At 42.0% G+C, this 43,409-nt stretch carries 34 protein-coding genes, 1 other RNA gene and 1 pseudogene; 19 read left to right on the top strand and 17 right to left on the bottom strand.

Going from position 1 to position 43,409, the window contains the following annotated elements:
• Nucleotides 1–499: 499 nt before the first annotated feature.
• Together EWV60_RS10840 and EWV60_RS10835 are read right to left on the bottom strand one after the other, a co-directional pair.
• Nucleotides 500–904 (bottom strand): type II toxin-antitoxin system VapC family toxin, encoded by a 405-nt coding sequence (locus tag EWV60_RS10840; RefSeq protein ID WP_185240610.1) that lies wholly within the window; start codon nt 902–904, stop codon nt 500–502.
• 6 nt (nt 905–910) lie between these two features.
• On the bottom strand, nt 911–1,207 hold the full coding sequence (locus tag EWV60_RS10835; protein ID WP_002754297.1) for a hypothetical protein: 297 nt from the start codon (nt 1,205–1,207) through the stop codon (nt 911–913).
• A gap of 249 nt (nt 1,208–1,456) precedes the next feature.
• On the opposite strand from EWV60_RS10835, the gene EWV60_RS10830 reads away from it, so the two are divergent.
• Both EWV60_RS10830 and EWV60_RS10825 read left to right on the top strand, forming a co-directional pair.
• Nucleotides 1,457–1,741, top strand: coding sequence for a hypothetical protein (locus EWV60_RS10830; protein WP_287232257.1), 285 nt, complete (start codon nt 1,457–1,459; stop codon nt 1,739–1,741).
• Nucleotides 1,734–2,510, top strand: a complete 777-nt coding sequence (locus EWV60_RS10825; RefSeq protein WP_130758061.1) for a class I SAM-dependent methyltransferase — start codon at nt 1,734–1,736, stop codon at nt 2,508–2,510. Before EWV60_RS10830 ends, EWV60_RS10825 begins: the two co-directional genes overlap by 8 nt.
• Here the strand turns inward: EWV60_RS10825 and uvrA are convergent.
• Both uvrA and cysE read right to left on the bottom strand, forming a co-directional pair.
• Nucleotides 2,467–5,379 (bottom strand): excinuclease ABC subunit UvrA, encoded by a 2,913-nt coding sequence (gene uvrA, locus EWV60_RS10820; RefSeq protein WP_287232256.1) that lies wholly within the window; start codon nt 5,377–5,379, stop codon nt 2,467–2,469. The two genes, EWV60_RS10825 and uvrA, sit on opposite strands and share 44 nt — an antisense overlap.
• 97 nt (nt 5,380–5,476) lie before the next feature.
• Complete coding sequence (cysE, locus tag EWV60_RS10815) at nt 5,477–6,250, bottom strand: serine O-acetyltransferase (RefSeq protein WP_287232255.1); 774 nt, start codon at nt 6,248–6,250, stop codon at nt 5,477–5,479.
• A 217-nt stretch (nt 6,251–6,467) separates the two neighbouring features.
• Here cysE and EWV60_RS10810 point away from each other — a divergent pair, with 217 nt between their 5' ends.
• The 3 genes from EWV60_RS10810 to EWV60_RS10800 all read left to right on the top strand — a co-directional run bounded on the left by EWV60_RS10810 (nt 6,468) and on the right by EWV60_RS10800 (nt 8,232).
• Nucleotides 6,468–7,220, top strand: a complete 753-nt coding sequence (locus EWV60_RS10810) for a choice-of-anchor I domain-containing protein (protein ID WP_016515668.1) — start codon at nt 6,468–6,470, stop codon at nt 7,218–7,220.
• Nucleotides 7,211–7,504 (top strand): PEP-CTERM sorting domain-containing protein, encoded by a 294-nt coding sequence (locus EWV60_RS10805; protein WP_287232254.1) that lies wholly within the window; start codon nt 7,211–7,213, stop codon nt 7,502–7,504. The genes EWV60_RS10810 and EWV60_RS10805 overlap by 10 nt, the downstream gene beginning before the upstream one ends.
• A gap of 290 nt (nt 7,505–7,794) precedes the next feature.
• A complete protein-coding gene (locus EWV60_RS10800; RefSeq protein ID WP_002736768.1) occupies nt 7,795–8,232 on the top strand; it encodes a DUF29 domain-containing protein in 438 nt (145 codons plus the stop codon).
• 477 nt (nt 8,233–8,709) lie between these two features.
• On the opposite strand, the gene EWV60_RS10795 is transcribed toward EWV60_RS10800, so the two are convergent.
• From EWV60_RS10795 to EWV60_RS10785, 3 genes are all read right to left on the bottom strand, one after another.
• The gene (locus EWV60_RS10795; RefSeq protein WP_287232253.1) at nt 8,710–10,053 is read right to left on the bottom strand and encodes a TldD/PmbA family protein; all 1,344 of its coding nucleotides are present in this window, start codon (nt 10,051–10,053) and stop codon (nt 8,710–8,712) included.
• A 93-nt stretch (nt 10,054–10,146) separates the two neighbouring features.
• Nucleotides 10,147–10,791, bottom strand: a complete 645-nt coding sequence (locus EWV60_RS10790) for a DUF456 domain-containing protein (protein ID WP_287232252.1) — start codon at nt 10,789–10,791, stop codon at nt 10,147–10,149.
• 2 nt (nt 10,792–10,793) lie between these two features.
• Nucleotides 10,794–12,263: a TldD/PmbA family protein gene (locus EWV60_RS10785; RefSeq protein WP_287232251.1), complete on the bottom strand. Its 1,470-nt coding sequence runs from the start codon at nt 12,261–12,263 to the stop codon at nt 10,794–10,796.
• A 184-nt stretch (nt 12,264–12,447) separates the two neighbouring features.
• Here EWV60_RS10785 and EWV60_RS10780 point away from each other — a divergent pair, with 184 nt between their 5' ends.
• The 4 genes from EWV60_RS10780 (at nt 12,448) to EWV60_RS10765 (ending at nt 16,063) form a co-directional block, all read left to right on the top strand.
• Complete coding sequence (locus EWV60_RS10780; protein ID WP_130758068.1) at nt 12,448–12,912, top strand: hypothetical protein; 465 nt, start codon at nt 12,448–12,450, stop codon at nt 12,910–12,912.
• Nucleotides 12,913–13,179: 267 nt separating this feature from the next.
• Nucleotides 13,180–13,570, top strand: a transfer-messenger RNA (tmRNA) gene (gene ssrA, locus EWV60_RS10775).
• A 9-nt stretch (nt 13,571–13,579) separates the two neighbouring features.
• A complete protein-coding gene (locus EWV60_RS10770; protein ID WP_287232250.1) occupies nt 13,580–14,746 on the top strand; it encodes a pyridoxal phosphate-dependent aminotransferase in 1,167 nt (388 codons plus the stop codon).
• Between the two features lie 324 nt (nt 14,747–15,070).
• Nucleotides 15,071–16,063: a glycosyltransferase gene (locus EWV60_RS10765; RefSeq protein ID WP_287232249.1), complete on the top strand. Its 993-nt coding sequence runs from the start codon at nt 15,071–15,073 to the stop codon at nt 16,061–16,063.
• A gap of 117 nt (nt 16,064–16,180) precedes the next feature.
• On the opposite strand, the gene rsmH is transcribed toward EWV60_RS10765, so the two are convergent.
• The 4 genes and pseudogenes from rsmH to EWV60_RS10750 all read right to left on the bottom strand — a co-directional run bounded on the left by rsmH (nt 16,181) and on the right by EWV60_RS10750 (nt 20,580).
• Nucleotides 16,181–17,059, bottom strand: coding sequence for a 16S rRNA (cytosine(1402)-N(4))-methyltransferase RsmH (gene rsmH / locus EWV60_RS10760; RefSeq protein ID WP_287232248.1), 879 nt, complete (start codon nt 17,057–17,059; stop codon nt 16,181–16,183).
• A 30-nt stretch (nt 17,060–17,089) separates the two neighbouring features.
• Nucleotides 17,090–18,601, bottom strand: coding sequence for a threonine ammonia-lyase, biosynthetic (gene ilvA / locus EWV60_RS10755; RefSeq protein WP_287232247.1), 1,512 nt, complete (start codon nt 18,599–18,601; stop codon nt 17,090–17,092).
• Between the two features lie 35 nt (nt 18,602–18,636).
• Nucleotides 18,637–18,846: pseudogene (locus EWV60_RS23385) on the bottom strand (RelB antitoxin-like protein).
• 231 nt (nt 18,847–19,077) lie between these two features.
• A complete protein-coding gene (locus EWV60_RS10750) occupies nt 19,078–20,580 on the bottom strand; it encodes a GUN4 domain-containing protein (protein WP_287232246.1) in 1,503 nt (500 codons plus the stop codon).
• Nucleotides 20,581–21,207: 627 nt separating this feature from the next.
• On the opposite strand from EWV60_RS10750, the gene EWV60_RS10745 reads away from it, so the two are divergent.
• Complete coding sequence (locus tag EWV60_RS10745) at nt 21,208–22,887, top strand: WD40 domain-containing protein (protein ID WP_287232245.1); 1,680 nt, start codon at nt 21,208–21,210, stop codon at nt 22,885–22,887.
• A gap of 428 nt (nt 22,888–23,315) precedes the next feature.
• Here EWV60_RS10745 and EWV60_RS10740 read toward each other — a convergent pair whose 3' ends face one another.
• The 4 genes from EWV60_RS10740 to EWV60_RS10725 form a co-directional block, all read right to left on the bottom strand.
• Nucleotides 23,316–24,596: an HhoA/HhoB/HtrA family serine endopeptidase gene (locus EWV60_RS10740; RefSeq protein ID WP_287232244.1), complete on the bottom strand. Its 1,281-nt coding sequence runs from the start codon at nt 24,594–24,596 to the stop codon at nt 23,316–23,318.
• Nucleotides 24,597–24,953: 357 nt separating this feature from the next.
• Complete coding sequence (locus EWV60_RS10735) at nt 24,954–26,588, bottom strand: serine/threonine protein kinase (RefSeq protein ID WP_287232243.1); 1,635 nt, start codon at nt 26,586–26,588, stop codon at nt 24,954–24,956.
• A gap of 501 nt (nt 26,589–27,089) precedes the next feature.
• Nucleotides 27,090–28,076, bottom strand: a complete 987-nt coding sequence (locus tag EWV60_RS10730; protein ID WP_287232242.1) for a serine/threonine protein kinase — start codon at nt 28,074–28,076, stop codon at nt 27,090–27,092.
• Between the two features lie 224 nt (nt 28,077–28,300).
• Complete coding sequence (locus EWV60_RS10725; RefSeq protein WP_110580364.1) at nt 28,301–29,068, bottom strand: DUF6816 family protein; 768 nt, start codon at nt 29,066–29,068, stop codon at nt 28,301–28,303.
• 35 nt (nt 29,069–29,103) lie between these two features.
• Here EWV60_RS10725 and era point away from each other — a divergent pair, with 35 nt between their 5' ends.
• The 5 genes from era to EWV60_RS10700 all read left to right on the top strand — a co-directional run bounded on the left by era (nt 29,104) and on the right by EWV60_RS10700 (nt 33,665).
• The gene (era, locus tag EWV60_RS10720; protein WP_287232241.1) at nt 29,104–30,060 is read left to right on the top strand and encodes a GTPase Era; all 957 of its coding nucleotides are present in this window, start codon (nt 29,104–29,106) and stop codon (nt 30,058–30,060) included.
• A gap of 180 nt (nt 30,061–30,240) precedes the next feature.
• Nucleotides 30,241–30,918, top strand: a complete 678-nt coding sequence (locus EWV60_RS10715; RefSeq protein WP_287232240.1) for a uracil-DNA glycosylase family protein — start codon at nt 30,241–30,243, stop codon at nt 30,916–30,918.
• A 3-nt stretch (nt 30,919–30,921) separates the two neighbouring features.
• A complete protein-coding gene (gene rsmD, locus EWV60_RS10710) occupies nt 30,922–31,467 on the top strand; it encodes a 16S rRNA (guanine(966)-N(2))-methyltransferase RsmD (RefSeq protein ID WP_149106465.1) in 546 nt (181 codons plus the stop codon).
• Nucleotides 31,468–31,978: 511 nt separating this feature from the next.
• Complete coding sequence (thrC, locus tag EWV60_RS10705; RefSeq protein ID WP_002750866.1) at nt 31,979–33,283, top strand: threonine synthase; 1,305 nt, start codon at nt 31,979–31,981, stop codon at nt 33,281–33,283.
• Between the two features lie 106 nt (nt 33,284–33,389).
• Nucleotides 33,390–33,665, top strand: coding sequence for a MoaD/ThiS family protein (locus tag EWV60_RS10700; protein WP_002735127.1), 276 nt, complete (start codon nt 33,390–33,392; stop codon nt 33,663–33,665).
• 389 nt (nt 33,666–34,054) lie between these two features.
• On the opposite strand, the gene EWV60_RS10695 is transcribed toward EWV60_RS10700, so the two are convergent.
• Nucleotides 34,055–34,522: a DUF29 domain-containing protein gene (locus EWV60_RS10695; RefSeq protein WP_046662854.1), complete on the bottom strand. Its 468-nt coding sequence runs from the start codon at nt 34,520–34,522 to the stop codon at nt 34,055–34,057.
• A 210-nt stretch (nt 34,523–34,732) separates the two neighbouring features.
• Here EWV60_RS10695 and EWV60_RS10690 point away from each other — a divergent pair, with 210 nt between their 5' ends.
• From EWV60_RS10690 to EWV60_RS10680, 3 genes are all read left to right on the top strand, one after another.
• On the top strand, nt 34,733–37,486 hold the full coding sequence (locus EWV60_RS10690) for a DNA methyltransferase (protein ID WP_287232239.1): 2,754 nt from the start codon (nt 34,733–34,735) through the stop codon (nt 37,484–37,486).
• Between the two features lie 246 nt (nt 37,487–37,732).
• Nucleotides 37,733–38,896, top strand: coding sequence for a pyridoxal phosphate-dependent aminotransferase (locus EWV60_RS10685; RefSeq protein WP_016514797.1), 1,164 nt, complete (start codon nt 37,733–37,735; stop codon nt 38,894–38,896).
• A gap of 237 nt (nt 38,897–39,133) precedes the next feature.
• Nucleotides 39,134–39,892, top strand: coding sequence for an HNH endonuclease (locus tag EWV60_RS10680; RefSeq protein ID WP_287232238.1), 759 nt, complete (start codon nt 39,134–39,136; stop codon nt 39,890–39,892).
• Here EWV60_RS10680 and EWV60_RS10675 read toward each other — a convergent pair.
• The gene (locus EWV60_RS10675) at nt 39,885–40,925 is read right to left on the bottom strand and encodes a DNA cytosine methyltransferase (RefSeq protein ID WP_002737648.1); all 1,041 of its coding nucleotides are present in this window, start codon (nt 40,923–40,925) and stop codon (nt 39,885–39,887) included. The two genes, EWV60_RS10680 and EWV60_RS10675, sit on opposite strands and share 8 nt — an antisense overlap.
• A gap of 299 nt (nt 40,926–41,224) precedes the next feature.
• Between EWV60_RS10675 and EWV60_RS10670 the strand changes: the two genes are divergently transcribed.
• Nucleotides 41,225–42,262, top strand: a complete 1,038-nt coding sequence (locus tag EWV60_RS10670) for a fatty acid desaturase (RefSeq protein ID WP_016514798.1) — start codon at nt 41,225–41,227, stop codon at nt 42,260–42,262.
• The last annotated feature ends 1,147 nt before the right edge of the window (nt 42,263–43,409 follow it).

Genomic DNA, 43,409 nt, shown 5'->3' with positions numbered 1-43,409 from the left:
AAAAAATATAGAAGAGCTAATGCAAATTAGCCGCTATCGGTTGAAGGATTACATCAAAGGACAAAGAGCGATATCGCTTGCCCTATCTACCTTCTAGCTCGCTTGTCCCCCTCTCAGGCTTCCTCCCACTTTCCTGCTGCTAGTAAGTTATGAAGAAAATAGTAATTTTCTTTCGTTGTTGCCATGATATAGCGCACCTAAATGAAATGTAAAAACCCTCCGTTTGCCGTCTTGCTACACTTGACTTCTAGAGCCTACCCGTTCACAAATCAATTAGGCGCACTATATATGGACTCCTTATCTTTATATTTGTTCTGATCACTTACAATATCTCAGTTAAACGACAATTCAGAAGCGGGTGCGGCAGGACTCGAACCTGCGACTCGCTGCCTAGAAGTGCAATCGCCGATCTCGTAGGGTGCGTTAACATAGTGTAACGCACCCCTTTACTGACTCAAGCTGTTAAAATATGTCGGATGACTTAAAGATTGGGTTTAATTTATAACTCTACCCAATTCTCTAAACTTAATCCTTCAACCCTCAATAAATCACTGTCATTAGAAACAACAATTAAACTTTTAACTATAGCAGTAGCAGCAATTAAAATATCTTCTGTTTGTATGGGTAATCCTCTTAATCTAAGATCAGCATGAATTTCGGCTGCTTTTTCTAAAATAGCTAAATCATCTAATAAAATAATTTGATAATCCTGACAAAGTTGGTTAAATCTTTCTCTTTGTTTAGGTGCAGCAACTGCCAAAAATCCCCTCTTAATTTCAAAATAAGTAATGCAACTGATAAAGATACTTTTTCTTTGAGCTTTGACATCTTCAATTTTTTGATAAATTTCAAGATTACGCTTAATGATCAAAGAGACGATATTAGTATCTAACAAATAACTCATAATTATCTATTTACGCTTAATTGCTTCATCGAAAATAGCCATTTGTTCAGGAGTAAAATCGCCGCCAATTTTTGACAGGATTTCTGTGGACATAATAAAGCTACAATGCTCTTTCAATTCCGCCTCTGACATAGTGTTAAATTCATCAAAAGGTAAATTTTTTTCAAATAATTCAACCAAATGTTTCACTATTTCTGAATAATTAAGTTCCTCTTTAAAGAAAGGGCGGTCTTCCATTAAAATAGAAACAACTTGCTCAATTCTCTTAATCATTGATTTTTGTCTAACATCAGTTGATAACATATTTATGTCTCCAGTAAATTTTCAATAATATTTATCAACTGCCAATATATCAAGTTTCTCGTGGTTATGCAACATCGTGAGTTCGATCTCGAATAGATCCCTGTAACGGTGTCTTGGGTGGGATGTATCACCATTCTCATCGGATGGTGGTTTCTGCGATGTCGAATCTGTTTGGGGTGAAGATGTCTTTATGGTTAAAAGACCGCAGGAGACGCACCTTGTCAGGCGAGGACATATTACACTATCCTTATGATAGTAGTAACCTTAGCCGAAACCATGAAAACAATTAGTTTTAAAACCCATGTAGGAGAAGATGGAACATTACAAATATCTTTACCGCCTGAACTTAAAAACACAGATTTAGAAGTCACCTTAGTTTATCAGCCAATATCTCTAAAAGAAAAAGAAGAAAAAACTACATTTAGCCAATGGCAAGAAGGCTTTTTTGAAGAAGTAATTGGCGGTTGGGAAGGTGAATTATTAGTAAGAGAAAAACAGCCAGATTATGAGGAAAGAGCGATCGAGAATGATTAAGGATAAAAATCAGCAAACCTATAAAGACCCTAGTATTGTCGGTTATTATGCCCAATTAACCGCGCTACAGCCAGCAGAAAAGACAATTTTAACCCTGCTGCAAGAGCGTTTATCAACCATGAAAATGCTTGATTTAGGGGTAGGTGCGGGACGGACTACGAAGTATTTTGCCCCTCTTGTGGGAGAATATATCGGGGTTGATTATTCTGCGGAAATGATCGCCGCTTGTCGTCAAAAATTCCCCCATTTAGTCTGGCAAGTGGCCGATGCTAGAAATCTAGAACAATTTGCGGATAATTATTTTGATTTTATTCTCTTTAGTTTTAATGGCATTGATTATATTTCCCCTGCTGACCGTTTTCTAGTTTTAGAGGAAATTAGCCGCATCGGTAAAGCGGGCGGTTATTTTTGTTTTTCTAGTCATAATCTTCAGGGAATTATCCCAGAATTCGATTGGAAAAAAAAGATTAGTTTCAATCCTTTTAGTAGCTATGTCAATTTAGTCATCTGGGTGATTTTGCGGGCCTGTAATCCCTCTCTTAGCTACGAACAGTTATTGACTGCTGACTATGCAATTATTCGGGATGAACCCCATAATTTTCGTCTGCAAAATTATTACGCCACCCCCAAAGAACAATTAAGACAGTTAAGGTCTTACTTTCAAGAGATTAAAATTTATTCTTGGAAAACCGGTCAGGAAATTAAGAGCGAACAAGAGTTAAATACTAATCTTGATCATTGGCTTTATTATCTCTGTGTTCTTCCCTAATATTATCCCGCTTTTTTGGGGGATATTGAAGTAATGCTTGGGCAAGATAATGACCAGTGTAGGATCTTTCACATTTAGCCACGGTTTCCGGTGTTCCCACCGCGATTAATTCTCCTCCCTTGTCCCCTCCTTCCGGTCCCAAATCAATAATCCAATCGCTACAGCGAATCACGTCGAGATTATGTTCGATGACGATAATCGAATTACCTTTATCGACCAATCTTTGTAACACATCTAAGAGATGATGCACATCATAAAAAGATAAACCCGTAGTCGGTTCATCAATCAAATATAGGGTTTTTCCGGTGGCCCGTCGGGATAATTCGGCCGCTAATTTTACCCTTTGTGCTTCCCCACCGGATAAAGTGGGAGCGCTTTGGCCAAGTTTACAGTATCCTAAACCCACATCCACGAGAGTTTGTAATCTGGTGGTGGCCCGGGGGACATTTTCAAAGACTTTTAATGCTTCCTCGATCGTCATATCTAAGACATCGGCGATCGAATAACCTTTATACTTAACCTGTAGGGTTTCCCGATTATAACGCGCCCCTTTACACACATCACACTGCACATAGACATCGGGGAGAAAATTCATCTCGATGACGTTTACCCCTTGGCCTAAACAAGCTTCACAGCGTCCTCCCTTAACATTAAAAGAAAACTGCCCCGCTTTGTAACCCCTAGCTTTTGCTTCGATGGTTTCGGTGAAAATCTCGCGAATAATGTCAAAAACCCCCGTATAGGTGGCAGGATTAGACCGAGGGGTGCGTCCTATTGGTGATTGGTCAATGACAATTACTTTATCAACCGCGTCCAATCCTTCCACTTTATCTAATTCTTTGGGGAAGGGAGTTAAACGGGTTAAATGATGTTGTAAAGCTGGATATAATAACTCATTAATTAGGGTGGATTTGCCTGAACCAGATACTCCTGTAATCGAGACTAATTTTCCTAAAGGAATCGTTACATCAATATTTCTTAGGTTATTCTGATGGCAATTTTTTAAAACTAAAGCGTTACCATTTCCCACTCTTCTTTGGGGGGGAGTTTCAATAACTTTGCGTCCCGATAGGTAGGCTCCTGTTATCGATTTTTTCGACTTTAAAAGGGTTTTAAAACTGCCTTGACAGATGATTTCTCCGCCATGAATGCCCGCTTTTGGACCGATATCGACCACATAATCGGCTGCCCGAATCGTTTCTTCATCGTGTTCGACGACGATTAAAGTATTACCTAAATCTCGCAATCTTTGCAGGGTTTCTAACAGTTTACTATTATCTCTTTGGTGTAATCCGATGCTAGGTTCATCGAGAACGTATAATACTCCTGTTAATCCCGAACCAATTTGAGTAGCTAATCGAATTCGTTGGGATTCTCCCCCAGATAAGGTCATCGCTGGTCGATCGAGGGTAAGATAATCTAATCCCACATCGATTAAAAATTGTAGTCTCGCTTTGATTTCTTTGAGAGCTAATTCTCCAATTAATGCTTGTCTTGGGGTTAAATGACAATCATTAATTCTCTGCAAACAATCCCGAATGGTAACTCCGGTAAAATCCGTGACCGTATATTCTCCCAAACGTACCGATAAAGCTTCCGGTTTTAATCTTTTTCCGTGACAAACTTCACAGGTTTGGTTAACAATATATTTTTCTAGTCTTTGTTTAATAACTTCCGAGGTGGTTTCTTGATAATTTCTATCTAAGATATTGATAACTCCGGCAAATTCTCGATAGTAACCGCGACCAGTATCGTAACGGTAATCATCTTCAAAATAGATCGGTTCTTTACTCCCATAGAGAATGATATCCTGCTGGGTTTTTGTTAGTTTCTGCCAAGGAGTTTGAATTTCAAAACCTAAAGCTTGCCCTAAACCGTAGAGGAGAGAAAGATAGTAGGAATTATCCTTATCTGACCAGGGGGCAATAGCAGAATAAACCGGCTGTTTTGGGTCTGGAATGACTAAATCTGCCGAAAATTTCCGTAAACTGCCCAATCCGTGACAGTTGGGACAAGCACCATAGGGAGAATTAAAAGAGAATAAACGGGGGGATAATTCCTCCATAACTGCCCCGTGTTCGGGACAGGCAAATTTTTCAGAAAAGACAATTTCTTTGGTAACTTCGGGATTATCTTCGTTATTCTCATCGAGAATTTCCACAATCGCTACACCGTCGGAGTGCTTTAAACAAGTGGTTAAAGAATCCACTAATCTTTCCTGTAAACCCTCTTTTTTGATCAGGCGATCTATAACAATTTCGATATCATGAAGATGTTTTTTATCTAACTCGATGCCCTCGGATAATTCTACTACCTTGCCGTCAATCCGCACCCGGGCAAAGCCTTGGGAGGCCAAACTAGAGATTAATTGCTTATGGGTGCCTTTTTTGCCGCGAATTACTGGAGCTAAGATTTGAAATCGGGTTTTATCGGCTAATTCCATCACTCGATCGCACATTTGATCGATGGTTTGGGGGGCAATATTGCGATCGCAATGGGGACAATGGGGTTCACCGGCACGACCGAACAATAAACGCAAGTAATCGTAAATTTCCGTTACAGTTCCCACACTAGAACGGGGATTGTGGGAAGTGGATTTTTGGTCAATGGAAATAGCCGGACTTAAACCCTCGATCGCATCCACATCGGGTTTATCCAATTGTCCCAAAAATTGACGCGCGTAGGCGCTGAGGGATTCCACATAGCGGCGCTGTCCCTCGGCAAAAATAGTGTCGAAAGCGAGGGAAGATTTGCCCGATCCCGAAACTCCCGTAAAAACAATCAACTGATTGCGGGGTAATTCGAGATCAACATTTTTGAGATTGTGTTGTCGGGCGCCACGAATACGGATTGAGTCAGTTTGAGCCATCGGACGGTGCCAAGTAGTCCTAAACAATCATAGCCTTGACGAATGGGTTTCAGCTACTAAAAAACCAGTCTTCTATCATATCAGAAGATTATCGGGGTTAAACCGCTCTTTCGAGAAACTCGCGCAGATCTCGATCGGCCCCAGGACCACAGCTAGGACTCGCTTCTTCTTCTAAATGGGCTAAAACTGGGCAATTAATCCGATAATCTGGTTCTTTTGACCGTTCTAGCTGCAATTCGTACACTTGTTTTTCCAGTTGTTCAATACGGTCCACCAAAGCGCGAATAGCCACCGCTTCCGAGTCGAGTAAATCACCGTGTTCGAGGGGTTCCACCCGCGTCCCAGCGCGATAGATTAAACGACCGGGTACACCAACAACGGTACAATCGGCGGGAATATCCCGCAGAACCACAGAGCCAGCGCCGACGCGAACGTTATTACCCAGATAAATATTACCTAAAACCTTAGCCCCAGCGCCGACGACCACATTTTCCCCTAGAGTCGGGTGACGTTTACCGCTTTCTTTCCCCGTCCCTCCTAAAGTAACTCCTTGATAGATGAGGGCATAATCACCGACAATGGCGGTTTCTCCGATGACCACTCCCATGCCATGATCGATAAAAACACCCTGACCAATTTGGGCGCCGGGGTGAATTTCGATACCAGTCAGAAAACGGGCAAGATGGGAAATTAAACGGGGAATAAAGGGAATCCCGATCTGATATAGCCAATGGGCGAAGCGATGGCACAGTAAAGCCTGTAATCCAGGATAACAAAATAGTACCTCTAACCAGTTGCGGGCAGCGGGGTCACGTTCAAAAATGATCTTGAAATCGGCTAGGAGAATAGATAACACGAGTCTTGATTCCATATTGATCGAGCTTATACTAAACTATGTTATCACCCTGGTAAATGAGCCGTTCAACTAAAAAGCGATCGAATAACCCGTTTTCCTAGTTCGCTTGTACTACTCTTGTCCAAATTTTGAAGATATTCTTAATTTCTCTCTTGTTTAATCTTCCTTCTTTAACTTGGGTCTGAAAAAATGCGATTTTTTAGCCTTTTTTGGCAAGCTTTCAGCTAAAAATATGATTCATGCTATCCATCGTCACCATTGGCAATTTTTATTAACCTTGCTGTCAATTGCTGGCAGTATCAATATTGTTACCGAATCTGCCTCAGCTTTAAATATCACCCGATTAAGCAGTCTTGGCAATAGTACAACTGCTGCTAATAACTTCGGGGCAGAAATTCCCGCTTACGACCCAGCTAGTCGCAGATTATTCGTGACTGGTCCCAATAATCGTCTAGATATTGCCGATATCAGCAATCCGGCTAGTCCAATTCGCTTACCCTCGATCGATCTTAGTCCCTACGGTGCAGGGGTTAACAGCGTTGCCATCAAAAATGGGATCGTGGCCGTGGCCATGGAAGCTAGTCAGATTACCAATAAGGGCAGTGTGGTTTTTTTCAATACTAATGGTGTCTTTGAGAGTCAGGTGACTGTGGGCACTTTACCAGATATGTTAACCTTCACTCCTGACGGTAATCGGGTTTTGGTCGCTAATGAAGGGGAAGCGAAAGGAGGGATCAATCCCAATAGTTCGGTTAGTATTATTGACCTTAGCATCAGTGTTCTCAATGCCACGGTCAACACTGCCACCTTTACCGGTTTTAATGGTCAAGAGAACACTTTAAGAAATCAGGGAGTTCGTATTTTCCCAAGTCAAACGGTTTCCCAAGATGTGGAACCAGAATACATCACCGTTTCCGACAATGGAACCACTGCGTGGGTGTCTCTACAGGAAAATAATATCGTCCCTATACTTTTGTGGGAATAGAAAGGGCTGGCGGTTTCATGGTTTATGATATCACCAACCCTAGTCATCCTTTCTTTGTAGATTATATCAACGATTGGCAATTAGGCGCTATCTCTCCCGAAGGATTATTATTTATTCCCGCTGCCGATAGTCCCAATGGTACTCCCCCGTTAATTGTGGCCAATGAAGTGAGTCGTAATCTGGCGATTTATTCCATCAAACCTGTCCCAGAACCTAGCGCAGTTTTAGGATTGCTAAACCTCGGATTAGCTGGTTATAGTTTGAAAAAAAGAGGGTATTGCTAATTAGGGTTTGCGGCAAAAAGTTTTTCGTGGGGTGTGGGGTGTGGGGTTTTACCGATGTTGAGGACGTTCGGCGATGCTCAGCCGAACCGCCGAACCGCTTGTCGAACCGCCGGGGTCAATTAGCTAATTTTCAGGGAAAAAGTACCTTAATTTTCCCCCCGATCACTCCCAGTTCTGATATACTTTTTGAGAAAAAAAGTCTAAAAGTCTTAGCCAAAAAGGTGTTTAGATATATTCAGCCAGCCCTAGATAGAAAGCCATTTAAGTAATTTTCTATGGAGAGTTAAATTATGTCGTCAACTGCCTACGAAACTGATTATAATCAATGGCTAAAAGAGACGGTAAAACATTTACAAGAGCGCAATTTTGAGCAGGTGGATTGGGATAATTTAATTGAAGAAATCGAGAGTATGGGAAAAAGTGATAGACGAGCTTTAATGAGTCTGTTAACCCGTCTTATCGAACATCTTTTAAAGCTGGCTTATTGGCAAGAAGAAAAAAAACGGTCAGGTAATCATTGGGCGGCAGCAATAGTCAATTTTCGCGCCCAAATTCAGCAGCGTTTAGAAGATAGTCCCAGCTTACGGCCAGAATTAGCAGCCATGTATGATAAAGTTTATCCAGTGGCGATTAAATCGGTTTCTCAGCTTTTTTCCCTTAATTCAGACGCTCATATATCCCTCGAACAAACATTAGATGATAATTGGTTTCCCCCAGCGGAAAAATAGTTCTTAATTAGGAGTAATACTAAAGCTGAATAAATGTGAAATATAGACGAGATAAGGGTTTTAGTGTCCTGTTTTGCTCTCACAGGTGCAAGATTTTGAGAGAATCGTGCTTCAAAACCTTGGGTCTTCATCGGCCCGCGTCCTGTAGGGGCGAAGCATTCGGATAGAAAATCTACGGTTTCACCGATAGGTTATTGCCCGAATGCTTCGCCCCTACTTTTTGCCGCAAACCCTAATCAGTTTTTAATAACCAGATTTATACTAAATCCGTTGAGTAACTCACAGAAAACGGGTTTCTCGGAGAAACCCGTTTTCTACTCATGCAAAAGACAAAAAGGGGAATAAATAATCAGTTTTTAATAACCAGATTTAGTATAATTTGCATAGTCAACAGCTTACCCACGACTATAAAATTAACATCCATCTTGCGGGGGTATTACCCTGGTTAATACCCCCTATTTTTGGTACGGTATAGTGTTAAGCTTCTCCTGTGATTGATAAACCCTCTACCCAAACGTAGGGACAAACACCACTGGGAGTAATAACTGCTTCCAGTTCCAGATAAACAATCGATTTCAGCAGTGTTAAAATATCCCCGGCTACGGTAGCGGAATCGATGCTGATGCGCTCATTTTTGTTCACTAACCAACCGTCAAAGGGCAAAGAGAAGGAACCTTGTAGAGAATTAACTCCCGCATGAAGTGCCTGTAAACTATCAATTAAAACCACATTTTCTGCCGTTTCCAAAGAATAGCTTTGGGGTTGATTAGCACTAGCAAAAACGTGATAAAAATGGGGACTAACCGTTACTTTTGACCCAATGTTACCGTTACCAGTCGGTTCCGTATTCATCCGTTTAGCGGTAATCGTGCTATGGAGAAAATTACTCAAAATCCCCTCTTTAATTAATTCCACACGATGGGTGGGAGTACCTTCACTATCAAAAGTTTCTGCGGCAACATTAGCCGGATGGAGGGAATCATCGCACAAATTTAAGGCAGTAGCGGCGATTTGTGTTCCCAAAGATTCAGGAGTAGAAAGACTCTGTTTATCAAGGACATTTTGGGCATTAAACAGATTAGAAAATGCTCCCATTAGACTCAAAAAGGCGCGGGGGGCAAAAACCACCAAATATTTACCCGTGGTAATCGGTTGATAGTCCAGATGGCTAACAGTTTTGGTAATCGCTTCCTCGATACAACCATCGATATCTAATTTTTCCAGTCCTGGACTCACCCGAAAAGCACCGGCGCTGCGGGGTTTTTTGCCTTCCTGTTCGGTTTTGGTGTATAAATACACACTGGCATAACTACGCGCTTCCTGACGCATTGCCCCCTCGCTATTGAGATAAAAACGTCTGACCTGCTGTTGTCCCAAACCGTTATAGGGAACACTGGCAATAGCTGGATGGGCTGCTAGTAAGGATTTTTCGGCGGCTAATAACTTATCGACGAGAGTGGATACAGGTGCTTGATTAGACATTTCGCTGGCCACTTCTGTGGTAGGCGCGGTGGCGGCGGGACTAAAATCGGGGACATTTTCCTTAACCCCAAAAAAGCTGGCTTCTTGGGCGGTTTTCAGGGCTAATTGCAGTCCCACCGGGTCCACATCGGTGGTCGAGGTGACACCGACTTGATTATCCCGATTCCAGACGCGAACGATAACGCTGGAACGATTGGAAGCTTGTACCTGTTTCGGTTCCCCTTGAAACACATCCACATCGGTTTCATCCACAGAAGAACCATAGATGTCGTATTTAGCAATTCCTAAAGCTTGGGCGCTAGAATTAGCGATTTGGGCGATATCTTCAACTTTTGGCATAGATTTGGTCAGAAATGAGATGAATGTAGAATTGAGCGGTCAGCCATCAGCAGTCAGCTAGATAAAAGTGATATTTATCAGAAAAATGGCTGATTAATTGAAAAACAAAGAACTCAAATCTGAAAACTGAAAACTGAAAACTGAAAACTGAAAACTGAAAACTGATAACTGATAACTGATAACTGATAACTGATAACTGATAACTGAAGAGAGATTCGGCCAGGTAGTGACAATAAAGACGATAACGGCGGCCGTGGCCAGCATAGCTTTGGCAACGTGACCGATAACCGTACCGACGACGATACCGACACAGACTTTTAGGGATTGTTGCAAACGGGGGGTTAATTCCAAATCGCGACGATAGGCGTATTCTCCGACAAAAGCCCCGACCACAGGACCGACAAATAGGCCGATAATCGGGCCGCCAATGGGTAAAGCCGGTAAAAGCCCGAATATTCCCGCTAATAAGCCCACTACTAGCCCGATTTGACTCCAATTGCTCGCCCCAACTTTTTGGGCGCCGAGATAACTAGCGAGGAATTCCACCCCCAGACTGAGGAGAAGGATAACAAAGGCCACGGCTAAAGCGACCCCCATCCCCGCGAATTTGGTGACAAAACCCCACACCACCATGGCGATTAAAATCAAACTCATGCCGGGGACAGCGGGCAGCAGTTCGCCAATTATCCCCACTATCATGATGGCGATGAGGAAATAGTAGAGAATTACTAAAGCCATGATTAACGACCGCCAACGGTAATAGAATCGACTTTTAAATGGGGTTGACCAACGGTGACATAAACGCTACCACTGACGGAACCGCAAAAACCCGCCGCTAGTCCTAAATCTTGGGAACACATAGAGATTTTATTCATAATCTCCTTAGCTGAACCGATTAAAGTCGCGCCTTTCAGGGGTTTAGTCAGGTTGCCATTTTCGATAAGATAGGCCTCCTCGACGGCGAAATTAAATTCACCGGTCGCCCCCACACTACCACCGCCCATTTTTTTACAATAAATGCCTTTATCGATGGAATTAAAAAGATTATCGAGGGTATATTCCCCGGGAGCGATGTAGGTATTCCGCATCCGACTAGCGGCCGCATAGGTGTAGTTTTGACGGCGACCGCTACCCGTGCGCGGATGACCGGTTTTAATTGAACCAGTGCGATCGGCAATGAAGTTTTTTAGGATACCATTTTCAATTAGGAGAGTACGCTGGGCCGGCATTCCCTCATCGTCCATATCGATAGTACCGAAAGCTTTATCGGATAATCCTTCGTCCCAAGCCGTCAGGTTGTCGTGGGCGATTTTTTCGCCTTTTTTATCGAGAAAGGGCGTGGTTTTTTGCTCAATTTGCGTAGTTTCTAACAAATGGCCGCAGGCTTCGTGGAAGATAACGCCGCCAAATTCATTGGCCATGACGATGGGATAACTGCCGGATTCTACATAGTCAGCGTAGAGCATTTTACCCGCCGATTCGGCCACTTCTGCCGCCGATTCCTCGGCATTCCACGTCCGCAGAAAATCGGGATTACTGGTACTACCCACCCGTTTACCAATGCTAGAACGATTAGTCCCATCGGCACAGAGGAGATTATAGCCCACGGATTGGGTGAGGCGAATATCCCGGGCAAAAGTGCCATCACTAGCGGCAACTAAAATTTCTTGCCAATCGCGAAAATAAGCGGCGCGACGAGATTGGACGTGAGAGGCTTTCTGATTGAGGTGAACGTTAGCAGTTAGGAGAATATCACCCATTTCTCGCAAAGAACTGCAATTATTCAGCCAAATATCTTTATTTTTGACCGTGGCATAATCCCGGAACATTTCCAGATTGATTTCGGGAATATAGGCGTTAGGACTAGGTAGGTTTAAACCGAGAATCGATAAACCTTTTTCTAGGGCATTTTTTAAGCCTTGGAAGCTTAAATCGTTGGTACTGACATAACAATCGGCTTTACCGCGAAAAAGGCGGATTCCTGCCCCTGTAGATAGTTTCGGTGAGAGACTGGTGATGCTGTCATCTTCGGCTAAACAACTGATATAGTTGACTCTTTCCAGGAAAAATTCGATAAAAGTCGCCCCGGCAGCCCGTCCCAGTCCCAGGAGAGTGGACAAAGGGGCCGCCCAAGAGCTATCAAAGTGCTCCAGACTAGGATTATATTTCAGGGTGGGGAGTTCTTTGGAGATGAGTAGAGTGGGTGACATAAAGCTCGTTTATCAGTTAATCTGCTGGTTTCTAGTCTAACAGTTCTCAGTTTTTTCCGTCTTGGGGTGGGTTAGCGTGGCCCAACCAGGCTAAACTTTTCTCCTTCATATCTCTTCATAAAAACCTTGATTCGATCGCTGATCGCCCGCAAGATTAAATAAAGAGCGACTCAGGATTAAAATAATGGCCACAGCGACACAATTCTTAAACATTTCTGACTTGACAAAAGATGATTATTGTGTATTCGGTTTAGCGATTTGTTTTCTCAAACAGGAGGGAGAATTAGAAAAAGTGGCGGTGTTAGAACCGATTCCCTCGGCAGCTCTAGAAGCAATTGTCAAAGGAATTCCCACTTCCTACGAATTTGCCCGCGCCATGAGTTTAGGAGAGGTATTTCAGGACGATAATCCTCAAATACCTAGTAATTTTCCCGATAATACCCAATTATGCGAGAATTTTGTCGAAAGGGCGATTGCTGCAACTCGCACCTATAAAAATCAACCCCACCTACAAGGGTTAATCCCCTTGGGCGGCCAAAAAGACGATTTAAACTTTTCCCTAGAGAAAAAACGCATCTTGAATGCTGTTCATGTGGTGCGGACGGAGGATAACGTCAAACAACATTCTCACACCCATAAGGTTTTGTAATCAAGGTTAGTTCGGGTTAGGGAAATTTTGCTGTTTTCCCTAACCCGAACTCAGGTTATCGCAGTGGAGCAATAGCTGCTCAATTAATTGTTTAGTCTCTGGTGATACTAATCGAGGTCAAATATAGGCTAATTTCCCCAAAAATCAGCGATAAAAACCTTTTTTCCCATCTAGACTGGCTCTGAAGACTGGGAAGCTCGGAAAAATCCCAATTGAGCCACAATTAGCTTAATCAAAAAATGTGCTATAATCAGAATGTAAGCACAAGGGGCCGTAACGGTTTCGACAGGTTAGCGAAAGCTCCCCCGTGATACAGGTCGAGAGTGAGTCTCCTCTCGTAAATCAAAGGCTCAAACAAAAAGTAAATGCGAACAACATCGTTCCTTTCGCTCGTAAAGCCGCTCCTGTAGCTGCCTAATAGTCTCTAATCGACTCGAGCATTCATAGTTTGACTCCGTTAAGGACTATGGATAAACCCCCAACGGATGCCACGTTTAACTTTCTCTAGTTAGTTAACCGTCTAAGCTTTAACTAGAGCATCCCACTGTCCGGGATAAGTGACAGTCCCCGTTTCGAGGGTAATCGAAACTAAACCTGTGAATGAACGGACAGTCAATACCTAATTTGGACAGCAGTTCGACTCTGCTCGGCTCCACTGATTAGTTTAATGAAAAACCTTCTCTCCCGCATGGACGGGGTGCAAACGCCGATTATTCCCGTGGTCGGTCAATTAATTAAAGCGAACCCCGGCACTATTTCCCTAGGTCAAGGGATTGTTTCCTATTATCCACCCCGGGAAGCGATCGAATCTCTATCTTTATTTTTAGCTAATCCCAAAAATCATCAATATCAATCCGTGGCGGGAATTACCCCCTTATTAACAGTAATTCGGGAAAAACTAGCCGAAGATAATCGGATAGAAATCAGCGATAAACAGGCAATTTTTGTGACGGCGGGCAGTAATATGGCCTTTATGAATGCTATTTTAGCCATTACTTCCCCAGGGGATGAAATTATTCTCAACACTCCCTTTTATTTCAATCATGAAATGGCCATAAAAATGGCTGATTGTCAAGTAATTTTGGTCACCACAGACAAAAATTTTCAATTGCGTCCGGCTGCCATTGAAGAGGCAATCACGGAAAAAACTAAGGCAGTGGTGACGATTTCTCCTAATAATCCCACGGGAGTAGTTTATCCAGAAAATACCCTAAGAGAAGTCAATCGAATCTGTCAAAAAAAGGGCATCTATCACATTCATGATGAGGCCTATGAGTATTTTACCTATAACCATGCCCGCCACTTTTCCCCGGCGGCAATTGTTGGTAGTGAATCCTGGACTATTTCCTTATTTAGTCTCTCAAAAGCTTACGGTTTTGCCAGTTGGCGCATTGGTTATATGGTAGTACCAGAACATTTATCTGAGGCGATTAATAAGATTCAGGATACTATTTTAATTTGTCCGCCGGTGGTTTCGCAATACGCGGCCCTAGGGGCGTTACAGGTGGGTAAAAGCTATCCTTTAGAACAGTTGAAAACTATCAGTCAAGTTAGAGAAATTTGCCTGAATGCTTTAGAATCAATCGGCGATATCTGTGATGTTGCCACTGCGGAAGGGGCTTTTTATTTTTTCCTGAAAATTACCACAGACAAGAATGATTTTCAGTTAGTTAAAAGTTTAATTGAGCGGCAGCGGGTGGCGGTGTTACCCGGTTCAACTTTTGGGATAACAGAAGGCTGTTATTTGCGTCTTGCCTACGGTGCTTTATCTCCAGAAACAGCTTTAACGGCAGTAGAAAGATTGGTAAAAGGACTGCGTTATTTTAGTCAGTGATTTTGAAGAATAAATACTGGCTTTCTTTCTTGGTTTTTACTTTACCACAACTGATGAAAAACCTTCTTTCGCGCATGGATGGGGTGCAAACGCCGATTATTGCCGTGGTCGGTCAATTACTTAAAGCGAAGCCTGGTACTATTTCCCTAGCTCAAGGGATTGTTTCCTAATTATCCACCCTGGGAGGCGATCAAATGTATTTCTTGAGACTAGGGGTTTGGCTGGCTGGTTTCCATAATCAGAATTGCTGACCTCTGGAGGGACAATTGACGGCAAAGCGCTTTTGATCTAGACTAGGGGATGCGGAATGCTCTGGCCTGTAAGATGCAAACAATCTATTTTTATGCCCCTGGCGAAATCAGACAAAAAAATATCAAGGAAGACCAGACTCTATGGACAGGCGATCATAGCAATTTTACGGCTTGGATAGCCCAAACCTACTTTCATCTTAAACAAGCCGGCTTTCCCTGTGAAATAGCCAGAGAAATCCCAGAGCAAGGAATTTTAATCGCCGACCGAGATACCCTAGATAATGACTATCCCTTCTTGGATAAGGTCATGTTAATTTGTGTCCAAAGCGACAAAGAATATCACCCTTCGGCTCACCTACACATTGTTTATAATCCGTATACTTGGGAGAAGGTTAAGGACTCTATTTGGAACCCCCATCTAATTAGTCATTGGCCGATGCCCGGGTTAATTCCCAGAGATAGGGAACGGAACACCCTAGTGGAGAATATTTCTTACATTGGCCACAGGAGTCAGTTGGCACCGGAATTAAGGTCGGAAGCATGGCCAGAGTCTTTGGATACTCTCAATTGCCATTGGATGCCGATTTGGGATAAATTTCAATGGAACAATTATACTAATCTAGATGTGATTGTAGCCGCGCGTAGTTTTGATTCTCGAAATTATCCTAATAAAGGTTCTATTAAGCTAATTAATGCTTGGCACGCTGGTGTTCCCGCTCTTTTGACTCCAGAGTTAGGCTTTTTAGCAGAAAGAAAGACGGAGTTAGATTTTATTATTATTCACTCTCTAGAGGAGGCAATTGAAGCAGTTCGTCGTCTGAAAAGTTCTCCAGAACTTTATCAAAAAATGGTTGAAAACGGTTATGAGAGGGCGAAAGAACACACAATTGAAACCACTTTAAATCAATGGATGTCTTTTTTCAAAGATGTGGCTTTTCCCACCTACGACCAATGGTCTGCTTTAAGTCAACTTGAAAAAAGATGGTTGTTCAGTCAGCGATATTTAGCTTTCAAATATGGCAGACAGAAACAGAAAATAAACAACCTTGTCAAGTCAAAGGCATAATTCAATTCTCGAGCAATTATTTCTCCTTCGTACAAAAAATAGTTGATAGCCTTTCTCATCAAGATAACGACTCCCCAAAACCAGAGAGTTTGTACCTCACAATTAAGATAACTGCTATCAGATAACCTCTGATTCTATCTTTTGGGCTATTCTTAGTTTAGCCGAACGAGAACGAGGATTTTTAGCTTGTTCTTCTCGACTGGGAATAATCGGCTTTTTCGTGATAATTTTCAAGGAATTATCTTCGCGAAAGCCATACTTGATCAGACGATCTTCTAGACTATGAAAACTGATCATAGCGATAATTCCCCCGGATTTTAGCCAGTGGGGGGCTTGATTTAACAATTGTTGCAGAGAATCTAATTCTTGATTAACAGCGATGCGTAGGGATTGAAAAACCCGCGTTGCCGGATGAATACGTCCATAACGGTAACTAGCGGGGACAGAACTAGCGATGACAGCCGCTAATTCTGTAGTGGTAGTAAAAGGACGTTTTTGGACGATCGAGCGAGCAATAGGACGAGATAAACGTTCTTCTCCGTATTGATAAAAAAGATCCGCTAATTCTTTCTCCTGCCAATGATTGATAATATCGGCTGCCGTCAGGGATTGACAGCGATCCATCCGCATATCTAAGGCTGCCGTGTGGCGAAAACTAAAGCCGCGCTCGCTCTGATCGAATTGGGGAGAACTGACTCCTAAATCGGCGATAATGCCATCAAAACTGCTATTTTGTCCCTTATAATCGGCGAAGTTCCCCCACCAGAGGGTTAAACGGCTATCTAGATAGGGGGCAAGACTAATTTTAGCGGCTTCTAGGGCGCTTTGATCGCGATCGATGGCGGTTACTTTCGTTTCGGGATGAGCTTCTAAAAGCAAGCGGCTGTGTCCACCACCCCCTAGGGTAAGATCGAGGTAATGCCCCCCGGGTTGAATATTTAAGCCGGCGATTAATTCTTGACTCAAAACGGAAATATGGGGAAAATCTTGATTCATTTGTACTGATAACTTCCTAAAAATGGCGATTTAACCTAGAAATAACTGATAGGCAGGGTTTTGACTTTCATCCCAATAGCGATAGCCGAGAGTATCGAGAAAAGCTTGCCATTGATTCATTTCATCGGGGGGGACTTGTATGCCCACGACGATGCGCCCGTAATCGGCCCCGTTATTGCGATAATGGAAAACGCTGATATTCCAGTGGGGACTCATGGAGGCGACAAATTTCATTAAAGCCCCCGGTCGTTCGGGAAACTCGAAACGATAAAATAATTCATGGTCGGCTAAATGCGATCGCCCTCCCACCATGTGGCGCAGATGCAATTTAGTCAATTCATCATCACTAATATCGAGGGTTTTAAAGCCACAAGCTTCAAAACTCTCGGCTAATTTCTTGGCATCGCTGCGATTTTCGATCTGGGCGCCGACAAAAATATGCGCTTCTTTTTCATCGGCAATACGATAACTAAATTCGGTTAAATTGCGTTTGCCGACACATTCGCAAAAACGCCGTAAACTGCCCGGTTGTTCGGGAATAGTCACAGCATACAACGCCTCGCGCCGTTCCCCTAATTCTGCCCTTTCCGCCACAAACCGCAGACGATCAAAGTTCATATTCGCCCCACAAGCCACAGCAACGAGGGTTTTATCCTCAATTTCTTCTCTTTCTACATAAGCTTTCGCTCCTGCTACCGCTAACGCCCCCGCAGGTTCTAAAATCGAGCGTGTATCTTGAAAAACATCCTTAATCGCGGCACAAATATCATCCGTATCCACGAGAATAATCTCATCCACATACTGCTGACAGAGACGAAAAGTCTCCTCTCCCACCTCGCGCACCGCCACCCCATCGGCAAATAATCCCACTTGCGACAAACGCACCCGATAACCGGCTTTTAGGGATTGATTCATCGCATCTGAGTCCACAGGTTCCACCCCGATAATTTTAATTTCTGGGCGTAAACGCTTGACATAGGCGGCAATACCTGATATTAAGCCACCGCCACCAATAGCGACAAAAATGGCCTCGATCGGTTGCTGATATTGTCGTAAAATTTCCATACCGATCGTACCCTGGCCGGCGATTACCTCCGGATCATCGAAGGGATGGATAAAAGTTAAGCCTTTTTCCGCTTCTAACTGCCGCGCGTAGGTGTATGAATCATCGTAGGTGTCACCGTGCAGGACGACAATTCCCCCCCGGGCTTTTACCGCGTCGATTTTGACTTGGGGAGTGGTGACAGGCATAACGATAATCGCTTGGGTTCCCAATTGCCGCGCTCCCAAAGCGACTCCCTGAGCATGATTTCCCGCCGAGGCAGCAATTACACCTTTTTGTAACAAATCCCTTGACAAATGCGCCATTTTGTTGTATGCGCCGCGCAGTTTAAAAGAGAAAACTGACTGCATATCCTCACGCTTGAGTAAAAGCTGATTGTGCAAGCGTTGGGAGAGATTGGGGGCAAATTCCAAGGGGGTTTCTTGGGCGACATCATAGACGCGTGCGGTGAGGATTTGAACCAGGTAATCGCAGTACATTATTCTTTTTTGGCGGTGGGGATTGGCAAGTCAGGCTAGGATCCAGAATAGATCATCGTCGGTCCGGTTCGCAATAAAGAGCTATCATACTGAATCCTTTGATCATTTTCAACTTTTTCGATGAGTTTTCCTAGTCCGTAATCCTCTAGGATTTATGCAATTTTTTCAAATTCGGCAATGAGAATCTTAACGGCAATCAGCTTTTGATCCTCGTCTAATACATAGTTTTTGGTAATTTCTAGCATTGGAGTTTACCCTAAAATTTCTCTAGATTATTATTGATAAGCTGAATCGTGAGCGGAATAGGTATATCGGTTGGTAGAGAAAAGATAAGCAATTGACAGATAAAGATAGCGGTATCTTTCTGTTTTTTGGTCGGCAAATATCTTCTCCTAGAATTGTGCCAGTTTTGTTATCCCTATTTTACAGAATAGGAGGGTGGTGGTTTATGCTTGCCTAACGCACCCGACTGGACTTTAGATTTTACATTTTACAAGTCTCGACGCGAGAGAAGAGACGAAAACACCCCACCTACGCCAGACGGAATCCAATCCATTCATCACAGGGAGGTGTCCTAGGGGTGCTTTTAGGTCAAAAGTAACATCTTTGTAGCATATCCAGCTATTATTCTCCAGATTAATCTGATTCATCCAGCTATTATTCTCCAGATTCGCCAGCATTTGTATCCAGCTATTATTCACTCGCCAGCCTACCCTATCTCCGAAAGCGTCCCAAACTCTTCTATTATGCTGCCGCGTCCCACCGAGTTCGCGGTAGATTTTCGCCTGCACAGAAAAGCCAAATTTTCCGTTACTATATTTCAACCATAATTGGTCAATGGTTCGCAAATCCTCGCAGGGAAAATTATCGATATCCTCCTCTCTCAGCCATCTCTCTTTTGTTCGATTGGCTACCTGTAGCATCACTCTTGCGGTTTCCTTGTCCGCTTCTTTCCATTGCTGCCGTTTTAATAAATCTTCTAAGTTTCGATAATCGATTCCCTTGGCGCTTTTAAGCTGGATAGATGGGGGAGTTTGAGGAACGGAAATAACAGGATTAACGGGTTTTTGAATAGTTGTCTGAGATATAGAGACTGATGTTTTTATCTGCAAAGCTTGCAACACTTCCGAGGCGGATTGATAGCGTTTTTTCGTCCCAAACTCGATTAATTTATCCAGAATATTCCCTAACTCATTACTAACAGGATTATTAACTAACCACTGTCGCCATACCCATTGGTGTTCCCCCCCATCGAATAAATCAAAGGGAGATATTCCGGTTAATAAATAAAGGCAAGTTACACCCAAACTATACAAATCACTGGAATTAACTGCCTTGCCATTTCCCTGTTCTGGGGCAATATATTCGGCAGAACCGATAATTGTTCCCGTCATGGAACGATTTAAAGGACTGACAAATTTTGCTGCGCCAAAGTCCACTAAAATCAATTTATTATCGCTTTTTCTGCGAATAATATTTTCGGGTTTAATGTCGCGATGAATTACTTGTTTACTATGAATAAATTCTAGAATTGGTAAAATCTCTGACAAAAGATGTTTAATTTTGGCTTCGTTAAATACTCCTTCCTGTTTTAATTCTTGTTCTAGATTTTGTCCTTCGATATATTCCTGTACGAGATATTGTCGCCCGTCATTACCGGTAAAATAGGCGTAAAGTTCGGGGATTTGTGGGTATCTTCCCAAACTGTCTAAACGAATCGCTTCTTCTTTAAATAATTCTGCTGCTTTTTGTAAAGTTCCTGTTCCCTGCGCTGACGGAAAAAATTGTTTAATTACACAATAGGGTTTTGAGGGTTTATCCTCATCTATCGCTTGAAATGTCTTGCCAAAACCCCCTTGACCGATTAATTTTAGCGCTCGATAACGTTCTCTGAGCAGTAATTGAGAACCGCACTTATGACAGAATTTATCCGTGGGGGTGTTTTGGTGCGAACAATCGGGATTGAGACAGAGACTCATAGCCGTTTGACAAGTGTGGGAAGATTAACCCCTATTATAGAAAAAGAAAGCAAGCTAGGGCGACTCTAGTGGGCAAATTTTCTGATAATTCGCTGAAAATAAGGTGACAGGTATGGTCAATCCACAACCCGCTATACTTTGTCGATACCACAATTTAGCCATTTTGTCAAAAAAATTTTGACCTTGCAACAAAACTACACAAAAATTAGATCAACGTTGTTGGGGAAAAAAGGGATAATTGGCGAAAGTGTTTGGTTTTGCTCAAGGGAAAAATCTAGATTTAGCAAGGGTTTTAAGACAACCTAGACCATAAAAACCTTAAAAATTACAATAAGAGCCATCATAGCATAATGGAAAATTGTACCAGAATCGCTGGAAGTATTGCAACCTCGTAAATAAATAAAAATTATTCTCAATAAATTCTTAAGTAAAAATAAATATTACCGATTGTAAATTTAAATATTTTTAAGCATTGAAGCTATTTATATATAAAATACTTATCATTTTTCCTGATTGCCTCTGACTTTTCCCTCCCCAGAGTAATTTTGGGGAGTCAGTCGTCGATACCAAACTAGGCTAAACTCTATAGGAGAAACCCGATGACTAACTTGATTATTTCGCAAAAATATGGCTAAAAAGCTCGATTTTGTTATTCCCGCCGTCGGTGGAGTCACAGGAGCCAATTTATCTGCTTGTCTGGGAAATATTGGCTTAGTCGGCGGATTTGGCGGTATAAGCGTCGGTTTAGTGGGAATGACGGGGATTGGCATCCTGACAAGTTCGGCAATTTATGCCAGTCTGCAAGGACTAGAAACAAACGATCACAATGTCGGGTTAGCTTTGGGAATAGGAAGCCTTGGCGGAATCGGTATCTACTCTACCTTTGGGGGTGTGGGAGTCGCGGTTAAAGGTACAGCTTTCGGTGTTGGTGTCGGTTCTATGGCAATCGCTGGTGGCCTAGTCGGGTTAGGAATCTACGGAGTGATGAAAATGTTATCTCCCACCTACTCCGACAATAATTTTTATAGCAATCTAGAATTTTTTGATCGCATTACTAGAGAGTACGAAGAAGCTTTATTTTGGCAAGAAGTTACGGGGAAATATGAAAATCTAGAGGCAGAATTACAGCAACTGTTAGAAGAAGTATCTGTTCAGGAAAATCAACAGTTATATTCTACAGAAATTACTATTCCAGAGCGTTTATCTTGGCAGTGTTTCCAAACTCTTAAAGGTCATCAGGAAAATATTGGGGCGATCGATATTAGCTCTGATGGTAAAATTATCGCTAGTGCGGGAGAAGATCAAACCATAAAACTTTGGCAGCGAGAAACGGGTAAATTAATTTATTCCTTTGTGGGAGTTAATGAACCGCTCCAAACTCTGGCTATAAGTCCTAACGGTAAATCGATTATTGCTGGTGGATTAGATGGCAGAATTAGTCAGTGGCAATTAGACACTAAGCAGTATAAAAGTAGTTTTTTCGCTCGTGTGAATGCTCCCGATAGCCACGATGGTGTAATTTTACAATTAGCTTTTGCTGCCAATGAAAGATTTATTGTTAGTGCTAGTAACGACAAAACTCTGCGAATCTGGGGTTATCATACAGGAGAATTAAAGCGAACTTTAATCGGTCATGAGGAGGCAGTTAATACCTGTGCTATTAGTCCCGATAGCCAAATTATTGCTAGTGGTAGTGATGATAAAACTATTAAATTATGGCGATTTGATCATAGTTATGCTTATCAAACTTTTATCGGTGACAGGGCAGCCGTTAACAGCTTAGCTTTTAGTAATGATGGTCAATATCTAATTAGTGGCGGTAGTGATAAAACGATTAAAATCTGGGATATAAAGACAGGAGAAATTATTAAAAGTTGGCAGGCACACGAGCAGGCAATTATTAGTATTGCTATTAATCCTCATCGCCATCTAATTGCTAGTGCTTCCCGAACAGAAATTAAAATTTGGCAAGGACAAACAGGAGAATTAATTAAAGTTTTACGGGGAACTGCTCCCTTAAAATTTAGTCCTGACGGTCAATTTTTAATTACAGGTAGTTATGGAGGTAAGGTAAAAATATGGTCAGAAATGTTAGGAGAATTAGAAATATTGCCCTCCGATTCCGAGGATTGGTGGGAGGTTTTAGAAATTTCTAAGAATGCCAGTTTTTCAGAAGTTAAACAAAGATATTATCAGCTTGCTCGTCAGTATCACCCCGATCACAATTCCTCCGCCATGGCGATTAAAATTATGCAAAAAATTAATCGAGCTTACGAGCGGTTTTTATTTTCTATCTCCCAACAGTAAAATTGTCAGCGTAGGTTCAAGTATTTAACTATCTTTCGATTCTCCCTTAATCCCCCCTTGATCCCCCCTTAATCCCCCCTTGATAAGAGAGGTGTCGATCCCCCCTTGATCCCCCCTTGATAAGGGGGGTGTCGATCCCCCCTGCCCCCCTTGATAAGGGGGGTGCCGATCCCCCCTTGATCCCCCCTTGATAAGAGAGGTGTCGATCCCCCCTTGATCCCCCCTTGATAAGGGGGGTGCCGATAGGCGGGGGGATCTCCCTTGATAAGGGGGGTATCTGATAATTTTTAACGCCTACCTACTTATCTCACCCTTAAGATAACTGCTATAATTATTCGATTCAAGAGCCAAAAGTAAAACCAGAAATATAGAGAGCTTACTAACAAGCTCTCTATAAAGTTTAGGTCTTCTACCACTTATCTTCCAGACTAGGATTTGTTAGCAGTATTCAAGCTACCCACTTGAATATTCAGATTAATTTTTTGTCCTTCCCGGCTAATTTCTACGGGTAAATTATCGCCGATTTGAGTATTAGCCACAATTTCCTGAACTGCATCGGGATCGGTGACATTCTTACCACCTACAGACTTTAACACATCACCCGATCGCAATCCTGCTGCTGCGGCAGGAGAATCTCTCATCACCCTCACTAACAAGACACCAGAATCATCGGGGATAGTCCAATTATCAGCCATGGGACTATCGGCTAATTGTTCTTTTACCTCTGGGGTTAACTGTACCATTTGAACACCGAGATAGGGATGTTCCACCTTACCCGTGGCGATTAATTGTTCGGCGATTCTTTGGGCAGTTTTAATCGGAATAGCAAAACCTAAACCCTGGGCATTTTGAATGATAGCGGTGTTAACTCCGATAACTTCTCCCCGAGCATTTAACAAAGGTCCGCCGGAATTTCCGGGGTTAATTGCCGCATCGGTTTGCAGGAAATCCACCCGTTTATCACTAGCACCAATTTGGGAGCCATTGCGTTCCTTGGCGCTAATAATCCCCGTGGTGACAGTGTTATCTAATCCCAAAGGATTACCGATAGCGATCGCCCATTCTCCCACCTGTAAACTATCAGAATTACCTAATTTAACCGTGGGTAAATTGCTCGCTTCCACCTGTACCACTGCCACATCAGTTAAAGGATCACTACCTAAAACTTTACCATCAATAGTGCGACCATCTTTGAGGGTGACAGTCACCTTATCTGCTCCCTCGACAACGTGAGCATTGGTGATAATTTTACCGTCATTACTGATAATAAACCCCGAACCTGTACCCCTTTGAACTTGTTTTTCTCCTCGCTCTGGTATTTGAGAACCGAAGAAGCGACGGAAAACAGGATCGTTAGCAAATTCCGAAAAATCACCGCCTCCATTGACTTCCCTAGAAGCATTAATTCTTACCACCGCGGGCCCCACTTCTTGCACCACAGAAGCGACAAAATTGGTGGGAATAACTAGGGTTGAGGGAGCGGCTGCGGCTGGTGTGGTAGGGCGAGGATTATTGGTAGCGGTGGCAATATTTTGGGCTAATTCTAGAGGATTTTGACTGTAGGCGTAGGTGGCACCGATGCCTAACCCGGCACCCAAAACCAGTAAGGAGGAATAGGCAAAAAGTTTTTTCATTGCAGAAGATTTGGAGCGTTTGGGATTACCTTCGTTGAGCGGGGAAATATTATCGTTAAAAATATTGTGAGTCATAGTTTTTATTGTTTAACCATTTTGAGAAGGGAATAAAAGTCAGTCCTAATAATCGTGGGTGTGAGAGGAGTGTTTTGGAAAACGGCTTGGGACTGACTATCTCTAATTTAGGTGGGGGATATGAACTTACTGTGACGCAGACATGAACTTTTGATTACAAGCTCATTGTTTTATAGTTTTTGACAGCTATAAGCATTAATACGCATGGCACAAGTGAGATGCTCCTCAGCAGAATAGACTCACTACTAGGGAGCAATTTAGTTTTTGGGTTGCATTAATTAACTTAATCTAGGGAAGATAACAATAGAAAAAACGGAATTGTGAGGATAGTTTTATGTTTTGTTAGCCTTTGGAATGCTAGAGAAGACCCAATAACCAACCGCTTGCTAAACCACTTAAATTTGTAACAGCAAGAATCAGAAAAATATTGAAATGACTAAAGTTTTTCTTATCTAAATTGATTGTAGTATAAACCTGAATAGATAATATTACTATGATCATTATTCCCATTGCAACAAAATTGTCACGAAATATAAGACTGAGAGTAATACAACCTATCAATCCAGGAAAAACAAAGGACAAGAGAGTATGAAACCAAGCCGTATCTTTCCAGGGATCAAAAATTGAAGTTTTCTCTGAGAGCCAAAACACAGCCCTAGCTACAGCTCCAGCCACAACCCCAGTCGCAACCCAAGCCACAACCACACCCTCAGACCCATACCCAGCTAGAGTGCTAGCCCACAACAGAGCCAGAGCTCCAGCCCAAGCCAGAGCCAGAGCCACAGCCCAAGCCCAAGCCCCAGCACCAGCCACAGCCCAAGCCAGAGCCCCAGCCCAAGCCACAGCCACAGCCACAGCCCCAGCCACAGCTTCCCAATGTGCTAAACGCACGCCTAAAGCGTAACCGACTAGAGCATAAACAAGAAACACACCGATTAACCAACCCCAGGGAAGAGCTTTTAGTTTTTTCTGAAGAGAATTATCAGAAGGTTTTGGGTTAACAGGTATGCGGAGGCTAAGCAAGCGGGAATCGAAAGGATACTGAAGAGAATTTTCAGAAGGTTTTGGGTTAACAGGGGCTGTTGTTTCAGCTACTTTTGGCTCTTTCCTTGGCTGTGGGGGATTAACTTTTTCTTGACGATATTTTTTTTCTACAGGAGGCGGTGGTAATTCCAATTGTTGAAGCCAATCGGACATAGACTGAGGGCGGTTTTCTTTTTCCAAAGCCATCCCCAGAGTAATGGCTTTGTTAAGATGATCACTCAAATTTCGATTAATTTCTTTCGGTGATGTTAAGGGACGATTCTCTAAACGGCGTTCCATTGAAGGAGTCGGTTTTTGACCAGTTACCGCATAATAAAAACTGGCGGCTAGGGCGTAAATATCCACGCTCGGCTGACGATTGGCCTTGCTACCTTTATAAACTTGTTCATAGGGGGCAAAACTGGGATTTGCGGCATAATCCGTCGAACTACTACCAGCCGGAATAATCTCTTTAGCAATGCCAAAATCAATCAAGATAGCATTCCCATTGGGTTGAATCATAATATTGCCAGGGTGAGCATCTCGGTGTACCATTCCTGCTTGATGAACCACCTCTAATGCGCTACCAATTTGCCGAATATATTTTAAACATTCCGCTTCCGATAATTTTCCTTGAGTTTTCACCCTTTCCATCAAAGTTTGACCCTGAATAAAATCCATCACCAAACAGGGAACTTGACCTTCAGTAAAAAAATCGGAAATACGGACGATATGGGCATGGGGAGTCTGGGAAAATTTGGCTAACTTGCGCCCTTCCGCCTCAAATTGTCTAACATAATCCTCGTATTCCGTATCTCTTTTCTGCAAAATATCAGGAGTTTTGATCACCACTTCCATGGTGAGTTGGCGATGACGTGCTTTATAGGTCAGGCCAAAACCTCCCCGTCCCAAGACCTCAAGGATCTCGTACTTGCCATTGTGGAGGAGTTGTCCCGCTTGCCAAACCATAGAATTTTGCAATAGTTGTTTTTATCATACCAAAAAATCTGCTTTTGTCTCAAAATTGGCTTATGTTTTGGTATTTGAGTTTGTAGGGGCGAAGCATTCGGATAAAAAATTTACGGTTTCAGCGATAGGTTATTGCCCGAATGCTTCGCCCTTACGGGAGTTTGGTGGTGCTTAAGTTTACACCAATGGAACGTCTTGCATCCCATTGTGGTTAGTGAGTTTATCGAACTGCAATCGCCCTTGATCCCCCCTTGATCCCCCCTTGATAAGGGGGGTTTGATACCCCCTTGATACCCCCTTGATAAGGGGGGTTTGATACCCCCTTGATACCCCCTTGATACCCCCTTGATCCCCCCTTGATAAGGGGGGTTTGATCCCCCCTTGATCCCCCCTTGATAAGGGGGGTTTGATCCCCCCTTGATCCCCCCTTGATAAGGGGGGTTTGATCCCCCCTTGATCCCCCCTTGATAAGGGGGGCATTTGATAATTTTTAACGCCTACCTACTTAGGAGAAGATGGGGGAGAACCTGTCGGAGTTGGTTGAGGTGTAAACTTTTGCTTCATCAATTCTGGTACACCTAAAGCCGTTAATAAAGTAGCAATCGCCGCGACACCAGCCCACACTAATGTCCAATTAATAACAATGGGTTGAGATATTTTAAATTGTTCTTTTTTGGGAATAGACAAACCTAAATCCTTAAACCATGCTTGCACTGACTGAGGACGTTTATCTATGTCTAATTCCAATGCCCAAAGAATGGCTTGATTGATATTAGGGCTGATTTCTGAATTGTAGGTTTTCGGCTCAATTAAAGGCTGATGATCAATTTTTCGAGTCATCGCATTCACTGGAATTTTACCCGTTAAAAGCTCGTATAACACGGCTCCTAAACTATAAATGTCGGTAAAAGCTCCGCGTTTAGCATCACGAGAATAACACTCAATAGGCGCAAAACCTGAGGCTAATTCCTGGGTACGAGTTTTGGTTAATTCCTCATCAAAATCTAAGGCTAAACCAAAATCAATTAAGACTGCTTCTGGTTTACCAGTCCGAATCATAATGTTACCCGGTCGAATATCTCGATGCAGAAAACGGCGACTATGTACCACCATTAAAGCCTGTCCAATCTGCTCAATGTAGCGTAAGGCTTCTTTTTCTGGTAAAATTTTTGTTGATCGCCGATCTAAGGTCGTCCCATCAATATATTCCATAACCATGCAGTTAGCTTTACCCTCTGAAAATAACTCTTTAACTCGCACGATATGAGGATGATCACAACCTTTTAATTTACTCGCTTCCTGCCAAAAAAGTTTCTGTAAACGCTCAGACTCCCACAATTTAAAACCCACATCCCTCGGCGTTTTGATCACCACTGAATCACCATTGCGATCGCTGGCTCGATAGGTAATGCCAAATCTTCCTTCACCCAATACTTCCTGAATCCTGTACTGGCCATCTTTAATTTTCTTGCCCAGATCCCAAACCATTAACTCCTAGCTCCTCTGCTCACAAACATTAATTAAACTTATTTTAATAGCGATGTCATTTTCCTAGAAGTATAACCTAATGTGGTGTTAACGACCGGCGACTGGCGACCCAATTAGATAAATTTGACCTAATCTTAGGTTTTATGGCTAGGATTATCTCTTGTCTTTTTTCTCCTCCTGTCTCCTCATCTAAGGGAAGATTTTTGATTTTTACAGGATTTCTATTAATCTTTCAGCAATTCTAAGCGATAACGATACAAAGCCACAGGACGATTCGGCGCTTGGAAAAAATCCGGGGATTGGGGGGAAAGATAAATGGCTGTCACCTGATCGCCTAGAATTTTATTAGGAGATAATAACTGATAGGCGGTGGTGGTTTCCACCTCATTAAGATAAGTGTTGGTTTCTCCCCGGAAAATTTGTTGACTGATTTCCGTGGCAATAAATTGATTTTGGCTAGGAGTTTCGCTATTTCTGGCAATTACCGTGGAAATTAGTTGATGAGCGCCCCGTAAAAAGGTAATCTGACGATTGGGATTATTAGGGTCAGTTTTTACGGATAATACCGATTGATTACCTAAGTAGGCGCGACTAATTGCTAAACCATTAAAGGATCGATCGGCCACAATTGATGGTTTACTGATAATAGTGGATAAAAAGGCAGCATTTATCGGTCTGGAAATAGCTTTCTCGATGAATCTCACCGGAAACTCGATCGATTTTTCTAGGTAACGACGATTACTTTCAAAACCGGGTGTGATAATCTGGGGAGAAAGAGGAGCGGTTAAATCGATTAGGGTACTGGTGACAGTCCAACTGCCCACCATCCAATCGGGATAAACTAAATCTCCACTGGCAAAACTAACCACTGGTTTAGTCATCCAGCGAGGATAATTAGTTAAGCGATCGCTTAAATTTCCCGCTATAGATAATTCTAAATGGTTACTACAGCCTAGAATTAATACTAACAAGAACAAAATTATCCTTTGCATGGGTAAAAACATTTTTTAAGTAATATTCTTTAATTATGAACGATTTTATCAACTCCCACGCCTTTAATCTCGATTCGGCAGTAATTCCCATCGCACCCACTGGTTTTAAATCCGGTTTTATTGGCATTATTGGTCGTCCTAATGTGGGCAAATCTACCCTGATGAATCAATTAGTGGGACAAAAAATCGCCATTACTTCCCCCATCGCTCAAACTACCCGCAACCGTTTACGTGGCATTGTCACCGACGAGCGCTCCCAGATGATTTTTGTCGATACCCCCGGCATTCACAAACCCCATCACGAATTAGGCAAAGTTTTAGTTAAAAATGCCGAAAACGCCATAAATTCTGTAGATTTAGTTTTATTTGTTGTCGATAGTAGTAATTTTTTGGGCAATGGCGATCGCTATATTGCCGATTTACTGACTAAAAACCAAACTCCCACGATTTTAGGGCTAAATAAAGCCGATCAGCAACCGGAAGCCCCGGAGCCTATCGACGATAGTTATCGCACCTTAGCGGCGGAAAATAACTGGCCTCTGCTCAAGTTTTCGGCACTGGAGGGGACGGGAATCGAAGAATTACAAAATCTGTTAATTGATTCCCTCGAAGTCGGTCCCTATTACTATCCCCCCGATTTAGTCACCGATCAGCCGGAAAGGTTTATTATGGGCGAATTAATCCGCGAACAGATTTTACTGCAAACCCGTCAGGAAATTCCCCATTCTGTGGCGGTGGTGATTGAACGCGTCGAGGAAACTCCCGCTTTAACCAAGGTTTTTGCCGCCATCAATGTGGAACGAGCTTCCCAAAAAGGGATCGTCATCGGTAAAAATGGCAGTATGTTAAAAGCGATCGGCTCTTCCGCTCGATCGGCTATTCAAAAGTTAATCGCCGGGGAGGTATATTTAAAATTATTTGTGAAGGTAGAACCGAAATGGCGACAATCTCGCTCACTGTTAGCAGAATTTGGCTATCGCACCGAGGAGTGAATTGGGTTGTAGGGTGTGGGGTGTGGGGTGTAGGGTGTGGGGAGAAGCTTTTTTCAGTGTTGCCAAAGGCACGGCGTAGCCGTCCAGTAAACAGTAAACAGTAATCACTGAACTGAAAACTCACATCTGATAACTGAAAACTCACATCTGATAACTGATAACTGATAACTGATAACTGAAATGACCGATATTAAAACCCTAATTAAACAGGTACACCAAGAGGCAAAAAAAGAGGATTTTCCCATCGATACCCTGATTTACCAAGAGGCAAAAAAAGACCCCTTTGAACCGGTTTTATATGCTGGTAATCTTGCTAGTCAGTTATGCTTTTTTGGCCGGGATTTAGGACGAGATGAAGTGTATGCAGGACAACCTTTGATCGGGGCTGCCGGTAGAATGGTAAGAGAGGGATTTTTTCAAGCTTGGCAGGGGAGAAAATCTCATGATCGTCAAGAGTTATTATCGGTGTGCGATCGAATTTTCCTAACTAATACAGTTCCCTACAAACCGCCTGGTAATAAAGCTTATTCTGGGGAAGTGAAAGATCGTTTTCGTCCATTTATAGAAAAACTGCTCGTTTTTTATTGGCAAGGTGATCATATCATTCCCCTTGGCACGGAAGCTTTTAAATGGTTTGAACCCTACGGTAAACCCAGAGAAGTAGATAAATTCTATCTTGATAAAGAACGCTTTACAAAAAAACTCCTAGTTACCCTTACCGCTACTGATGAAGATGGATTAAAACAGCAAAAGGAAGTGACTTTATTGCCTCTCCCCCATCCCTCTCCTCTCAATCAAAGATACTATGCTCTTTTTCCTGATTTATTACAAAAAAGATTAACTGAATTTGCCTTTTAACTAATGAGAATTTACGGCAATCGTCCCATAAAAACCCTAGCAGGACAATTAACCCGTCCGACGACAGCAAGGGTCCGAGAAGCTTTATTTAATATCTGGCAACATAAATTATCTGGCTGTCGTTGGTTGGATCTTTGTGCGGGTAATGGTTCCATGGGTGCGGAAGCTTTATGTCGAGGTGCGAGTCTAGTAATCGGAATTGAACAATCAGGACGCGCTGGCGAAATTATCAAGGAAAATTGGCGCAATTTAGCAACTTCTCCCCAGCAATTCCAAGTAATTCGGGGAGATGTGCTGACAAAGTTAGCCACTTTAGCGGGGAAAAGTTTTGATTTAATTTATTTTGACCCTCCCTACGAAAGCGGGTTATATTTACCGGTACTAACTGCCATCTCTCAATCTAATTTATTAGATTCTCTGGGGGAAATTGCCGTGGAACATAATCCCAAATCTTGGCAAGCAATTAATCTAGAAGGTTTAACCATTTGTCGTCAAAAACGCTACGGCAATACTACGTTAACTTTTTATCAAAAAGCAGTTATCTCCTGACCACTGACTTGAAAGAGGGTGTAGGGTGTGGGGTGTGGGGTGTGGGGAGAATAAATAAAAGCAATCTCCTGACTCCTGCTGAAAATAGTCAATTTTATTGGGCAGCCTAGAAAAATTATTATTTCTCAACAAAATCACATAATTTGTCACTTTTCTTGACAATCATCCTGAGTAAAGCGAGAAACTTTCTGACAACCGCAGTTAATCGCCCCCTATTTAAGCTATTTAAAGGAAAATTAGGGTTTATTTCGATAAAATTTGCAGTAAATAGGCTGTGACCTCCTAAAAAACTTAAATCCCTTCTCCTAGTCCTTTTTTTGACCTAAAACTACCCCGAAGTTTCCTGACACGGCAGCTTAACCATCTCCCCTTAACCCTTGCTGCTCCCCAGAATATCACCTATTTTTGGTATAAATTTATACCCGACTATTTTTATCGGGTATATTTGACACCAAGATTTTGCCGGTGATAGGATGTGTGTAGATTCAGTTGACGGCAAGACAGGAAAATCATGACCCTAGCGACAAACATCAAAACCTCAAAATTCATCCCCACCTTTACCCGCTTGGTTTCTAAGGAAGGAGGGACTTCTTACCCTCTGAAAGCGCTGAATATCTGCGAAGAAACCTTTGCCCCCCTAGAAGTGGACTACGATTACGACCTCATCCGTCGTACCGTTACCAGAGAAAGCATTCAAGCAGGTCCCAATTCCATCTGGCGCTATCGTTCCTTTTTGCCGGTGGAAAGTGAAAATCCTATCGATGTGGGTACGGGTATGACTCCCCTAGTTAAATCCCACCGTTTAGCCCGGCGCTTGGGTCTAAAAAATCTCTACATTAAAAATGATGCCGTCAATATGCCCACTCTCAGCTTCAAAGATAGAGTGGTATCCGTCGCCCTTACCCGGGCCAAAGAATTAGGTTTTACTACCGTTTCCTGTGCTAGTACGGGAAATCTCGCCAATTCCACCGCCGCTATTGCTGCTCACGCCGGTTTAGACTGTTGTGTTTTCATTCCCTCCGACTTAGAAGCGGGTAAAATTCTTGGCACCCTAATCTATAATCCCACGGTAATGGCAGTTAAAGGCAACTACGATCAAGTTAACCGTCTCTGTTCAGAAGTGGGCAATACCTACGGTTGGGGTTTTGTCAACATCAATCTGCGTCCCTACTATTCCGAAGGTTCCAAAACTTTAGGCTTTGAGGTGGCTGAACAATTAGGCTGGAAACTCCCCGACCATATTGTCGCACCTTTAGCCAGTGGTTCCCTCTTTACCAAGATTTATAAAGGCTTCCAAGAATTCGTCAAAGTCGGTTTGGTGGCAGATAAAGCAGTGCGTTTTAGTGGCGCTCAAGCGGAGGGTTGTTCCCCCATTGCCCAAGCTTTCAAGGAAGGACGGGATTTTGTCGCCCCAGTTAAACCCAATACTATCGCCAAATCGATCGCTATTGGTAATCCCGCCGATGGTGTTTATGCCCTTGATATTGCGCGTAAAACCGGCGGTAATATTGAATCCGTCACCGATGCCGAAATTATCGAAGGTATTAAACTTTTGGCAGAAACGGAAGGCATTTTCACGGAAACCGCAGGCGGTACAACCATCGCCGTCTTGAAAAAATTAGTGGAAGCGGGTAAAATCGACCCTGAAGAAACCACAGTTGTTTATATCACCGGTAATGGTCTAAAAACCCAAGAAGCGGTACAGGGTTATATCGGTGAACCCCTGTTAATCGAACCGAAATTAGAAAGCTTTGAACGGGCCCTGGAACGTTCCCGCACCCTCGAACGCCTCGAATGGCAACAGGTTCTCGTCTAGAATTGATGTTCGGGGATGATGGGGCGATTATCCCCTTGCCTCATCTCCACAAGCAATTTAAATTTGCGCGCAGCTTACTGTCCTTTCCACTTTTTCCTTGATATCTATGGCCGTAAAAGTTCTCATTCCTACTCCCCTGCAAAAATTTACAGAAAATAAGGCTACCATCGAGTGTAGTGCTAGTAGTGTCGGTGATTTAATCGAATCCTTAGAAGCAAGTTTCCCCGGTATTAAGGCCCGCTTATGCGATGAAGAGGGCGCACCCCGGCGCTTTTTAAATTTCTACGTCAACAGTGAAGATATTCGCTTCCTCGATGGGACAAAAACTCCCTTAAAAGATGGCGATGAAGTCAGTATCGTTCCTGCGGTGGCTGGAGGTTAACCTCCCCATAAGTTTGTTTTCCGTCAATTGTAATTAAACCCCTAGAAAGTGATGTTTTCTGGGGGCTTTTCTTCAGGTAAGTTTTAGTTAGGGTTTGCTGAATAAATTTGAAATGTAGGCAAAGTAAAGGTTTTGGGGCTTTTCTCGCTCCCACAGGTGCAAGATTTTGAGAGAATCGTCGTTCAAAACCTTGCGTCTTCATCGGTCCGCGTCCTGTAGGGGCGAAGCATTCGGACAATAACCTATCGGTGAAAAGGTAGATTTTCTATCCGAATGCTTCGCCCCTACTTATTCAGCAAACCCTAGTTAGGGTTGCCAGAAAAACCTAATCTTTGTGTCCTTTGTGCCTTTGTGGTTGTTCATATTATTATAAGCTGAGACACATTTGGTCAATTGCCATAGAAGTTCTCATCTAAGATTTGCTCTGGCAAGAAAGGACAAATTTGAGGATAATCATTTTCTGGGGGAATCCGAACACCAAATTGAGCAAGTTTCCCTTCCTTAATTGCCACTTGACGAGCATCTGGATAAGCTTCCTCGATAGCAGTTTCTAGATAGGATTTCAGGGAAGGTGTATTGCGTAAGTTTTTCTCAATTCGCTGGCGATGCTCAATAATAGAACAATACCAGCTATCCTTCATTGATGGCGGTGCGTCCTGCTGTACTTTTAATTTGAGCAAATGAGCTAAAAGAATCATCAAATTACTTTCTAAAGTTCTTTTTTCCGATTTTCCCAACTCGGTTAACTCCTCAATTAAGTTATCAGTATCCAGCGCAGCAAATTCCCGCTTCTGTAGGTGGCTAATTGTTGTTGCGAGCCATACTTGAAAATCTTGTTCGTAGAGAGTTTTGGACATAGCAATAAGTTGTTCCTTCGAGTCAATAACTAGATTGGTAACTAAGCGGCTACAATTCTCAAGGCGTTACTAATTTCTAGCTTCCCTTGTAGTTTACCAAAAAATCACCTAAAATGGAAACTATCTGTATCCCTTGCTGACTGCATCTGGCTCCCTACACCATTTTCTACTATCTTTGAGCAAACCGGCGAAAGATAAGGAGTTAAAACTATGCCTTTAAGTTGGAATGAAATAAAAAATCGCGCCATCGCTTTTCAAAAAGAGTGGGAAGGAGGGACTTCAGAAAAAGCAGAATCTCAGTCTTTTTGGAATGAGTTTTTTCATGTCTTTGGCATTTCACGGCGTAGGGTAGCCAGTTTTGAGCAACCGATAAAAAAAGCCGATAATAAACAGGGTTTCATTGATTTACTCTGGAAAGGAACGATTTTAGTTGAGCATAAATCGAAGGGGAAAGATTTAGAAAAAGCCACACAACAGGCTAAGGATTATTTTCCCAATTTAAAGGAACATGAGTTACCGCATTATATTTTAGTATCGGATTTTCAACGGTTTAAATTATATGATTTAGATTCGGGCAATCAATGGGAATTTGAATTAAGTAATTTTGTTGATAACGTTCATTTATTTGATTTTATTGCTGGTTACGAAAAGCGAGTTTATAAAGACGAAGATCCCGTCAATATTCAAGCTGCCGAGTTAATGGGAAAACTTCATGATTGCCTCAAAGAAATTGGTTATATGGGGCATAATTTAGAAGTTTATCTAGTGCGTTTATTATTTTGTTTATTTGCCGATGATACGGGTATTTTTAACAAGGGTATTTTCTGGGAATATATTGATCTACATACCAAGGAAGATGGCAGTGATTTGGCGATGCACATTGATGCTATTTTTCAGGTTTTGAATACACCAGAAGAAAAAAGATTAAAAAATCTCGATGAGAATTTAACTCAATTTCCCTACATAAATGGCAAGTTATTTGAGGAGTCATTACCCCTAGCGGCTTTTGATAGCAAGATGCGAGTCATGTTATTAGAAGCTTGTGCTTTTGATTGGGGAAAAATTTCCCCTGCTATTTTTGGCTCTATGTTTCAAGCGGTAATGAATCCAAAAGAGCGACGCAATTTAGGGGCGCATTATACCTCCGAGAAAAATATTCAAAAGGTGATTAAACCGTTATTTTTAGATGATTTACACAGAGAATTTGAGAAGGTTAAAGGCAATCGCAATAAATTACTAGAATTTCAGAAAAAGATTGCTAATTTATATTTTCTTGATCCTGCCTGTGGTTGCGGCAACTTTTTAATTATTACCTATCGGGAGTTACGAGATTTAGAGATTTTGGTATTACAGGAGTTAGATAAAACGGGGCAGTTAGTAACAGATATTAGTACCATTATTCAGGTAGATGTCAATCAGTTTGCGGGTATTGAATACGATGAGTTTGCGGTGAGGGTGGCTGAGGTGGCAATGTGGTTAATTGATCATCAGATGAATATTAAAGTTAGTAATACTTTTGGTCAATATTTTGTGCGTTTACCATTAAAGAAAGCGGCGAAAATTGTTCATGGAAATGCCTTGCGGATTGATTGGGAGGAAATTGTATCAAAAGAGAAGCTCAATTTTATTTTAGGGAATCCTCCTTTTGTTGGTGCGATGATTATGAATGATGAGCAAAGGAATGATATGGCTTATGTTTTCGACGGTGAGAAAGGAATAGGCGTTTTAGATTATGTGTGTGCATGGTATATTAAGGCTGCTCAAATAATTCAGGGCAATAGAATCAGGGTTGCTTTTGTTTCCACAAATTCTATATCTCAAGGGGAGCAAGTTGCCTTACTTTGGAATATTCTTTTTCAAAAATATCATTTAAAAATTCATTTTGCCCATCGTACTTTTAAATGGAGTAATGAAGCAAAAGGAAACGCTGCAGTTCATTGTGTTATTATTGGCTTTGGAAGTTTTAATATAACAACTAAAATCCTATTTGATTATGAAGATATTCAAGGTGAATCATTAGTTGTTCAGTCGAATAATATTAATCCTTATTTGGTTGATGGAAGTGACATCATTATTAATAACCGAAGTTTTCCCTTATCTAATGTTCCATTAATGCGTTTTGGTAGTATGCCAAGAGATGGTGGTAATTTTATTTTTACAGAACCAGAAAAAGAAGAATTTTTTAAATTAGAGCCGAAGGCAGAAAAATGGATTAAACCTTATACAGGAGCGCAAGAATTTATTAATGGTTATAGTCGCTACTGTCTATGGTTAGTTGATATTTCTCCCAGGGAATTAAAGACATTACCAGAAGTCATCAAAAGAGTAGATAGGGTTAAAAATTTTAGATTAAAAAGTAAAGCTGCTGCTACTCGTAAATTTGCGGCGACACCTACTCTATTCTGTCAAATAGCACAACCTGATACTAATTATTTACTTGTTCCCCGTGTCTCATCTGAAAGAAGAAAATATATTCCGATAGGTTTTATGAATAAAAATGTGATTGGTAATGATCAAGTTTTATTAATTCCTAATGCCAATCTATATTTATTTGGTATTTTAACTTCAGAAATGCACATGGCATGGGTTAAATATGTGTGTGGCAGATTAAAAAGTGATTATCGTTACTCAAAAGATATTATTTATAATAACTACCCCTTTCCAGAAAATATCACCGACAAACAAAAACAAACCGTTGAAACTTGCGCTCAAGCTGTGCTAGATACAAGGGTAAAATATCCCGATAGTAGCCTTGCGGATTTATACGATCCTTTAACTATGCCTCCCGACTTGCTCAAAGCTCACCAAAAACTTGACAAAGCTGTTGATTTGTGTTATCGTCCCCAACCCTTTACCAGTGAATTAAACCGTATTGAATACCTCTTTGAACTCTACGAAAAATTAACCGCTCCCCTACTCCCTACCAGCAAACAAAAACCCCCGAAAAGAAAAAATCCTCAATAACGAAGACAAAAGGCAACAGGCAAAAGGCAATAGGCAATAGGCAAAAGGAGATTATTTTTATTTATTCTCCCCATCACCCCACACCCCACACCCCACACCCCACACCCCACACCCCATCACCCCACACCCATCCCTAAGCGCCGCAATTCCGGAGATTATATAAAAAAACACCCAGAACAATCGGGGTGATGGACAATACTAAAGGTTGTGTAGGTCATCAGAAAAGCCCTGTCAGGGTAAAATACTATGAAACTAGCGTCACGAGTCAATCAAGTCACCCCCTCCCTTACCCTAGCTATCGACTCTCTGGCCAAGGAAATGAAGAAAAACGGCGAAGATGTCTGTAGTTTTAGCGCCGGGGAGCCAGATTTCGACACACCCACTCACATCAGAGCTGCCGCGAAAAAGGCCCTCGATGAGGGAAAAACTCGCTACGGACCGGCTGCCGGGGAAGCGGGGTTAAGAAAAGCCATCGCCGAGAAATTGCTGCGGGATAATCAACTAGCATACAATGCCGATAATGTCATCGTTACCAATGGGGGTAAACAGTCTCTCTACAATCTAATCATGGCGTTAATTGAAGCGGGGGACGAAGTAATTATTCCCGCACCCTACTGGTTGAGTTATCCTGAAATGGTGACGTTAGCGGGAGGAACATCGGTTATAGTCAACACTAGCCTAGAGAATCAGTATAAAATCACCCCCGAACAGCTAGAAGCGGCAATTACACCGAAAACTAAATTATTTGTTCTCAATTCTCCCTCTAATCCCACCGGTATTGTCTATACTCCCGAAGAAATCGCAGCTTTAGCAAAAATTGTGGTTGAAAAGGATATTTTAGTGGTTTCCGATGAAATTTACGAGAAAATCCTCTATGATGGCGCAATTCACCGCAGTATCGCTTCTTTTGGTCCGGAAATCTTTCAGCGCAGTATTATTAGTAATGGTTTTGCTAAAGCTTTCTCGATGACGGGGTGGCGCGTCGGTTACATAGCAGGACCGGTGGAAATTGTCAAGGCTATGACTAAGATCCAAGGTCATAGTACCTCTAATGTCTGCACTTTTGCCCAGTACGGTGCGATCGCTGCTTTAGAGAGTCCCCAAGATTGCATCGAGGAAATGGTCAAAGCTTTTAGCGAGCGCCGACAGTATATTTTAGAACGAGTGCGATCGCTACCTGGACTCAATTGTCCTACTCCCAACGGTGCTTTTTATGTGTTTATCGATATTAGTCAAACTGGTTTAAAATCCCGGGATTTTTGTCAGAAACTCCTCGAAACCCAAAAAGTAGCCGCTATCCCCGGTATTGCTTTCGGTGCTGATGATTGTATTCGTCTTTCCTATGCTACAGACCTAAAGACGATTGAAAAAGGATTCGATCGCATTGATCAGTTCATCGGCAGTTTGTAGGATGATTACTTTATCTGTTAGGGTGAATTTTGTTCGCCCTTTTTTTTCGGGTTTTAACAGCCAATTAAGTAAGTGGTTTCAATTAAATTGAAGATAGATTTTGTCTTTGATCCCCCCTGCCCCCCTTGATAAGGGGGGTGCCGACCCCCCTTAGTCCCCCCCTTAATCCCCCCTTAATAAGGGGGGCATCTGACAATTTTTAACAGCCAATTATCTGTAATTTCTAGAGGTATTAAGATGAGTGGGATCAAGTTAGAAGATATTAGGGAAATTACCAAGAATACTCAAGGAAAAGGATATTTAATTATCTTTAATGATAACAGAGTAATTATTTTATATAAAAAAAGAACTATTGCTGCTTTGCTAACTCTGATTAGGTATGGAGAAGGTTGTGAGAGCTATCTAACTAATGCGACCAATAATTTGCAAGAGATAAAAACTATACTCAAGGGTAAAATTTCTGAAAATTTAATTCAAGATTCCTATGCTGATGCTAATAAACCCTTTAGCGAACTTTGGAATGAAGAGGGATTTAATTTTATTCATGCTCCCCCAGGACAAAAAAGATTAGGCAGTCAAAAATATATTTTAGATAGTTCCGATCATCAACGACTTTTTACCACTACTAAACCACCGATTAGAACACCTCCCTCATCCCTAATTCAGAGAAATATCTTAGAACAACAAAAAAATAAATGTAATTTTTGTGGCTCAATTCTTAAAAAGAAAGAAAATATCAATCAAAATACCTATGCTAGGGATCGAGTGCGTTTAGTTTGGGATCATCGGATTCCCGTAGAAAAAGGTGGAAATAGTGCCGATGACAATTTTCAAGCTCTCTGCTTCTATTGTAATAAATGCAAATGGCAAATCTGTAATCTTTGTAACTATGCTCCTGATAAATGTTCAGAATGTGTCTTAGCTTTTCCTGAAGTAACTAAGATTATTTTCCCCAGTCAAGAAAATATTGAAGACCGGCTAAATCGAGCTAATTAAGTGATTTAGTAATATTTATACCAATATGTTTAATGACTGGGGGACAGACAGCGTTAGAAAGTTGTTTAATAGCAGCGGTGCGAGAAACAGGAAAATAATAATCATCGGGAAATCCCATTAATCTTTTTATTTCTAAGAGACTTAAATGTCTTCTTTCCTTGCTATACACTGGAATCATGGCACCACCACCGCTAACACTAACCGCAAAAGTAGGAAAGGGTTTTTGGATAGAAATTGCTCGGATGCCACTAGATCTCATTTGATAAATACAATTATCATAATCTACATTAACACTTGCCCTTTCAATACTTATTCTTGTTTTTGGCAGTTGAAAAGATAATTGTTCGGCAGTAATTCTGCCAGCATAATAATCAATATACTGCTGCCATTTTTCCGATATGGGAATTGAATAATCCCCTGGAACAATAATTTTTTCAATACCCACTTCTGCATGGCAAGGTTGGGGAAATTGAAAGTTTTTAATTCCTAAATCCTTTCGGAAAGCCAATAAAAAAAAGCGAGGTCTTGATTGAGGAATTTGGAAATATTTACTATCGATAACTGCATAAAAAGCCAGATAATTTATTTCCTTTAACTGGATTAATATATCTTTTAATATCTGCCCTTTATTTAAGCGCAGGATATTACTAACATTTTCAAGAAAGATAACTTTAGGCTTTTTTTCATGGCAAATTCTGAGAATTTCCTGAATGGCTAGTCCGCGACTGTCTTGCCAACCTTTTTGTTGTCCTGCTCTGGAAAATGGCTGACAGGGAAATCCCCCACAAAAAACCTCAAAATCGGGAAGTAAGCTAGGAATTAAAGCTTCAACATCTTGCGGTTTCATGGATTCATGAAAATTGTGATTGTAGGTTTTCACACAATCTGGGTTATTTTCGTTGCTAAAAACACATTGCCAACCGATTTGTTCAAGACCGAGACGAAAGCCACCAATTCCCGCATAAAAATCGGCAAAAGTCAAGCGACTATGGGTAAAATTTTTGTTAGCTGGACGAATAGGTAACTCGTTCATAATGTTGATTGAATAACCGAGAGTCTTATCTATTTTCTCAGATATTATTGTACTAGATGCCCAGGGGGACAGATGGACAGACAGGGGGAGAATGTGATTAACTTTCCCTAGGGGCTTTTGTTAAGTTACATTAAGCCCTACAATAAAATTCCAGTGAGTTAGACGAAATTCGCTCGATCGCTCGGTTTTATCTGCTCCTAGCTGAGATAGAGAAAAGATAGCGCACCGAGAAACAGAAAACTTGAGCTACTCAAGCCTTCGTCAATACTGCCCTGTTATCCATCTTAAGTTATAACCTAGTGTCCCAAACCCTACCTAAACCTGCCCTAAAAAGAGAATTTTTGCCATTTACCCTACAGGATATCCGTCTAGCTATCCCGGCCCGTTGCTTCCAATCAAGCGTTTTTCGCTCTTTAGCCTACTTTTTTTTTGATATTGGCATCATTACCCTACTTTACTGGATAACTTACCAGATTAATCAAGCATGGTTCTTCCCACTTTTTTGGTTTATGCAGGGAACCATGTTTTGGGCCTTATTTGTCGTCGGTCACGATTGCGGTCACGGTTCCTTTTCCCGTTATCGTTGGTTAAATAACTTAATCGGTCATCTCAGTCATACTCCCATTCTCGTACCTTTCCACGGTTGGCGCATCAGTCATCGCACCCATCACGCTAATACCGGCAATATCGACACCGATGAAAGTTGGTATCCCGTCACGGAAACCCAGTATAACAATATGGCTTGGTACGAAAAATTAGCTCGTTTTCAGCTAATTTTATTTGTTTATCCCCTTTATCTTTTCCGTCGTTCCCCTAATAAACAGGGGTCCCATTTTATGCCCGAAAGCCCCCTCTTTCGCCCCTCGGAACGGTGGCAGGTACTGACTAGCACCGTTTGCTGTACCTTTATGTTAGGTCTATTAATCGGGGTGGGTATCAGCTACGGCTTTTGGTTTCTGTTTAACTACTACATCATGCCCTATATCGTCTTTGTGGTTTGGTTGGACTTGGTGACATTCCTACACCACACCGAAGATGATATTCCCTGGTATCGCGGTCAAGACTGGTACTTTCTCAAAGGGGCGCTTTCTACCATCGATCGCGATTATGGCATCTTTAATCCCATCCATCACCAAATTGGTACTCACGTCGCCCATCACATTTTTATCACTATTCCCCACTATCATCTCCAAGAAGCAACCGAGGCTATCCGTCCCGTCTTAGGAGACTATTATCGCGTCTCGAAAGAACCGATTTTCAGATCTCTCTGGCGGTCCTACCGCAATTGTCATTTTGTCAGTGACCAAGGCAGTAAGATTTTTTACCGCAAAAACTGATCCTGTCTTAGCTATGAGGAGGAAACGGCAGCAAAATCTGCCTCCTCCTCTCACACCGAGAATAGTTGCCAAAACTGGGGATAAAGTCTTTGTCTTTATTTGATTTATTGGCAAGGAATTAAGCTGATGCAGTGAAATTGAACGACTTACAAAGGGAATGACATTGGCAGAATTGGCCAAGAATCAAACAAATATCCAAGCGTTTCTCTAGGATTTGATCATTTTGCTTTTCAACAGCTACTGGCAAGAGGATAGGCGTTGTCAGATGTAAAGATGAATCAAGCAAAAGTGTAGGGAACTGGAACATCCTTAAACTTAAGGTCATGAATTAGAAGCTTAAGGGAATTTTCTAATTTGCCGGCTCTCCCAGGTTTGGTGGGTAAAATGTATTCTAAGATACATTCCTCAAGAGCGAGGGGGTGGAACGAACCACAAAGACACAAAGGACACAAAGATCGATCAATCCTATGTAAGTTAAACTTATCACACAGAACCTAGAAGAGCCATTTGCCTTCTCATCTCTTTATCTGACAACGCCTAGAACCAGCACAGGTTCGTCGAGTCCTACAGCTTGTAGCACCGTTATCTGTAAATATTCTCATTACCCCTTCGTTTAACTGAATATATTCCGATATAATCAAAGACAGGTCATTGAACGTTGAGGAAATACCGTGAACATCAGCCTAGATTTACCTTCAGAGCTAGAGAATGAGTTATCTACAAAATCCTCCTAAAACAGGGCTAGAGCTAGTTGCTTATTGGGAAAGCGTTGGGGTTATTGGCTCCCCACCTGATATTGCTTTTGGGCATAATAAACCCTTGGCACTTTCAACGTGAACCACTATCGAGTCATCCCGGGCTTGAGCATTGATTATGCTTGTGGAGTCCATCTGTTATCATCTTGGGTAGTTCTCTAAGGATTTAGTCCCTATGAAATGGCGAGTGATACTTGAACCCGATCCCGATACAAAAGAATGGGCAATTTGGTGTCCGGAACTGCCCGGATGCACATCTGCCGGTATTGTAAGGTTTTGTAAAAAATATATGCAAATGACTGCAAACAACTGCTAATATGGTTAGTACAAGTTTACGTTGCAGTTCACATGAAACTATCAGATTATGCTAAGAAAAAAGGGATCAGTTATGA

This window comes from Microcystis sp. Msp_OC_L_20101000_S702 (assembly GCF_007095705.1).
GTDB lineage: Bacteria > Cyanobacteriota > Cyanobacteriia > Cyanobacteriales > Microcystaceae > Microcystis > Microcystis ichthyoblabe_A.
This window is presented reverse-complemented; position numbering and strand designations above follow the sequence as displayed.

Bases quoted from the DNA above. Each gene is read 5' to 3' on its own strand.
- ilvA (WP_287232247.1), bottom strand. From the start codon at position 18,601: ATGTACTGCGATTACCTGGTTCAAATCCTCACCGCACGCGTCTATGAT.
- EWV60_RS10825 (WP_130758061.1), top strand. From the start codon at position 1,734: ATGATTAAGGATAAAAATCAGCAAACCTATAAAGACCCTAGTATTGTC.
- EWV60_RS10790 (WP_287232252.1), bottom strand. From the start codon at position 10,791: ATGGCTTTAGTAATTCTCTACTATTTCCTCATCGCCATCATGATAGTG.
- thrC (WP_002750866.1), top strand. From the start codon at position 31,979: ATGACCCTAGCGACAAACATCAAAACCTCAAAATTCATCCCCACCTTT.
- EWV60_RS10740 (WP_287232244.1), bottom strand. From the start codon at position 24,596: ATGACTCACAATATTTTTAACGATAATATTTCCCCGCTCAACGAAGGT.
- EWV60_RS10750 (WP_287232246.1), bottom strand. From the start codon at position 20,580: ATGAGTCTCTGTCTCAATCCCGATTGTTCGCACCAAAACACCCCCACG.
- rsmD (WP_149106465.1), top strand. From the start codon at position 30,922: ATGAGAATTTACGGCAATCGTCCCATAAAAACCCTAGCAGGACAATTA.
- EWV60_RS10695 (WP_046662854.1), bottom strand. From the start codon at position 34,522: ATGTCCAAAACTCTCTACGAACAAGATTTTCAAGTATGGCTCGCAACA.
- EWV60_RS10800 (WP_002736768.1), top strand. From the start codon at position 7,795: ATGTCGTCAACTGCCTACGAAACTGATTATAATCAATGGCTAAAAGAG.
- EWV60_RS10685 (WP_016514797.1), top strand. From the start codon at position 37,733: ATGAAACTAGCGTCACGAGTCAATCAAGTCACCCCCTCCCTTACCCTA.
- EWV60_RS10680 (WP_287232238.1), top strand. From the start codon at position 39,134: ATGAGTGGGATCAAGTTAGAAGATATTAGGGAAATTACCAAGAATACT.
- EWV60_RS10770 (WP_287232250.1), top strand. From the start codon at position 13,580: ATGAAAAACCTTCTCTCCCGCATGGACGGGGTGCAAACGCCGATTATT.
- cysE (WP_287232255.1), bottom strand. From the start codon at position 6,250: ATGGAATCAAGACTCGTGTTATCTATTCTCCTAGCCGATTTCAAGATC.
- EWV60_RS10725 (WP_110580364.1), bottom strand. From the start codon at position 29,068: ATGCAAAGGATAATTTTGTTCTTGTTAGTATTAATTCTAGGCTGTAGT.
- rsmH (WP_287232248.1), bottom strand. From the start codon at position 17,059: ATGAATCAAGATTTTCCCCATATTTCCGTTTTGAGTCAAGAATTAATC.
- EWV60_RS10795 (WP_287232253.1), bottom strand. From the start codon at position 10,053: ATGCCAAAAGTTGAAGATATCGCCCAAATCGCTAATTCTAGCGCCCAA.
- EWV60_RS10780 (WP_130758068.1), top strand. From the start codon at position 12,448: ATGGCCACAGCGACACAATTCTTAAACATTTCTGACTTGACAAAAGAT.
- EWV60_RS10675 (WP_002737648.1), bottom strand. From the start codon at position 40,925: ATGAACGAGTTACCTATTCGTCCAGCTAACAAAAATTTTACCCATAGT.
- EWV60_RS10810 (WP_016515668.1), top strand. From the start codon at position 6,468: ATGATTCATGCTATCCATCGTCACCATTGGCAATTTTTATTAACCTTG.
- EWV60_RS10735 (WP_287232243.1), bottom strand. From the start codon at position 26,588: ATGGTTTGGCAAGCGGGACAACTCCTCCACAATGGCAAGTACGAGATC.
- EWV60_RS10700 (WP_002735127.1), top strand. From the start codon at position 33,390: ATGGCCGTAAAAGTTCTCATTCCTACTCCCCTGCAAAAATTTACAGAA.
- EWV60_RS10830 (WP_287232257.1), top strand. From the start codon at position 1,457: ATGATAGTAGTAACCTTAGCCGAAACCATGAAAACAATTAGTTTTAAA.
- EWV60_RS10765 (WP_287232249.1), top strand. From the start codon at position 15,071: ATGCAAACAATCTATTTTTATGCCCCTGGCGAAATCAGACAAAAAAAT.
- EWV60_RS10715 (WP_287232240.1), top strand. From the start codon at position 30,241: ATGACCGATATTAAAACCCTAATTAAACAGGTACACCAAGAGGCAAAA.
- EWV60_RS10745 (WP_287232245.1), top strand. From the start codon at position 21,208: ATGGCTAAAAAGCTCGATTTTGTTATTCCCGCCGTCGGTGGAGTCACA.
- uvrA (WP_287232256.1), bottom strand. From the start codon at position 5,379: ATGGCTCAAACTGACTCAATCCGTATTCGTGGCGCCCGACAACACAAT.
- EWV60_RS10690 (WP_287232239.1), top strand. From the start codon at position 34,733: ATGCCTTTAAGTTGGAATGAAATAAAAAATCGCGCCATCGCTTTTCAA.
- EWV60_RS10840 (WP_185240610.1), bottom strand. From the start codon at position 904: ATGAGTTATTTGTTAGATACTAATATCGTCTCTTTGATCATTAAGCGT.
- era (WP_287232241.1), top strand. From the start codon at position 29,104: ATGAACGATTTTATCAACTCCCACGCCTTTAATCTCGATTCGGCAGTA.
- EWV60_RS10835 (WP_002754297.1), bottom strand. From the start codon at position 1,207: ATGTTATCAACTGATGTTAGACAAAAATCAATGATTAAGAGAATTGAG.
- EWV60_RS10785 (WP_287232251.1), bottom strand. From the start codon at position 12,263: ATGTCACCCACTCTACTCATCTCCAAAGAACTCCCCACCCTGAAATAT.
- EWV60_RS10730 (WP_287232242.1), bottom strand. From the start codon at position 28,076: ATGGTTTGGGATCTGGGCAAGAAAATTAAAGATGGCCAGTACAGGATT.